Source organism: Pseudomonas sp. FSL R10-0399 (genome assembly GCF_009600165.1).
Lineage (GTDB): Bacteria > Pseudomonadota > Gammaproteobacteria > Pseudomonadales > Pseudomonadaceae > Aquipseudomonas > Aquipseudomonas helleri.
On the sequence record NZ_WIWK01000024.1, the window covers coordinates 1 to 56,799 of the forward strand.

Below are 56,799 nucleotides of genomic sequence, written 5' to 3' on the forward strand. Positions count from 1 at the left end.
TGTGAGAGCCTGGATTCTACCGGTGGCTGGCTCTCTGCCTCTCGTTTCAAGCGTTGCGCTTATTCTATGAATTCAGGAATCAATAACTTATGTTGTGTTTGATAAGAGTTGCCGCCCCGTCTACGACGCCGCGCTGTCGCGTAGCAAACAGGTGACTGTAGTCGCTGACGAGGTACGAAGGCTGCGATCGGCTGCATGCAGCCGTAAAACCATCCACCTCGGTATTTTTGGGTACATATCTATTGCTGCGGCTTAGCCACTGCGCAACACCTGCGTTCGGACAACGTGGTTTAACGGGGCCTCTTAGATCAAAAGCCAGATCAAGATCAAAAGATCGCGAGGCAAGCTCGCTCCTACAGGGCCCTTAGAATCAATAACTTATTTCATTTTTGGTAGGAGCTGCCGCAGGCGGCGATCTTTTGATGTTGAAGATCAAAAGATCGCAGCCTGCGGCAGCTCCTACAGCGTGATAATTCTGTGCCTTTGAGCAACGTGGTCCTGATCAGCGCAACGCTTCACAGGCACGACGAATTCGCGCGCAGCCGTCCTGGATCACCGCTTCGCCACTGGCAAAGGACAACCGCACGTAGGGGCTGATGCCATAGGCCTCGCCCACGACCGTGGCGACGCCCGCCTCCTCCAGCCAGTACTTGACGACATCGCCGTCGGTGTTCAGCACCTGCCCACGCGGGGTGGTCTTGCCCAGGAGCCCTTTGACGTTGACGAATACGTAGAAAGCGCCGTCCGGGACGGTCCAGGTCAGGCCTGGCACGCCTTCAAGTGCAACCAGCATGATGTCCCGGCGGCCCTTGTAGAGCGTCGACATTGCCTGGACCGGACCTTGATCTCCGCTGAACGCCGCAACCGCCGCCGCCTGGCTGATCGAGCTCGGGCAGGTAGTGCTCTGGGACAGCAACTTGCCAATCGCAGCAATCAGCCATTTCGGACCCGCGCCGAAGCCCAGGCGCCAACCTGTCATCGCGTAGCCTTTGGAGGCGCCATTAACAATCAGGGTGCGTTCCTTGAGATCGGGAGCGGCGGCCGGGAATGAGACATAGGGCTCATCGCCATACACAAAGTGCTCATAGATTTCGTCAGCCATGATCAGCACATGGGGGTGATCACGAAGCACTTGGGCCAGTGCTTGCAGCTCGGCAACGCTGTACACAGCGCCGCTGGGATTGTTCGGGCTGTTCAGAATGACCCACTTGGTCCGTGGCGTTATGGCGTCTTCAAGTTCAGCCGGGGTCAGCTTGAAACCGTTGCTTTCATGACCATGGATAACGACCGGCGTGCCGCCATTCAGGCGAGTGATATCGGGGTAAGAAACCCAGTAAGGCGTGTGGACGATGACCTCGTCGTCAGGATTGAGGGTGGCCGCCAGCGCTTCAAAAATAATTTGCTTGCCGCCCGACCCGGCCACCACCTCTTCGAGGCTGTACTCCAGGGCATTGTCACGCGCCAGCTTGGTCACGATGGCATGGCGCAGCAAAGGTGTCCCCAGCGTGCTGGTGTAATGAGTATCGCCGGACGCCATGGCCTCGCGCGCCGCCGCAACGATATGCGCCGGCGTGTTGAGATCAGGCTCACCCACGGTGAAGTTCACAATGTCCTGACCTTGTGCCCGCAACTGCGCCACCAGGGCATTGGCAGCCACACTCGGGGACGGGGCAATACTCAGGACCCGCTCGGACAAAAACGCGTTTTTCATTTTATTTTTTTCTCGCCGCAAACTGATGTCAGCCAAAGCGGAGTTGATCGACAGAGATCAGCAGATCCCTGTCGATCGCAGCCTTGACGTGTCGTTACGGTCATGCCGCCAGCGCTGAGGTTCAGCTTGCTGCGTAGAGGGACAGTGGGGGGACCAACCTGAAGACGAAACTGAACCCTTAGCGATGGACAATCATCACCGTGGGGTCGATCTTAGGCTGCCCGCAAGAATACTTTTAGCGACATTAAATGATGATTTTTCATCGCTTTTAGTGATGTTTATTAAGGCTTAAAACTCGCTTGTACGTTCGGGCCGGCGATGTAAGGATCGTCTCATCTCAGGCGGCCCCGGTGCTGAATAAAGCACTGTTTAAACAACACTGTCGGGCTGCCATTCGCCATAACTTCCACCCGGCAACACCTGAACAAGGCTGCTCTACATGGTGACTTTTAAGCAATTGGAGGCTCTTTACTGGATTGCCCAGCTAGGCAGTTTCGAAGCAGCGGCAACCAAGTTAAATATGTCCCAATCAGCGATATCCAAAAGAATCGTTGAACTCGAAGAGACCTTCAGCGTGGCGATGTTTGATCGCACGCGACGCACGGCCCGACTGACCACAAAAGGCTCTTTATTGCTCGAACATGCCACCGACTTGCTCTACCGGCGCGACCACATGCTGGGTGAGGTCAGCGACAAAACGATCCTGGTGGGCCGGTATCGCATCGGGGTGACAGAACTGACCGCCATGACCTGGCTCCCGTCATTGGTCGAGGCCGTGAGCGAGGTCTACCCTCGCCTGCAATTGGAACCGGTGGTCGAGGTCGGCGCAGAACTCTTTCGCAAGTTTGAACAAGACCATTTAGACCTTGTTGTTGTGCCGGATATATTCTCGGACGCCAGATCCATCACGGTAGCCTTGCAAACAGTAGGGTTTGCCTGGATGTGCTCGCCCAGATTGCTGGACACCGAACGAACATGGAGCGTGCTTGAACTCTCCCAGCAAAAATTATTGGCCCAAGGGACTTCATCAGGTACCGGCTTGTTTTATCAAAAATGGTTTTCGGATCAGAGCGTGTATTTCGCCAATACCGTGACCGCGAGCAACTTGCTCGCGCAAGTCGGTTTGACCATGTGCGGGCTGGGTATTTCCTATTTACCCAAGCGTTGTTTGCAGCATCTTCTGGAAAGAGGCGACCTGAGCGAAATACGCTGCGAGCCACCATTACCGAACATTAACTATGTGGCCCTTTACAGACCTGGCCGCTGGATAGGCGTCAGCCAGGATATTGGGGTAATCGCGCAAAGGCTGTGCGATTTTTCAAGGCTCTTGATCGCCGGGTAAAGCCTCACGCCACAATCGAATCAACCGCAAAAATAGCCGTCAACTCGGCCAGAAAGGCGCTCACCACATCATGCTGACGCGTGGAATGTCGAACGGCGGCATGAAAACCGACCTCATAACGTAACTGCTCAGCGTTAAGCGGATGCAACTGCCCCAGCACTTCATGTTTGGCGGCGTAATGCTGAGGAAGAAAGCCCAAATGCTGACCTGACAAAATCAACAAGGCGGCCCCGTCCATGCTGTCGGTGAGCGCGGTCAAGCGTTCAATGGAGGTGGGAACCGGCATTTCCGGTAACGGATGGCTGGGCCAGACCCAGTCATGCTCGCGAACATCCTCGCTGCTGAGCGCTCCGACTTGATCAAAAAGCACATGAGACGGCCCGCAATAGGCAATTTGCGTCTCTTGAAACAGAGAAAAATAGTCGATATTAGGCAGCCGACGCCAAAAGTAGCCGATCGCCAGATCCAGATGCCCGTTGATCAACTTCTCTTCCAGAAGCGAGGAAGACAGCTCAGTAAAGTGAAAGTACAGCCCTTCATGCTCGGATCGCAGGCGGGCGATGGCCAGGGCGATTTTCTTGTTGGCCACGGGGTCGATCTGGCCCATCAAACCGATATTGACGTTACCGGTAATTTTGCGATTGATGTGCTGAACCTCAATGCGAAAACCTTCTGTGGCGGCCATCAAGCGACGCGCTGCCTCAAGGAACTGCAGGCCTTTGGGCGTGACAGAAAACCCCGCGCGCCCGCGCTCACACAGGCGAAACCCCAGCCTGGCTTCCAAGGTGGCCAATTGCGCGCTGATCGTGGGCTGCGTCGTATTGAGCGCCGTTTGCGCTGCAGAGATGCCCCCGGCTTCAACAACGGCCAGAAATACCCTAATCAAGCGTATATCCAGCTCCGATACCGTTCCTAACATGCGCGCTCCTGGTAAACGGTTTACATAGATAAACACCTATGTGAACAGTTGACCTCTGATATTTAACAGCTTGAACTTGCCCCCTACATTGCCAGGGACCGGCACTGCATCGCGTTGATGGCGAGCGATGATAGGGCGGTTTTTGGTGCACGTGCCACAACGTTTTTTGGCGACCTCATCGCAGAGTTCTGGAGTTTTACTGATTGAGAGACAGGGTGATGGAACCGCCCGCCTGCACTGACAGCTTCACCTTATAAAAACAATGATCACTGTCGATTCCAGCAAAAGGAGAATCGTATGTCAGCCCCCAAGAGCCCCACGTGCACCTTGAAAACAAGCGACGGGATGGCCATCGAAGGCCATTCGATCGATTACATTCCGCAAAACGAGCGGCACGCCAAGCTCAGCAGCCAAGGCCCTTTCTGGTTTTTGGGCAATTTCCACTTTTTCACCATTTCTATTGGCTTTGTAGGCCCAAGCCTGGGGCTTTCGGCCCTGTGGACAGCGCTGGCGGGCACGCTCGGGATCATGCTGGGCACCATTTTTATGGCCTTCCATGGCTCCCAGGGGCCTGAGATGGGCCTGCCGCAAATGATCCAGTCGCGGGCGCAGTTTGGCTACCGCGGGGTGATCCTCGCCCTGGTGGCGACGATGTTCGTGTTTGTCGGCTTCAACGTGGTGAATATTTCACTGATCATCGACGGCCTCAAACATGTCTTTGGTTTTGACCCGACCATGGTGGCCACCGCCGTCGTGCTCATCGGCGCATTGCTCTCTGTCTATGGCCACGACCTTATGCACAAAGCGTTCAAGTGGGCGCTGCTGGCCACGTTGCCTCTCTATACGCTCGTCACCATCGCCTTGATGCTGGGCACAGGCCAAAGCGAGGCCGTGGCGCCAGCCAGCAACCTTGGCTTCAACTGGGTCGCATTTGCCACCCTGTTTGCTATCGGTGCCAGCTACAACATTTCTTACGCGCCGTATGTCTCGGACTATTCCCGTTATCTCCCGAAAAACACCAGCAGGCCCAAACTGATCGCAGCGGTGTTTCTCGGTGCATCCTTGTCCGGCGGGTGGATGATCGGCCTCGGTGCCTGGCTTTCACAGCAGTTGCAAGCCACTGATGCCTTGGTCGCGCTGAATCAGGTGGGCTCTTCGGTCTTCCCGGGGTTGGGCAATGTCTTGGTGCTGATCTCGGTCGTCGGTTTTCTGCCAATCATTGCGCTCAATACCTACAGCGCCATGTTGACGTTGCTGACGGGGGTCGACTCCATCAAAAAAATCACACCGACGCCGCAAGCCCGCGTGGTATCGATCTTCGCCATCAGCGTCATCGTGTTGACCTGCGTGCTGTCGATCAAAGGTGACAGTGTCGCGCTGTTGAACACCTTTCTGGTCGTGTTGCTGTACTTCCTGGTGCCCTGGACTGCCGTCAATCTGGTGGATTACTTCTTCGTGCGCAAAGGCCGTTACGCAATCCCGCACTTCTTCACACCCCACGGCATTTATGGCGCCTGGCAATTTCGCGGGATTGTTGCCTACCTGCTGGGCTTCGCAGCCATGGTGCCGTTTTTCTACATCGTCGATGCCACTGCCAACCAAGAGATTTTTGTCGGCCCTCTGGCGCGTCTGCTGAACGGCGTGGACATTGCCTGGATGGTTGGGCTGCTGGTGTCCGGGCTCGTCTATTACGCGCTCAGCCGCTCGATTGACCTTGCGTACGAACGCCGGGTGATCGACGCCATTAGCGAAAGCGACATCGTCTCAATGAGCCAAACGTCGACACCGTCTGAGCCTTAAAGAACAGGAAACCGGGTAAATGAACAGAGCCAACAATGTCACCGTTGCGTGCTGCCAAGTGGCACCAAAGATCGGTGACCTTGCCTACAACCGAACGCTCACCGAGCGGGTCATCCGCCAGGCAGCCTCGGCCGGCGCCCAGATTGTGGTGCTCCCCGAACTGGTACAAAGCGGCTACCTCTTCCATGACCGCAGTGAAGCGCTGTCACTTTCCGAGCCCACCGATGGGCCAGCCATCAACTTATGGAAAGCACTGGCCAAGGAGCTGAACATCCTCATCGTTGCAGGGTTTTGCGAGCGGCTGGGGGCTGATCAGTTGGCCAATAGCGCCGCGATGATTGACGCTCAAGGCCTGCGTGCGGTGTACCGCAAGGCTCACTTGTGGGACGAGGAAAACGCGATTTTCAGCGCCGGCAACGCGCCGCCTCCGGTGGTAGAAGCCGCATTTGGGCGAATCAGCATGATGATTTGTTATGACCTGGAGTTCCCGGAGTGGGTACGCCTGCCCGCATTGGCCGGGGCGCAACTGCTCTGCGCGCCGGTCAATTGGCCCGACGGCCCACGACCGGAAAGAGAACGCCCGGCAGAAGTGGTGCGTGTCCAGGCCAATGCCTCCGTCAACCGCTTGTTCATCGCCGCCTGCGATCGCCATGGCCACGAGCGAGGGGTTGGCTGGGTGCAGGGCTCAGTGATCGTCGACGCCGACGGCTACCCACTGGCAGGCCCGACGGAACTGGCAGGTGAGCAACTATTGCTGGCGACGATGAACCTCTCTGAAGCGCACAACAAACACATCAGTAAACTTAACGACTTGCATGGGGACCGTCGGCCACAGCTTTATGCGAGCGTGGGGTGATACAGGCTATTCAACTGCTTGCTTAAATTACGATTGGGCCTGACACAACCCGTGTCAGGCCTGGTGCCTACTCTACGATTAACTGCCCCACATGCTTTGAACGGCCGCCCCTCTCATTCAGAATGCTGAATATCCTCATAAGTATTTTTAACGACCTGTTATTTATCACAGTAGACGCCACTCAATCCGAGCGCCTAACCTAATACCTCTTCAACAAGTAACTCACTAGTCACACTTGAAGAGCGCTTTATATCGACGCGAGGAAACAAGGTACTGAACCCTCATGTATCGCTGACTATAGTTCGGCTTACCCGCTAGCGGGCAAGCATTAACTTGACGCCAGATGTTTATAGCATTGGTTTACCAGCAGGTACTGAGTTTAAGTATGTTTACTGCACTGTTGTTCTCCTCACTCCGACTGCCTTCACAGACGTAAAACAACTAAAAATCGTATCCCATAAGACTCGGAGCAACAAACATGACTAAAAGCCTGACAAAAATGTCCGCCGGTATCATTACTATGATGGCATTGATGGGTAACGCTTATGCGGCCACCACTGCATGCCCGGCAGTCAGTGATATTAAACAGACCATCATGTATACAGCAGCAGCTCCCAATGGACAGCAGTGGATGGGTGAGGACCCGAGAGTTGATGATACTGTTCTGAAAAACGTCACCTTTAAAATGGCGGCAATCCGCACAATTACTGAGAAAACTACGGGTAAAACAAAAACATTCGTGGCCTGTGACTATGAAGGTAAAAACGACGAAGGCGTGAGATTGTCCCTGACAACTCAAGCTGCTCCCAAACCTATTGGTACAGCGTGGAAAGACAATGAATGTAAAGAGAACAACCAGAAACTCTGTACTTTCGAGTAATGGGTGTTCTGTCCTGGCTAGATAATTGACCTGTCCTTGGTCAGCCGCTTTACATCAACAGCTTGCTTTTCATTGGGCTTAGTACATCCCCATGAAAAGCAAGACTGAAAGCACGGCGCCATTCTTATAGCTATATCACTACTCCTATCAACCTTTATCTTCAGGGATACGCAGTAGCCGCACGCAAACTCGGCCGATCCCATCTGACACTCCGCATCAGCATTTCTCTATACCCGTAACTCAACAACGAATGTCTCGTCCTGTATCGGGCGCTTGTCAGTACGGGTGAATTTTCCGGAACCTTTACCATGCAGAAAAAAATAAAAACCAGGCTGACTCTCGTGCACGAGCGTCTTAACGAAGCCGCAAAAAAAATTGAAGAGACCGCGACTCAACAGACTGTTGAAGGCCGTGATGATAAAGCTGAAGCGCTTGAGTCTTCCCTCAAAAGCCTGAAAAAATCGTTGTCCCGAATTAGATTATGCGAAGACGGCAGTGTGGTAACACTGCATTAGTGCAATTGCGAGACAAACCGCTAACGGCCGTTTTAGATAAGACCAAACTTAACAGCAAGGACGAGAGACTCTTTACTGTTCGAAACACCTAGCTTTGTGTAGATACTGTTCAGATGAAAATTTACGGTCCTGGACGAAATAGATAACACCATCCCAATTTCCGAAGCGGTTTTCCCTTGCCCGTAATAATTCAATATTTCACGTTCTCTTACAGTGATTTTGAGCAACCTGTTATAACGATCTGAATCAGAGAGGTAAGCATCCATAAAGTACGTATGAAGCTTTGAACACAGCAACATCACGCTGCCGCCTTTTTCAACAATATCTTGATCCGAGATGGTGTTATGAGCCCTGATAACCGTTATCAGACTTGAGACACACGTATGATCATGCAGTGCTTGAGACCATGCATAGCTGCCTGTTTCTTTTTGAATCAGATCCTTAAGTTTTGGACAAGATTCAGCGCCCCAAATAATGGGCAATAAACTGGTGCGGCAATGACGAATAATAGGGCTGTCTTCTACTTGATTCTTATCTTCATACGGCTTCATGATTTCCGGGGGGATATTAGTCAGCACTGCACCGCCAGTACTGCTCAGATAGGTAGGTATGATCATGCGAAAGATAAAATAGTCAAAACCCATATTCAAAACGGCACGCTCGGCATAGCTGTATAAATACGCAGTCTCCTGTGAGTATTCTTCACTTCTAAAATAGTTATTCAACTCACCCATCAACAGAACTCCTTATCTCATCAGGAAGCACCACACATTACGAATTCATTTTTAATGAAAATGAAACATTCAGCAAGGAGTTTTTATAATAAGAATATCGCGTTTAATACGTTTACCCCTCTACTCAACACAACCAAGTACATTAACTCTTTTAATTTTTAAAACGATCCGTAATTATTTCCCAGCCGTCTATTAAATAGACTCCATTTGAATATATAAGACGGCGGAAAATGCGATCTTACATCTCTTTTTGGATGGCCTGAATCAAAAGGCGCTATAGCAATGACCGAAACAACGCAGCCACTGTGTTTAATTTATATATCCAGAGTTTAGAATTGGCCAGCCACAGTAAACATTGAAATACTCAGGCCATGGATAAATCCGCTCATAGGTGATGTGGACACAGACTGCCAAATACGAGCAGGCGTTATGCCTCTTAACTGTTTAACAGTGTCACCATTCGAACGTGGGCGTCATGGACGATGACCCTGCCCTGCAGCCCACTCAGCCTGGTGCTGGAGAAAGCGTCTGTACCATGACAACGGTCTGACCGATGTAATAACAAAATGGCTATGCAGGAACATCATCGTGATTAACTCAACTCACAGAATCTCCAAACGCTAAAAACAAGAAAGCCCGGAAACCGGGCTTTCTTAAACCAAACGCTACTTATTCAGCAGTTTTCAGCTTAATCACATCGCCGGAAACGGTGGTGGTGTAGCCGTTCAGAACCCATGCCCAAAACCACTTTTCCTGGACTTGAGTATTAATCAGCGCATCGCCGCCCTTGGCCTGGATTGCAGATGTCTGCGCGCGGACAAAACGGCTGTTCTGACCAATAGGAATCAGACCGAAAAGCATCACACCCGTAGCGCTCGCTTCACTGTGGCCTACGACGGTGTACTGGTTGCTATCGTACTGATGAGTCTTCATAGCCGTACCGGTACAACCTGCAAGAGCCAAAACACATACAGCAGAAGCGAGGGTTTTACTAACGATCTTCACGGTGTTACTCCATTCAATAGAACCCGAATCCAATTATCGGGCGGCGGCACTCTACCCTAAGGGCTGAAGCTTTTGACAGCTTTGCTACTCATTTTTATCGCTGATAGCTATATAGAATTTCGACACATCACCCACGCAAAACCTGCGATCAAGCCTGAGAACGTGGAAGCATGGGTGGGCTGTGCTGCCCATCACCCTGTACTCCTCTTTGGTTGCACTGCAGTTGCCGAGCAGGTCAATCCAAATCATCAATTTCTTCCCAGCCATTAAGGACCTCGCCTCTTCGCTACAGGCGTTCACGCAGATATCAATCTTTAGGCTCCTCTGCTGTTCCACAGCGGACTCGGGATGGCTATCTGGGCGTTCTCGTCCTCGCTGGCGAGAAAGCGCGTCGCTGACGTTTGATTGCGCATAGCAAATGTCGCGACCGGCTCTTGGCGTTGGTGGATAGCCTCAGCCCAAGGCCTGCAACCATTTAAGTAAATCCATTTCCAAGCTGCCTGGTTTAGGCGCAACTGGGGACAACAGGCAATAGCATGAGCCGTCTTCAACGAACCCTAAAGGCGCCGCGCGCTGGACTGGTACACGCAGTTGATGTTCGCCCAGCACATTGCCAATCTGGCCCCTGTGTGGGGGCGCGCCACCGGCACCGGCCATCCCGGCCTGGCCTTTTTCAATCGGGGCGGCGCTCCGCTGACCTTTGACCCGCTGAACAAGCTAGATCGGCAAATGGACGCCCATCTGTTCGTGTTCGGCCCAACCGGCGCCGGTAAATCAGCGACCTTGTGCAGCCTCATCAGCCAACTGATTGCGATGTACCGCCCGCGCTTGTTTATTGTCGAAGCCGGTAACAGCTTCGGGCTTATCTGCGATCTGGCCAAGCGCCTGGGGCTGACGGTGAATCGGGTAAAGCTGAGTCCGGGTTCCGGGGTCAGCCTGGCGCCCTTTGCTGATGCCATACGTCTGGTGCAAAGCTCAGACCCGATCAAGGTATTGGCACCTGACGATGTCGAGTCGTCTGACGCCCACACCAGCAGCCAGGATGAGCAACGCGACATTCTGGGCGAACTGGAAATCGCTGCTCGCCTGATGATTACCGGCGGCGAGCCCAAGGAAGAAGAACGCCTGACCCGAGCCGACCGCAGCGCCATCCGCCACAGCATTCTGGCGGCGGCTAAAACCTGCGCCCATGCTGGCCGTTCGGTGCTGACCCAAGACATTCGCGACGCACTCAAAGCCGCCGCCCAGGTTGAAGACTCACCTGAAACCCGGCGCAATCGCATGCAGGAAATGGCCGAGTCCATGGACCTGTTTTGCATGGGCGCCGATGGCGACATCTTCAACCGCGAAGGGACGCCTTGGCCCGAGGCCGACATCACTATTGTCGATCTGGCGACCTATGCGCGCGAGGGCTACAACGCGCAACTGTCGATCGCCTACATCTCGCTGCTCAACACCATCAACAACCTGGCCGAGAGCGATCAATACAAAGGCCGCCCCATCGTCAAACTGACGGATGAGGGCCACATCATCACCAAAAACCCGCTGCTCTCACCCTACGTGGTCAAGATCACCAAAATGTGGCGAAAGCTGGGCGCCTGGTTCTGGCTGGCCACCCAGAACGTCGATGACCTGCCGCCTGCGGCCGCACCGATGTTGAACATGATCGAGTGGTGGATCTGCCTGAACATGCCGCCGGATGAAGTGGAAAAAATCTCCAAATTCCGCGAACTGAGCCCCGCGCAAAAAGCCCTGATGCTGTCGGCACGCAAGGAGAGCGGCAAATACACCGAGGGCGTACTCCTGTCCAAAAGCATGGAAGTGCTGTTCCGCGCGGTACCGCCCAGCCTCTATTTAGCGCTGGCCATGACCGAGCCCGAAGAAAAGAAAGAACGCTACGACGTGATGCAAAGCCTCGGGCTCAACGAACTGGACGCCGCCATCCACATTGCTGCCCGCATCGACCGGCTGCGCGGCATCGAACCTCACAGCATCACCTTCCCTGCCCCCACCACGGCCTTGGAGCCTCCGGTATGAGAACACTCAACACCCTGACCCAGAACTTGATCGAAAGCCTCACACAGTTGCTTCAACAACCGGGTGAAGACGCTTTGCACACCCTCGAAGTCTGCGCCCCCGTGCTGATCGAACAATTGCAGGAAGTACTCAACCGGGCCGTTGACCGTCGCGATATTCAAGGCCAATTACGAGCCGTGCTTGAAAGTTGGCTGAGAGACCATCCGCAAGCATCAGGCGCGCAGACCGCGTTGTTTGAGGCACTCAGCAGACATGGATTGGTGGGCGCGCGCGGCGATGCTTCGGTTTGAAATAGTTTTTAACCAAATAGCGTTCAGGAGAAAGCCCCATGAAAGGCCCCAAAAACCCGACTCAGTGCTTGAATTCGATGGTTCAAAAAAACGCTGAAACCCCTGATAAATCAGCCTGCCCCACGTGCGAAGAAGAGATGTTTTTTGCGCTTAAAGACGCTCATCACGAATTTTCACTGCCACTTACCACCTTGTTGCAGTGCCTGCAGCTCGCAGAACACCATGGAGGCGTTCCCACGCTGCCCGTCGAATGGTGGGTGCAATTGCATCAGCGCTACGAACTCAAGCTGAGGATCTGAAGATGGATGTGTATAAAACCAAGGTGGGCCAAACAACCCATACAAAAATTACGGTGACAAACTTTGAGCGCGACACACTGAAAGAAGCACCCTACTACCAGGCAGGCAAGCCCGGGAAAGGGTCGTTACACTTTGCGGTGTGCCCGGCCTGCGAAAATCCTATCCAGATCCTCGGCCTCTACAAAAAGCTGGCCCATACACCAGACCCCTACGCCAAGCACTACTCAAAGTCAGTGACTTACCTGGCCGAATACGATCATGAGTCGTATGAGTTTTGCCCTTACTCCAACCCCGACCGAAACCCTGACCGTGATGGCCGGAGAACGCCGGGTTCTAAGATCGCTATCAGTATTTTAAATCTGCTGATCAATCACTTTGACCAAGTGATTTACATGATCGAAGAATCGACAGGGATAAAAATCGGCAACGCCTTTGCCGAACGTATGTTGAACAGTTACCGCGATCATCAAGGGCATCTCTACAAAGCCGCGACCCTGCTCAACGTCCCGTGGATTTTCGCCTACATGGCCAATGCCAAATCCATCACCCGGCAGCGGGTTCATAACAATCCAGCTCTGCTGAAGGCATTGCGTGAACACCTGCCTGAAGCGCAGATAGATGCCGAGGGTGGCCAGAAAGGCGTCTTAAGACCTAAAAACGATAAAGACTTCCTGAACATCAATGTGAGCTACATCCACCACACCATCACCAGTACCGACAATGTAATCACCGAGACCATGAAAATGGTCGTTTTCACCCAGCGCAAAAAAGTCAACGTGGAGCTGTATGAGCAGGTGATCACCTTTGATCCCGACCACTTCCTGGCGCTTATTAACGTGTCAGAAGACCGCGCTTATCGCCCTCGTAAAAAGGAGCTGGTTGCCATGGCCCAGAAAATTCTGAGTGGTAAGTCGTAGGTGCAAAGAATGAGCTGGAGCAGCACACCCGCACGCGGTTGCACTTTAAGGACCTGAGCGTTAACCTTCCGACGTCGCTGCACATCAGCGAACGGGTTTGACGGCCCGATTAACAATAGGCGCACAGGCGCCCCCGTTACGATTGCAGGCGCTTTTTTTGCGTCCGCATCTTCGTTAATGGCGGCTGTGCGTGGGAGACCTTCGGGTCTGCCGGGTTTCCTATTGTCCCGGTCCGTCAACCTGCGCACAGCTGCCACCCTAAATCGTTTGACGGCGGTTCGTGGCAGCTCCTCAACAATAGGAGTAATGCCAGATGCACGCTCTCAATCCGTTCAAAAAATGCCCGACGCGTACTGTCGCCCTGCACAACGTCCAACTCCTCGATGCGAAACGAGGTGCCTTATGAACGTCTCACCATTGATCAAAACCGTTGGCGGCGCCACCTTTGGCACCTGCAACGCAGAGAACCAGCGCCTGTTCAGCGTCATTGCCGGTGTCTCAGGTGAAGAAGCCCTGCAACATGCCTCTTTGCTGTTGAACTGCGTCAACACGCTCTCTTACCTGGGCGCCATGGACGATGGCCACGAAACCATGCGCTGGGCGTCGCACTACCTCAGCGAGATGGCGAAAGCGATCATTGACGACGTGACCTTGGGGCTGCAAGACGTACCGTAGCGGTATGGGTTTAGCGTCAGCCCATGGGCAGCCCCATCGCTACCGGGTGGGGTTGTGTCCTGCGGCTAATGACACGACAGTCGCCACAATTGATCCAGCCGGGTCGTATAGCTTTGACTCATCATTTCCCTGCGCATGCCCCAATCCGGCTTGCTGGGCACACTGGCAGCCCGTAGCGTGCCCCGGCCCCATCGCGCGTTAATTTGATCCAGAACGGCCATCACCCTGGTCGCCTCTGCGGGCTGATTAACCGCAAACAGATCATCAGAGAACTCGCCCGGTTGCCGTAGATCCATGAGCAACACCTCAGCCTTGCTGTATTTGAACCCGGGCTGAAAAACATGGGTGAGCGCTTCGACAGCAGCCTTGGTCAAGAGGGGCCGATTCCCACCCCGACAGGAATACCCGTGCACTTCAGGATCCTGGCGCGCAACGCCCGCCCCATGGCGGTGGCGTCCGGAAGGCCCGTAAAGTCGGCGAACGACTCATCAATGCTGTAGACCTCCGCCGCTGGCACCATCGATTCAATCAGGCTCATGACCCGCTCGCTCATGCCGCCATATAGCGCATAGTTCGAAGAGAACGCAATAATGCCGTGCTGCTCCAACCGCTGCTTGATCTGAAAATACGGCTCGCCCATTGTCACAAACGGCTTGGCGTCACAACTGCGGGCGATCACACAGCCATCGTTATTGCTGAGCACCACGATGGGGACTTTGGCCAAATCCGGCCTGAACACCCGCTCGCAACTGGCATAGAAGCTTTTGCAGTCGATCAGCGCGAAAACCGGAGCGATCGATCACCGCCAAATCCCCTGAAAAAATCCCGATCCCTTGCATGCTGTCGCCATCGATAGACGCCAGATAAACATGCGGCGCGCGAACATTGAGCACTTCATCCAAAGAAATCGCCTGCTCGATATGATCCGCCGCCGGTGACGGAAGCCCGGCCGGAATCTTGAACAAACACAGCGGTATAGGAACTCCGCCCTCCACGAGAGGACCTAAAAGAGTGAAGCTCATGACGCGCGCCTTTAATTAACTGTATTAATATACAGTTAACCGCGTAGGACAGATCTGAGAAATACGTCCGCATGAGATTTAGACGAGAGGAACATCCTGTTTAATGCGTCTACGCTCCCTGCAGTCGCTACAGCCAACGAGGCCCTCGTCATGTGCGGACGATTTGTGCAGTACCGAGGCATCGCTGATTACCTGGACGTATTGGCCGCCGACAGAAAAATCGTCAGCGGCTACGACAACCACCCCATTGGCGGCTATAACATCGCCCCCAGCACCCGCGTCAACATTCTTCATGGCGTGGAAGACGGGTTAGAACCACTTGACAGAGATGGCATCATTACCACGGCAAGTGATCAGGGAATTGTGGTCACTCAATTCATAATCGAGGCCCGTTGGTGTTTGCGTCGAAGCATGCGCGGCACAGGGTTGGGAGGGATTTGGATCGAGAGCGTGTTGAGGCGTTGGTTTTGAATTGAGAAGGTCTTAAGCAACATAAGATTTAAATGTAGATGCTAATTTTTAGCACAAACTCCTTAGTTGTAATTCTACAGAATACGATTTAACGTGTAATAGGCATCAATAGATACACACAAGTAATTCTAAGGATAAAAATTATGGGTCAATACGATACGCAACAAGTTTGTTTAAACGGGCATCAAATAACGGCCAACTATCATAGCTCGCCAGAGTTCCGCAATAAATTCTGCGCAACCTGCGGTGAATCAACAATTCATACCTGCCCCGAGTGTGGCCATGAAATAGAAGGAAAATATCACGTACCTGGGGTTCTTTCCATAGGGTTTGCTACAAGGGTGCCCACCCATTGTAAAAACTGCGGAGCGACGTTTCCATGGACAGTAGCGAAAGCCTTGTTGGCCACAGCGAAAAATAAGACCACCGACATAGACAATTTCGCACTAGTGGAAAGAATCTGTGCGAGGTTTCATCTCGTCGCCAAGCAGTTGAAATCTCGCCACGCAGATCGCGAGAGCCTACATATTAACGATGAGTACGACACTCAAGATCTACTGCACGCACTATTACATGTATACTTTGATGATATTAGACCTGAAGAGTGGACACCTAGCTATGCTGGCGGTGGATCTAGAGTAGACTTTTTATTGAAAGATGAAAAAATAATTATTGAAGTCAAAAAAACCAGACCCACTCTCAAAGCTAAGGACGTAGGTGCGGAATTAATCGTGGACTCGCAGCGATACAGAGCTCATCCAGACTGTAAAAAACTTCTCTGTTTTGTATATGACCCAGAGGGCTGGATTTCTAACCCTAGAGGCCTTGAAAACGACCTAAATAAGAAGCAGGATGATTTCGAAATAAAAGTTCTAATCGTACCAAAGGGACATTAATCTTCCCGAACAAAAGCGTAAATATGTTGGCGTGGACAAATGCGAATCACTATGAATGACTGCATCTATCCACGCCATTCTATCCCCTCCCAAGCACACATAACCCTAGTTACTACTATAAAACATTTCAGTTTTCGGATCATCTTACCACTATCTATGACCTAAGCGTTTAGTCCATGACCCTTAGAGCAGCGATATACTGCATACCCCATTTTTCATTAGTTGGTTATATGTATAACTCGACCAACTGCTCCATTCGCTTTAACGTCTTCTGATCTCATTACCCTGCAAGATTGAATATGGAGGAGCACCTTAGGAATAACCCCTATCGAGCGGGCCCGTATCCTGCTTTTACTGGCAGATGGAATGACGCCCAAAGCCGTCAGTGCTCAGTTGCAGATAACGCGGCCAACAGTACTCAGGTGGCGAAGCCCTGTATGGAAGTGGTTATTGAAAGGACTGAACGACCCGCCGCACAGCGACCAGCCACTCACCCTGACGACCCAGCGTGTGCTCAAGGAAGCTACTCACTGGAGTGTTCGTTTGATGACCAAATATGCGCGACTGACCACATGGTAGGTTCGCCTAATCTGGGCCGCTTCCAAGCTCAAACCTAATAGGGGCTGAAGACTTTCAAAATCAGTAACGCCCCTCATTTTGCTGACAAGGTCATCGACTTGGTCGGGCTTTGTTTGAACCCACCAGATAACGCTTTGGTTCTGTCGATTGATGAGAGAGCTCAGATCCAGGCGTTAGATCGCACTCAACCAACGTTGCCGCTACGGCCAAGTCAAATCGAACGCCGTGCGCACGATTACAAGCACCACCGCACGGCCAGTCTATGCGTGGTTTTTGACATTATGACCGGGCAAGTCATCGGCCGAATTACACTGTCCAATCGAGCCAAGGATTTTTTGGCTTGTTTGCAACGAATTGAAAGTAGTACGCCCGCCGGGCTGGATCTGCATGTGATTTTGGATAACAACTCGCACCTCAAAAAGGCCGCCATCAAGCAGTGGCTGGTAATGCACCCGCGTTCAAATTGCACTTCACGCCTACCAGCGCATCTTGGCTGAACGCCGAGATAGGCTGGTTTTCACAATTGGGTAGACGAGTGTTATATCGCGGTGCCTTTACCAGTGTTACCGATCTGAAATCGGCTATACGTCAATTTATCGAGGCTCACAATGAGTATTCCGCCAAGCCGTTCAAGTGAAACAAAGCGAATGAAAACATCATCACCTCGGTATATAGAGCGAAGCTGAGCATGATCAAACAAAACAATGTATCAACCGGCCAGATGACTAGAAATTAGAGAGACCTTTATCACCTCCAAACTTATATCTAACGGAAAGTTATCTTAAAATGGTACATCTATGCTAATCAGCTCATAAAATACAGCATCACACTCAGAACTCTTAGCGAATCACTCATTACCACTTATAAAGCTATAGCACGCGAGCACACAATTTTCCAGCGCTAGCACCACACGCATTGAAGATCGCCCCCTTCTTTCTACTACTTATAAGTACAAATAATTTATCTACGAACAACACCAGGTTCAATATCAACTAGCCCACCCTGAACATACATCACACATGATGTATAAAAATATCGCCCCCCCCCTACAATCCACCCCATACCCCATTAACAAATTATTATAATCGCTAAAACGGTATATCATCATCGAAAGATTCAAACTGAACGGTTTTGACTCGAGACACTGCAGCTTCAGGCACCCTAGACTTTTTTATCTTTGCCTCACTGGCCAAAATATACTCCAACCCTTCAGGCGTGACAGAATATGTGAAATATTCATGCATATTATAGGCGCGCACTTCCTTTTCAACAAAACCTAACCGCTCAATCTTTATAATTGCAAGCGAGCAGAAACCACCTGTTCGAGAATCATTAAATATTTCACTTGAAACTACACCTTCTACACTATGGAGTCCTTTCTCAAAAATATCTACCAACAAGCGCAGTTCTGCATCACCAACCTCGTAATCAAACCCAGTTTTTTTAGTACGAGCTTTAATAACACTCATATCCTCACTGACCAACCCCAATCTTAATATTTCTTTTTTAATTTTATTACAAGGTGCATTCACAGCCATAGTAAGATCATTGTCTGATCTATTTCCATTAAAATCGGCGGGAGTCAAGCCTAACAAATCTGTAGGAAAATGAAGATCAACATCACGAGGCTTGATTATAAAACAACGCTCTTTCGTCAAACTTCCGATAAAAAGCCCAAGCTCAAATAAAACATTATCCCTAGCCACTGGATGGCTTTTTTCTCGTATAGTTGAGATATCGTCTGGCGTAAATACAAATATGGCAAAATCAACAGTTTTGGCCTTTTGCTGTAAATCTTCAACTGTCTGGGAAGACAGCTTGAAACTATTCTTCCAATGTACAACTTCTGCGTCGTAGTCAAGACACTCATTAATAGCGTTCGCTACGTCCAACCCTTCCACAGAAGAAGCTAAAAAAATTCTGGGCTTTCTCATCTTATTCCAACCCTATAGTCTTAAATCTGATCCGAGCATAGCGAAATGTCTGCATCATAACCACAGAATTTAGCCATGATCTTACGCAGACCACTTTGGAAAAGTGTTATGACCAAAAAAACTTTCCCCAACCAAAAACTGTTTTCCTACTGCATCCACTCACTATTTCTTGTCCCATGCATCTGAGCCCATCTCAGATACAGCACCATGCCCACCCGCCAAGCCCTCTCCCGCATACCGCTTAATATGGTGCTGTCGCTCGCCTTTCTATCCATAACCACATTCACCCAAGCCCAACCCTGGGTCATCACCGACCAAGCACACTCCATAACCTCTCCCGGCCCAGCCCGAATCATTCTTTTAGACCAGCAACAACACCTTGAAGCCGAGCTGTCTCGCGCACTACCCACAAACCCACACCAAGCCGCCGCGATCATCCAAAGCCGCCTCAACACACCCTCCGGCAAACACTTACAAACCGATCTCGCCAAAGCCCAGCAAGATCTAACCGATGCCTGGAGCCTAGGTATCACCAAGATCCCTGCAGTCGTTGTTGACCGGCGCTACGTCGTCTACGGCGAGCCGGATGTAGCCAAAGCTTTGGTCCTCATCAACAACGCCAAAGGCCAGCCACAATGAACAGCCGCCCGCTCCGCCCGCTATCGCTGGCTCTGATCTGTAGCCTGCCCTTCAGCGCCTCGGCATCGATCACTTCAGCAACGATCATTACCTCGTCGCTGTCGCCTCAGTGCCTTGAGTACAAGGTGGTTGGCATTTGCTACTGGCTGCTATGCACGGCGCTGGGCTGCAAGGTGAAGACGCCGAGCAAGGTGCGGCATTACGTGCCGGATGCGGTGGTGTCGGCGTATTCCAATACCGGGGCTAACCCGTGGGTTGAGATGTCGCCTTTGGGGTCGCCGACTCCGTTGTCTCAGGCGGGCAATGACGCTACGACCAATCATGTTGCTGAGAACGCAGCACTCAAATTCAAAGAGGCGGATGTAATCGGGCACCCGGGCGGTGCTGTATTCAGTGAGTTCGCCAGTGCGTCGGGGTATGCCTGCCAAGGCGCGACGGCGCCGTGGATGCCGTATTTCTTGAGCACGCTTGATCCTATTGCCTGGCGGTACGGTATCCCTGAGGCGGTTTATCCAGAAGCCCGGGCAAGTCCATGTCTATTTGCCCATGCAAGCTTCTGCGCGCGACGGCTATTGGCCTGCAGGTGAGCTTATAGAGGTCGATACCACTACCGGCAAGTGGCAGGAGTTGACGTCGACGCTCAGCCAATCGTGTGCCGTATTCCCGCATTCAACACCACAGGTTCAGGCCGAGGACGGTGGTTACGCCTGGGCGCTCTGGCGTCCATACGCCTGCTGTCAGCGGCGTAGCCAAACCTTCCTGGGGAGTACGGACTTTTAATGAGCATCCAGACCAACAGCCTGGAGCGCTGATCCTATCAATGCTTCGTCCTTTGGCAGCGTGATCAGGGTTGAGGTGCTTTACAGCATCGGAGGCGGCAGCGCGGTCGCTATGGGCAGTGCTGGCAACATGCGGAGCATTCAGGTGGGTGGCGGCTGGAGCAACAATCTGGTCTGCGGAAACATGAGCATGACCAACACCCTCGAAAACCAGTTGAACGGGGCCTCAACCCTCTTCACCCTCATGATCACGCCTGGCTGTATAAAAAAATATGATTGGGGTTGAGGCAATGTCATGGCCAGTAGGGGCTCGGCTCAAAATATGCTCAACGAACCGCAGCAACTATTGATATACGAACATTCCTACCTAGCAAGGAACGTCGTCCGACAGACACTTCGTATTTTGATCAAATGGCACCGTCAGTGGGCTGCTGCAGATTGACATCACCCCGGCGCGAAACTACTTTTCGCCATAGACGGCTGCATGTCCACGCCGATATCTCAGCAAAATGCACACTCGAAGAGGACACGTCTCACTGAATTTCAGGCACAAAAAAGCCGGTAGACCCTGAGGTGCGTACCGGCTGTTTTGATGTTGCATATGGTGGGTCGTGTGGGATTCGAACCTACGACCAATTGGTTAAAAGCCAACTGCTCTACCAACTGAGCTAACGACCCGCTTCGTTGTGGTGCGTATAATACTGATTTTTAACGAGAATTCAACACCTTGTTAAAAATAAATGTGAAATAAATCAAAAGTAACGTGTTGGGTCCGAAACGCCGGCCGCTTGAAAGCCTTCTGCACGCAGGCGGCAGCTGTCGCATTTGCCGCAGGCTTGGCCTTGGGCGTCGGCCTGGTAGCAGGATACGGTGAGTGAGTAATCCACGCCGAGTTTGATTCCCGCCTGGACGATCTGCGCCTTGCTCATGTTTTGCAGGGGCGCTTTGATGCGAAAGCCCTGCCCCTCAACACCGGCTTTGGTCGCCAAGTTGGCCATGGCTTCGAAGGCTTCTACGAACTCCGGACGGCAGTCCGGGTAGCCGGAATAGTCCACGGCATTAACACCAATGAAGATATCCCGCGCTTGCAGCACTTCTGCCCAACCCAAGGCCAATGACAGGAATACGGTGTTACGAGCCGGCACGTAGGTTACCGGGATGCCTTCGCTGGGTGCTTCGGGTACATCAATAGAGCTGTCGGTCAGGGCTGAGCCGCCAATACCGTCCAGGTTCAAGCCAATGACTTTGTGCTCAACCGCGCCCAGGTCGCGAGCAACACGAGCTGCGGCGTCGAGCTCGGCGCGATGGCGCTGGCCGTAATCAAAGCTCATGGTGTAGCAGCGATAACCTTCAGCGCGAGCCATGGCCACGACGGTGGCCGAGTCGAGGCCGCCGGACAGCAAAATTACCGCTCTTTTTTCAGTGACAGCAGTGTGTTCAGTCATTTCAGCGCCCCGGCTCGTCATTCCAAAGATATTTGTGCAGTTGCATTTGCAAACGTACAGGCAAGTTGTCCGCGACAATCCAGTCGGCCAGGTCACGGGCCGCCAGATCGTGATGGCTCGGCGAAAACAGCACTTCACCGGCGCGTCGCTCCAAACCGTATTCAATCAGCTTGGACACTGCCCAGTCGTAGTCCTCGCGCGAGCAGATCACGAACTTGACCTGATCGTGCGGCGTCAACAACGCAATGTTTTCGTAGAGGTTGCGATGGGACTCTTTGGAGCCAGGGGTTTTCAGGTCGAGCACACGACTGACGCGTGGGTCGACAGCCGAAATATCCAGCGCACCACTGGTCTCGATCGAGACGTCGTAACCCGCGTCGCAAAGCTGCTTAAGCAATGGAATGGCATTAGGCTGCGCCAAGGGCTCGCCACCCGTCACACACACGTAGCGCGGACGAAAATCGGCCACTTGCTCAAGAATGCTGTCGAGGGAGCGCACGGTGCCGCCACTGAAGGCGTAGGCACTGTCGCAATACTGGCAGCGCAATGGGCAGCCCGTTAGACGTACAAAAACGGTGGGCAGGCCAGCCGTTCGCGTTTCACCCTGCAAAGAGTAAAAAACTTCGGTAATTCTCAATGTGTCTTGCATATCCGCCACGGGCGTAACAGCTAAACAGGCTGTCCGCCTCCGTCAGGCACTCTAAAGAATCTGCACTCGCAGGACTCAGAAGAGCGTATTTCATAAAAGGGCGTGGATTCTAACGAAAAAACCCGCGACAAGCGCGGGTTTCTCGATGAAAGCTTCGTATGGCTTACATGCGCTGCAAATCGCGCTGGGCCAACTGTGCCGCCGACGTGCCAGGATACTGTGCAACAACCTGTTGCAAGATGCCTTTTACTTTGTCGGTATGGCCCAGACGGCGCTCTACGTCAGCCAGCTTGTAGAGCGAATCCGGCACTTTGGCGTGCTTGGGATATAGCTGGCTCACTTTGGCGAAGGCCTGACCAGCACCTTGCAGGTCGCCTTTGGCCAAGCTCACTTCACCCAACCAGTACTGAGCATTGCCCGCGTATTGGCTGTTTGGGTATTTGCGCAGAAAGGCCGCAAAGGCCTGACTGGCTTTGTCGAAATCCTTGGCTTTGATCAAGTCGAAAGCAGCATCGTAGTAGAGCTTTTCTTTCGCTGGATCACCCGGTTCCGAGCTGGCAGCAGCCTGAGGTGCAGGCGCTGCAGTATTACCGGCGGCAGCAGCACCACCGGCAGCAGAATTATCAGGTGCGGCAGCTGCAGGAGCGCCCGTACCAATACGCCGATCAAGTTCCTGGTATCGCTCCAGGCTTTCTTGCTTCATGCGTGAAATATCATTTTGCAAAACTTCGATCACACCCTGTTGGCGTGAGATCTGATCCTGCATTTGTTGCAGTTGGTTGAACAGCTCGCCCTGTGCCGAGACAGGGGTCGAAACCCCTCCCCCGGCATAGGCGCCGCTCGCACCATAACCCGGTGATGGATAACTCCCCCCGCTATTGCCAGAGTTGTCATCGACCACAGGAACCGCAGCCCATGCCGCTAGCGGCATGAGGCTGAGAGTCAGAATAGTTACAGCACGGCGGCACGTTCGCATGACGAATTACTTACGCAGTTCGACGCGACGGTTCTGAGCCCACGACTGTTCGTCGTTGCCAGTAGCAACTGGACGCTCTTTACCGTAGGACACCAGCTCCAGTTGTGCTGGAGAAACACCTTGCAGTACCAGGTAGCGTTGAACGGCTTTCGCACGACGCTCGCCCAGTGCCATGTTGTACTCACGAGTACCACGGGCGTCAGTGTTACCTTCCAGAACGACGCGAGCGCCGCTAGCTTTCAGGTCTTTAGCGTGAACGTCCAGAGCGCGCATTGCTTCTGGTTTCAGGTCCGAAGAATCATATTCGAAGTAGAAAACAGTAATGGCACGCAGAGCAGCTTCTTCGCTCAGGGAGCCATCAACAGCGCCTGTGTTTGCGCCGTAACCAGCGTTTGGATCAACAGCAGCGCCTTCACCGGCATTGTCGCCGCCTTTGGACGAGCAACCTACAGCTACAGCCATGGCCAGTGCCAGCGCAGCGAATTTACCAAACTTCAGCATTTCCATCGTAAAACTCCTAATGAACCCCAAGTGTTATGTGCAACTTGAATCTATCACCACGTCAGTTCAGGTAAGGGGACCAGGAAGGTTCTCTGACTTCGCCTTGAGCGGTAGGAAGAGGGAGCCTTACGCGTCCATTGATGGACACGAGCATCAAGACTCCCCGGCCCTGCTGGCGGGTGGCGTAGATTACCATGGTGCCGTTGGGCGCAACAGTAGCTGACTCATCAAGGTTAGTATCTGTGAGGATTTTTACACTTCCTCTTTCCAAATCTTGAGCCGCAACACGGAAATTAGTAAATCCGTCCTGACGATGAATCATGACCAAGGTCTTTTCATCCGCCGACAGCTTAGGGTTGGCGTTGTAGTTACCGATAAAGGTCACGCGCTGCGCTGCACCACTACCGATCGTGGTTTTGTAGACTTGTGGCTTACCACCACGGTCAGACGTGAAGTAGATGGTCGAACCATCCTTGCCCCAGAACGGCTCGGTGTTGATACCAGGACCGTTGGTCACGCGGGTGATCTGGCGCGAGGCCATGTTCATCACGTAGATGTCCGGGTTGCCGTCTTTAGACAGTACAAACGCCAGCTTCGAACCATCCGGCGACCAGGCTGGCGCACCGTTCAGGCCTTCAAAGTTGGTGACTTGCTCACGATGGCCGGTATCGATGTTCTGAACGAAGATGCGCGGACGCTTCTGCTCGAACGATACATAAGCGATGCGCTTGCCATCCGGTGCAAAGCGTGGCGACAGGATCGGCTCGCGCGATTGCAGCAGGGTCACCGCACGCGCGCCATCGTAGTCGGAGCGCTGCAGGGTGTAGCGGGTGTTGTTGACACTGGCGCGCTCGGCCGTCACGTAGAGCAGACGGGTCGAAAATGCACCTCTGATGCCGGTCAGTTTTTCAAACGACTGGTCAGAAATGTAGTGCGCCATGTCGCGCAGTTGCTCAGTGGTGCCCGACACGCTGCCGGTCAACACCGGTTGCTCGGTCGACACGTTGAACAAGGCATATTGCACCTGCAGGCGACCGCCCGCTGGCACGATATTACCTACCATCACGTACTGTGCGCCCAGCGCCTTCCAGTCACGGAAGATGACTTCGCTGGCCTGGGTCGGCTGGCTGATCATGTTCTGCTTTGGAATCGGTGAGTAGTAACCCGAGTTACGCAGGTCGTTACCCACAATTTCAGCGATGTCGTCAGGCAGGACGGTACCGCCCTGCCAGCCGAACGGCACGACTGCAATAGGTGTTGCCCGGTCGCTACCGCTGGTAACCAGGATGTTCTTTTCTTCAGCTACAGCCATCCCTGCCATGCAGCAGACGATGACGAGCAGTCCTCGAAAAAATTTAATCACAAGGCTAGATCCTCAGGTGTGAATGTCATCTTGAATGATCGGTAAGGATTAAAATCGCTAGGCTTCAAGCCTTGCATTTCCGTTAAACGGCCAATGTTTTTGACCGCTGCCACAGCCGAACTGTCAAACGGACCATCACCACTGGACTTGGCAACCGTCACCGACGTTACCGTGCCATCTGGCAACATGCCAATTTGCAGCACAACCTTCATGTTCTTACGGGCCGAAGGTGGACGCGCCCAACCTTCTGCAGCACGAGAGCGAATCAGGTCATCAAAGTTACCGGCGACCTCATCACCCTGCTCGTCTGCCAACGCCTGCTGGCGTTGCGGCGTATCAGAAAGCAAATCCGCCAAGGCCTGGGCCTTTTTCTCTTCGGCAGATTTACGCGCTGCTTCTACAGCCTTTTTCTTGGCCGCTTCAGCAGTGGCTTTCTTCTTGGCATCTTCAGCAGCTTTCTTCTTCGCGTCGTCTGCGGCAGCCTTTTTCTTGGCGTCCTCAGCCGCTTTTTTCTTGGCATCCTCAGCGGCTTTCTTCTTCGCGTCTTCAGCGGCCTGTTTCTTGGCCTCTTCTTCAGCGGCTTTTTTAGCCTCGTCGTCTGCTTTCTTTTTAGCGATATCAGCCAGCTTTTTCTCTTCAGCCTTTTTAGCGTCCGCTGCCTTTTTGGCATCGTCGGCTTTCTTCGCGTCATCGGCCTTCTTGGCTTCGTCGGCTTTTTTAGCCTCGTCCGCCTTCTTCGCTTCGTCCGCTTTTTTGGCTTCGTCTGCTTTCTTCGCTTCAGCTGCCTTCTCGGCAACCTCTTGTTTCTTTTGTTCCGCGGCTTTTACAGCTTCCTGTTCAACCTTCTTCTGCTCCATCTGTTCGACTTCAGTCTGACGCGCAGCCGATTTTTTTGCCTCACCCGCAATCTTCTGATTGGTTTGAGTCGTCGCCTGACTTTTTGACTTCAGTTGATACAAAGTAGCTTGAACAATGGGTTTTGCGGGCGGCAATTCTGGCGTCATGGCAAAGCTGGCGAACAGCATGCCGAAAATCAGGACGTGCAGCCCTACAGCCCAGACGGTAGGCCAAAAATAATTTTCAGAGGCGGACGGCTCCCGCTGGTCGCGCATCAGGGAGCCTCGGTAATCAAGCCAACGTTACCGACCCCAGCTTTTTGCAGGCCACCCATGGCACCCATTACAGCGCCGTAATCCACGGTTTTGTCACCGCGAATAAAGACTTGGGTCTGCTTGCCGCCCTCGTTGCCCGCGCGAATGATCTTGGTCACCGCGTCAGTCATCTGAGGCAAGGTCATCGCCTTGTCCATTTGTTTATCGGTGTCAACTTCACTGCCAAGGTTCCAGTAATAGGTCTTGTCAGCCTTGATCGAAATTGTCAGAACCTGAGTGTTGTTGTCTTGCGGCAAGGCCTCGCTGGAGACCTTAGGCAAATCAACTTTCACACCCTGGTTGAGCATCGGTGCGGTCACCATGAAAATCACCAGCAGCACCAGCATCACGTCGATGTATGGCACTACGTTCATTTCGGCAACCGGCTTGCGCTTCTTGCGAGCTCGAGCGATTAAAGCCATTGGGAATTACCTGCTTATTCTTCGCTGGTGTGCACTTTACGGTGCAGGATCGCCTGGAATTCATCGGCGAAGGTGTAGTAGCGGCTGATCAGCGTTTCGCTACGTGCAGCAAAGCGGTTGTAAGCAATAACAGCCGGGATGGCAGCAAACAGACCAATCGCGGTTGCAACCAATGCTTCAGCAATACCCGGTGCAACGGTCGCCAGGGTCGCTTGCTGGGCAGTCGCCAGACCACGGAAGGAGTTCATGATGCCCCACACGGTACCGAACAGACCGATGTACGGGCTGACCGAACCAACGGTTGCCAGAAATGGCAGGCTTTGCTCCAGTTTTTCTTCTTCGCGCGAAATCGCTACACGCATGGCACGCGCAACGCCTTCCATGACGGCTTCCGGGTCAACGCCCGGCTGTTGACGCAAACGCGAGAACTCTTTGAAACCGGCGCGGAAGATTTGTTCAACGCCAGAATCAGGGTCCGGGTTGCTGCCCGCCTGACGATACAGTTTTGACAAATCGATGCCCGACCAGAAACGCTCCTCAAAGCTGTCCAGGGCACGTCGACCGGCACGCAGCATGGTGCTGCGCTGAAAAATCATAATCCACGAGGTAACCGATGCAGCCAGCAAGGTCAACATTACCAACTGCACCACAATGCTGGCATTGCTGACCAAACTCCACATGGAGGAATGGTCGACGACGTTAGCTTCCACGCTTTATCTCCTGCTCTAAATGTTTACCCGCGCCGCTTACGTCGGCAAAGGCCGTACGTAAAGCTTCGGGAATGGCCCGGGGTTTAAAACTATCGGCGCGCACACAGGCCACCAAAAACTGCCCTTCACAGAGCAAGGTTGTATCCGCAGCCCGCCAGACCTGCTGCTTGAAACGCAGGCTCGCACGGTTGAGTTCTGTTACTTGTGCGCTGATCAACAGTTCGTCGTCCAGTCGCGCCGGTGCGTGGTAACGCGCCTCGCTGGAATGCACGACAAATAACAGGTTCTCGCCTGCCAGCGCGGATTGGGCAAAGCCCAGCTCCCGCAGCCTTTCGGTTCGAGCCCGCTCCATAAACTTAAGATAATTTACGTAATACACGACGCCACCCGCATCGGTGTCTTCGTAATAAACGCGACAGCGATGTGCGAACGGCTCAAGCCTGTTTTGCGCGCGCATACTCTAGTGCTTACTCCTCAGGTTGCCAATCCGCCAAACCACTGTTTTTTACGCTTCTTAGACTTTAATACCCAAGTTTTTTAGCGCCAGCCCTTGAGACAGCAAAAAGCGCAAAAAAATCAGCTGCGGATCGCTTAATTAATCATCCACAGCGTTCAAAAAACCATCCACAGCGGGGGTTTCGCCCAGTCGTGACGGAATGTTCAGACCAAAGTGTAAATAAGCATGTCGCGTCACCACTCGACCCCGAGGCGTACGCATGATGTAGCCCTGCTGAATCAGGTACGGCTCCAGCACATCCTCAATGGTGTGACGCTCTTCGCTGATGGCGGCGGCAAGGTTATCGATACCCACCGGCCCACCATCGAACTTCTCGATCATGGTCAGCAGCAAACGCCGGTCCTGATGATCGAAACCATGCTCATCTACGTCCAGCAGATTGAGCGCCAGGTCTGCTACCGCCTTGGTGATGTGCCCCTTGGCGCGCACTTCGGCGAAATCACGCACCCGGCGCAGCAGACGATTGGCAATACGCGGCGTCCCCCGCGCCCGACGAGCGATTTCATAGGCGCCTTCCGGATCAAGCGGCAAACCAAAAATGCTGGCCGAACGGCTGACGATCGTTGCCAGGTCATCCGTACTATAGAACTCTAGCCGCTGAACAATCCCGAAACGATCGCGCAATGGGTTGGTCAGCATCCCGGCACGGGTCGTCGCGCCCACCAGGGTAAAGGGTGGCAAATCCAGTTTGATCGAGCGCGCAGCCGGACCTTCACCGATCATGATGTCGAGCTGAAAGTCTTCCATGGCCGGGTACAAGACCTCTTCCACAATCGGCGACAGTCGATGAATTTCATCGATAAACAGCACGTCGTGGGGCTCAAGATTGGTCAGCAACGCCGCAAGATCACCGGGCCGTTCAAGCACAGGGCCCGAGGTGCTCTTGATCGACACGCCCATTTCCTGGGCAATGATGTTGGCCAACGTGGTTTTGCCCAAACCGGGCGGGCCAAAGATCAGCGTGTGGTCCAGCGATTCTGCGCGCCCGCGAGCCGCTTGAATAAACAGCTCCATCTGCTCACGCACAGCTGGCTGACCAATGTAATCCCCCAGGCTCAAAGGGCGAATCGCACGATCCTGCACGTCTTCCCGGTCGCGCCCACTCGAGGCGGTTATCAAACGATCAGCTTCAATCACTTAAATCATTCCCTTAAGGGCACGGCGAATCATGTCTTCACTGCTCAACGTTTTGTCTTTGATGGCGGACACCGCCTTGCTCGCCTCCTGAGGTTTATACCCCAGCGAGATCAAGGCGCTGACCGCATCGCTCTCGGCACTGGCCACCGGCACCGGTGCATCCGGCTGGTTAGGCACCAACGCAAACATGCTCGGCACTTGCTCCCAGGCCTTAAAGCGATCCTTGAGTTCAACCAGTAACCGTTCGGCTGTTTTTTTGCCGACTCCCGGCACCTTGGTCAAGGCCGAGGTGTCCTGAGCCTGCACGCAACGCACCAGCTCATCAACCTCCAAACTGGACATCAAGGCCAGCGCGAGCTTGGGACCGACGCCATTCAGGCGGATCAGCTCACGAAAGAAGTCACGCTCACGCTTACCACTAAAACCATAGAGCAACTGCGCATCTTCGCGAACCACCAAGTGCGTGTGCAGGGTCAGCGGCTCACCAATTGAAGGCAAACGATACAGCGTGGTCATGGGCACTTCGACCTCATAGCCCAAGCCGTTTACATCGAGAATCAAGTGCGGCGGCTGTTTTTCAGCCAGAGTGCCACGCAAGCGTCCAATCACGTTCAGATCCTTTTCTCTGGCCAGATCAATGGCTGACAAGTAGAACAACAGAGCCGCATCATTGCAGGTGCAGCCCTGTTAGCAAGTTTAATCAGGCTAAAAGGCCCTTTTCAGAGACGCAAACGCCCGCCACGGCGGCGCGCCGCCCCCAAACCATGAGGCAACAGGCTGGAACGGGTGTGCGCATGGCACAAAGCAATCGCCAGCGCATCAGAAGCATCGACCTGTGGTTTGGTGGTGAGCTTGAGCAAGTGCATGACCATCATCATCACCTGCTCTTTATTCGCTCCGCCCGTCCCCGCTACAGCCTGCTTGATTTGTGTTGCAGAATATTCGGCAATCTCCAGGCTTTCTTCGGCACCCGCGACAATTGCAGCCCCTCTGGCCTGACCCAGCTTCAAGGCCGAGTCGGCATTGCGGGCCATAAAGACTTTTTCAATGCCCATGGTGACCGGGCCGTAGGTCTGAATAACCTCACGCACCCCACGATAGACAATCTGCAAACGCTCATGCAGTTCGCCGCCGCCTGTACGAATACACCCCGAGGCCACGTACACACAGCCACGCCCAGTGTCTTGCACTACGCCATAGCCGGTGATTCGCGAACCCGGGTCAATACCAAGAATAAGAGTCATAACGCCTGCAGCTTATGAAGTGACGCCCACCGGCACATACCCGGACAGCTTAAAGGCAGAAGCCGGAGGTGCACAGCGCCGCGATCATCGCGGCGTTGCACCTCCGGCCTCTGTTAGACGGGTTCAGGTCAGGCGAGCTGTTCCAGCACCGCATCCGGGATTTCAGCGTTGGAGTAGACGTTTTGCACGTCATCCAAGTCTTCGAGCATGTCGATCAGCTTAAGCACTTTTTCAGCGCCCTCCAGATCCAGCTCGGCACTGGTGGTGGGCAACATCACGATTTCTGCATCAGCCGGGGCAAAACCCGCCGCCTCAAGGGCGTTGCGAACCGCGTAAAAGCCCGAAAACGAGGTGAAGACATCGATGGAGCCATCGCTGTTGGTCACCACGTCATCGGCATCGGCTTCCATCGCAGCTTCCATCAAGGCATCTTCATCAACGCCCGCTGCAAAGGAAATCTGCCCCTTGCGCTCGAACAGATAGGCCACCGAGCCATCCGTGCCCAGGTTGCCACCGCACTTGCTGAACGCATGACGCACCGCAGCCGCCGTACGATTACGGTTGTCGGTCATGCATTCGACCATCACCGCCACGCCGCCCGGGCCGTAACCTTCGTAGCTCAGCTCGACCATATCGTCGGTTTCAGCCGCGCCAGCACCCCGCGCGATCGCCCGATCAATGATGTCGCGGCTCATGTTCGCGCCCAGCGCCTTGTCCAGCGCCAGTCGCAGACGCGGGTTCGTAGCAGGATCGCCACCGCCCTGACGGGCAGCAACGGTCAGTTCACGAATCCACTTGGTGAAAATCTTGCCTTTTTTGGCATCCTGACGCTCTTTGCGGTGCTTGATGTTCGCCCACTTAGAATGACCTGCCATAACCCACTCCGAATCCTTGATGAAACCTTGCCGGCCTCAGCACATGCCATGGCCCCGCAATAAAAATGCTCGACCCAATGACAAAGGCGCATCCGAAGATGCGCCTTTGAAGGTCAGACTTACTCCGCCTTAGGCTGTTCGCGCAAACGAATGTGCAGCTCGCGCAACGCTTTGGCATCTACCAGACCTGGCGCCTGAGTCATAACACAGGCAGCGCTCTGGGTTTTCGGGAAGGCAATCACTTCACGAATCGACTGAGCACCAGTCATCAGCATCACCAGACGGTCGAGGCCGAATGCCAAACCACCGTGCGGCGGCGCGCCGTACTTCAGGGCGTCGAGCAGGAAGCCGAACTTCTCTTCTTGCTCTGCCTCATCAATGCCCAACAGGCGGAACACCGCTTGCTGCATTTCTTTGCGATGGATACGGATCGAACCGCCACCCAGCTCAGTGCCGTTCAACACCATGTCGTATGCGCGGGACAGAGCGGTAGCCGGGTTGGCTTCCAGTTCTTCTGGCGAGCATTTTGGTGCGGTGAACGGGTGGTGCAAGGCGCTGAAGCTGCCGTCGTCGTTCTCTTCGAACATCGGGAAGTCGACAACCCACATTGGCGCCCACTCGCAGGTCAGCAGGTTCAGGTCGTTACCCACCTTGATCCGCAGTGCGCCCAGCGCTTCGCTGACGATCTTGGCCTTGTCGGCACCGAAGAACACAATGTCGCCATCGACTGCGCCAACGCGATCCAGGATCACATTGAGGTTAGCTTCAGGGATGTTTTTAACGATCGGCGATTGCAGACCTTCAACACCTTTAGCCCGCTCGTTGACCTTGATGTACGCCAGGCCTTTGGCACCGTAGATGCCAACGAACTTGGTGTAGTCGTCGATCTGCTTGCGCGGCATGCTCGCAGCACCCGGCACACGCAGGGCGGCAATACGGCATTTAGGGTCGTTGGCCGGGCCGCTGAACACCTTGAAATCCACTTCTTTAAGCTGGTCGGCAACGTCAACCAGTTCCAGCGGGTTACGCAGGTCTGGCTTATCGGAACCGTAACGACGCATGGCTTCTTCGAAGGTCATGTGCGGGAATTCACCGAACTCCAGATCCAGCACTTCCTTGAACAGGTTGCGGATCATGCCTTCGGTCAGGCCCATGATGTCTTTTTCGTCGAGGAAGCTGGTCTCGATGTCGATCTGAGTGAACTCAGGCTGACGGTCGGCACGCAGGTCTTCGTCACGGAAGCACTTGGCGATCTGATAGTAACGGTCGAAACCGGCCACCATCAGCAGCTGTTTGAACAGTTGCGGCGACTGCGGCAAGGCGAAGAAAGAACCGGCGTGGGTACGGCTTGGCACCAGGTAGTCACGCGCACCTTCAGGGGTGGCACGGGTCAGGATCGGTGTTTCAACGTCCAGGAAGCCGTTTTCGTCCAGGTAGCGACGAATGCTGGTGGTCATGCGCGAACGCAGACGCAGCTTGTCGAGCATCTCTGGGCGACGCAGGTCGATAAAGCGATAACGCAGGCGGGTTTCTTCGCCAACGTCAGAGAATTCGTTCAATGGGAACGGCGGAGTCTCAGCTTCGTTCAGGACTTCCAGCTCGTAACCCAGCACTTCGATCATGCCCGAGGCCATGTTGGCGTTCACAGCACCGGCCGGACGCAGGCGAACCTTACCGGTCACCTTGACAACGTACTCGCTGCGCACGCGGTCGGCAGCAGCGAAGGTCTCAGCACGATCCGGATCGAACACAACCTGCGCCAGACCATCACGATCACGGATATCGAGGAAAATCACCCCACCGTGGTCACGGCGACGATGAACCCATCCGCAAAGGGTAATTTCCTGGCCTTCCAGGCTTTCGTTCAGTTGGCCGCAATAATGGCTGCGCATCATGGTAGTGGTTTCACTTCTCGTAATTCGTAATTCGGTGGAGGTCTTGCGCACCGTCGGTGCTGGTGTGACTGCAAGATCCCGCTTGTGTTCAGAGGGCTTTCGCTCAACCTCAGTCGGACTTGTCGCCGCCTGCCAGATTCTTTTTCGCGCCCGTCTTGAAGTCTGTTTCATACCAGCCTGTTCCGCTTAGGCGAAAGCCTGGCATGGACAGCAGTTTCTTCAGCTCAGGCGCCTGGCAGGCAGGACAATCAACCAGTGGCGAGTCACTGATCTTTTGGATGGCTTCCAGCTGATGACCACAGGAAGCACATTGGTAATCGTACATGGGCATTGGCGTGTCTCGACAATCCGTTAGCGGCAACCCGTCAGGGGCCACACAGCAAAGCGCGAGATTATATCTGGTAAATCGAGCCAATGCAGCCGCATGAGCAGCCTTAACACCTCAAAGAAAGCCTGAATATTGAAAGATTGCAAGCCACTGAACACTTAATGACGCCCAACACCGCACATCACCCTACCCACATCTGTTCTGGCAGCACGCCCCGGGCAGAGCGACCGCCCTTCATCAGGTGCATCACACAGACCACTCGAATCAGACCGCTGAAATTCTTCACACCACCGTGACGCAAATGAATCTCTCTATCGATATACGACAGTAATGCATTAATTGAGCAATGGTTACACTGGGAAATATCTGACAGCACCTCCCAATAAATCTCTTCTAGCCGCAAGCAGGTCGCAAAACCATTTAACCTGACAGACTTCGACAGTGGCTGAGCCGACCCCATACCAAAGTCCAGAATCACCGGATCAATTCTAGCCCTCTGCAATAAGCGCCCACCACCACCTGCTTGCCGTATTAAACGCCCCATATATAAAAGTCTCCATCACAACGCCTAAGATATAATTAATAGCGATTCAACATGAACACACCCTCATAAAACATTATGCAAAACTTCTTATCCAGCAGACTTAACCCGCATCTCTGTAGGAGCACTCTCGGCAACCATCCTGAATCCGCCCCTCCCTTCCTGCACGGCACTGAAATCAAGCCCCTGCACTGCCGGACCCAGCCGCACGCACACAGCCAGAACCATTGAAATCCTGCATCCCACACATTAAGAGACACCTTGCCTTCACGACAAAAAAAAGACTGAACAACAACGACTCATACCAACTACCACTTCTACTCAGCGATATTTAAACACTACAACCAGATACCTATACGTAATCCTTTATAGGAACTTAACCCACCCCTTAATAACAACCCATTAACTGCGCACACCCTTATTACAGATAACCTACACGTTATAAGCCACACTCAATACTTATCGCTCAACAAAAAAAATCGACCAACGGTCGTTGGCTCTCGGATATTTGCCTCCCATTTTAATTTGGACACGTTCCAATACGACACAAAGAAGTGGACTACAGGGCTCTAGAGCAAGGCCTTCGCCATAAGTACGCATTTTCCGGGCCTTCTCGCGCAAACACTGCGCTCGACATCTCAATACGCTTAATTTGAGAAGGCCCAAGCTTTGCTGTTAAATAGGCAGCGTGTCGCCTTCGCCAAGTCTCTGGCGACGGTGCATAGGCTGATACCACGTGCGTGTCCAGCGCCTCCATTTTTTTCAGAAGCGAACCGCGCGCTATCAGCTCTTCCTTGCGATCCGTCTAAACGTGAGTTAATTGAAATGTTGAAAATCGTTCACCTACTAACGGGCGCAGCTGCTTTGCTGCTGTCCTTCATTCCCAGCCTGCAATCCGACGCTGTCCCTTACCTCCAACACGCTGATGCTCTTTACCTGGCTTTTCTTGGCCTGCTTAACCTGGCACTGGCGCCAGTCATTCCTTACTGGAATAAAGGCCCACGCCATCAACTGCAAAACCTGGTCAGCGCCTTGCTGGTGCTCTCTGTTGTCCTGCAAACCCTCACCCTGTTCGGCCTGCTGCTGCCGATCGGCGACCAACCAGCGATCCTGATCAGCCTGGTACCTGCCGTGATTGCTGTAGCCCTGCACTTGATCGTGAGTTTCTACAAGTCGTCACCTTCGTCCACCGCACAAACCTACGACATGACCAACCGCGATACAGGCACTGTAAAGTGGTTCAACACCTCCAAAGGTTTCGGCTTTATTTCCCGAGATTCCGGCGATGATATTTTTGTCCACTTCCGCGCCATCCGTGGCGAAGGCCACCGTGTATTGGTGGAGGGACAACGTGTTGAGTTCTCGGTGATGAACCGTGACAAAGGCCTGCAAGCTGAAGATGTGATCGCAGCGTTACCGCGCCGCTGATTTCAGCCTGAAAAAAACCGCGAGCAGCCTGGCTGTTTCGCGGTTTTTTTTATGCCTGCTGAAAACTCAGTAGTGCGGTGGCGGCGCCTCGTCCTCAAACGACTCGAATTGCCCGCCCATTTCTTCCTGGCGCTTGAGCAAGGCCGCTATCTGCAGTTGCAGTCGATCAACTGCGTTTTGCTGCGACACCAGCACATCGTTCAATGCCTGAATGGTGTCGTCCTGAAACGCCAGGCGGCTCTCCAGATCCATCACTCGCTCTTCAAGGCTCACTGCTTACCCTCCACAAACGTGAAACCAGCGCCCAGGCCCGCTTTAAGCTTGTCCCGGATCACTTGCACATCAGCCTCACTGTAAGGTTTGGCAGGATGCTTACCCCATACCGGACCTGGCCAGGCCGCATCCGACGCGTACCGGGCAATCACATGCATGTGTAACTGGCTGACCACGTTACCCAATGTGGCCACGTTCATTTTGTCAGCCGTGAAAAGCTCTTTAAGCACGCCAGCCAGCGCTGTGGTTTCAGCCCACATCAATTGCTGATCAGCGTCATCCAATTGAAACAGCTCACTGATACCCTCGCGGCGCGGCACCAAAATGAACCAGGGGTAATTGGAGTCGTTGGAAAGCAACAAGCGGCACAAAGGGAAATCCCCAATCAGCCAGGTATCCTCTTGAAGGCGTGTATCCAAAATGAACACGGGGTGCTCTCCTGTTTAACAAATAATTTAAGCTCGACTCAAGGCCGGGCCAGACCCGCCTGCCCTGCGAGCGTCAGATGTGCAGGATACCCTTGATTGCCTTCAGCATCACACCGCGCTCGCCCCTGGACGCAAGCCGATGGCCAACGGGCGCCGTACCTGCTCCAAGTATTCGCCAGACACTCCTGCACCAAAACGGCACAGACCGAGTGGTTTTAGTGCACCTAAACGTCACCTGCTACCCACACCGGGGTGAAGCGGTAACATTTTGCACATCTTTGGGGCTGCAACGCCGCCTCCGGGTGCATGCAACGCGCCCTTCAAAGCAGGCCAGCGATCACCTCAACCTCGCTAAACCGGGCCTGTCAGCCCGCCAAAAGCCAGATAATTTTTTTTCATGCTCAAAACCTGACTTGAGCATGCTTGTTGCATATACACGGTACAGGTCGACTGGGGCGCGGCAGGGGAGCTGCGACCCGACGATAAATAACAAAAAAGTTGAGCCGTCAAAAAGGGGAGCTTTAATAAGGGGTCAGCAGGCTATTTGGCTGTCTCGTTCAGAAAAACAGCTTGAGCAACATGCGAGGCACGACACATAGCTGCCAAAGAGCGACATGTAGAGTGTATTTCGTGACTTAGCTGTAAAGAAGCTGAAAGCTTTTGAAGGCAACTATAGCCAATAGGGTCGGCGTGATATAAGTTTGCGCCGACACAAAAAGAAAGAGCCGCCCAGATAATAATTCAGGTGGGACGGCAGTACTCTTCCTAAAACCAAAGGAGCAAATCACGATGCGCGTGATGAAGTGGAGCATGATCGCCCTGGCTGTTTCAGCCGGAACTACACAGTTCGCAATGGCTTCGTCCCAGGACGATTCCAAAGGTTTTATTGAAGACAGCACGCTGACTTCCAAAACTCGCATGTTGTACATGAACCGTGACTTCAAAAACGGCGCTGGCAACATTGCCAAGCCAGGTGGCGGCTACAAAAGCGGTTACCGTGAAGATTGGGGTCTGAGCGAACTGCTCAACTACTCTTCGGGCTTCACCCAAGGCACCATCGGTGTCGGTGTTGATGCATTCGCCATGGGCACCCTGCGCCTGGACGGCGGTGCCGGTCGTCAAGGCAACGGCCTGTTCGCTTCCAAGAGCGATGGTTCGCCAGAAGACACTCAATCCAAGGCCGGCGGCGCTATCAAATTCCGCCTGTCCGACACCGTCCTGAAGTACGGCAACCAGTTCGTTGCAAGCCCGGTTTTCTCTACCGATGACAGCCGTTTGCTGCCTGAAGTGGCGACCGGTACTTTGATTACTTCCCACGAAATCAAAGGCTTGGAACTGAGCGCAGGTCGCTTCACCGCCATCAGCTCGCAGACCGGCATGTACCATGACAGCCTGCACCTGCCAGCAGCCAACATCGCCGGCGCGACCTATCAGTTCACCGACAACTTCGTCGGCGGCCTGGCAGCGTCGGACGTTGATGACTACTTCAAGAAGCAGTACATCAACCTGAACTACACCTTCCCGATCGACGATTCTCAAGCCCTGAACTTCGACTTCAACGGCTACAGAACCTCGAGCCAAGGCCAGGAACTGGCAGGCAACGTTGACAACAAAATCTGGAGCTTGGCAGCGGCCTACAGCATCGGCGCTCACAAGTTCACCCTGGCTCACCAGCGCTCTACCGGTGACAGCGGTTACTACTACGGCGTAGACGGCGGCGGCACCATTTTCCTCGCCAACTCCGTGCAATACTCCGACTTTAACGGCAGAGACGAGCGTTCATGGCAGGCTCGCTACGACCTGAACATGGCCACCTATGGCGTGCCAGGCCTGAGCTTCATGGCTCGCTACGTTAAAGGCGACAACATCAACACCGACACGGGCGAAGGTAAAGAACACGAGTTCAACTTCGAGAGCAAATACGTGATGCAAGAAGGCCCGGCCAAAGACCTGTCCTTCCGCCTGCGTAGCGCTGTTTACCGCAACAACGGTAACTACCACGCAGACAGCGGCAACACTGACAACAACGATGTTCGTATCATCGTTGAATACCCACTGAACATCTTGTAATAACCGCCTTCGGGCAGTCATTACCCGCATTGTTCAGTAAAACCCCGCATCTATTCAGGTGCGGGGTTTTTTATTGCCTGCGGATTACGCTTATATATAGGAAGCTAACTAACAAGCATAAATGCAAGCAATTATCACTCACTCAAAGCTGACTTCCGAGTCCATCTTCAGATATGTCTTACACACCCCAGAAACAATTAAAGGGACCGAAGTCCCTTTAATTGTTTTTGTGCCTATTAAATAGCTGACTATCGAATTAACAATTAGCCCGCAGACACTTCCTGCACAACGCGAACGACCCGTTGCGGAAACGGAATATCAACACCCTGCGCTTTTAAGCGGTCGCGGGCATGTTCGTTAAACATGAACAAGACATCCCAGTAGTTGGGCGTATCAACCCACACACGCAGCGACATGGTGATTGCACTGTCGCCCAAGGCGGTCACAACCACGGCTGGCGCTGGCTCTTTCAGCACCCGAGGGTCGTCAGCCAGGGCCAGCAAGACCTCACGCACCTTCTGCAAATCTGCCTCGTAATCGACACCCACATCAAACACCACCTTGCGCGTCGGCTGCCGGCTGTAATTGGTGATGACGCCGTTGGACAGGTTGCCGTTGGGCACGATAACGGTTTTGTTGTCACTGGTGCGCAGCACCGTGTGGAAAATTTGAATGCTGTCGACGGTCCCGCTCACGCTTTGCGCTTCGATCCAGTCACCGATTTTGAACGGGCGGAACAGCAAAATCAGCACCCCACCCGCAAAGTTGGCAAGACTGCCCTTCAACGCCAGGCCAACGGCCAAGCTAGCAGCACCGATTGCAGCCACAAATGAGGTTGTCTGGATGCCAATCATCGAGGCGACGCTGACCACCAGCAACACCTTGAGAATGATATTAACCAGGGTACTGATAAAGCCTTGCAGCGCCAGATCAGCCTTGCGCACTGCCAGCAACTGCCTCAACTTGCCAGTTAGCCGATTAACCAACCACCAGCCAACACCCAGCGTGATAAGCGCCAGCAACACACGACTACCGTATTCCATAATCATTGGAAGCCAGGCCTGCGAGGTCTTGACCAGGTGATCAATTTCCGCGTTCAGATCCATTTATCTCTCCTAATACCGATATCCGGTGACGTTGTTCAGGCTCTGTACCCGATATGTCCATGCTCAGTGATGCTTCAGGCCGTCGCCGCACCTAAGCTTCACTCGAAGACATGTCGTACAGACCCAAACGATTGAACGCTCACGCTCAATCGTTTAAGCCGCGCCCAGGAAAATCGGACGTCGATGATCGCCACAGGTTCCCTGGCCGTGATCAGTCGCGGAAGTTATTGAACTGCAGCGGCATGTCAAACGTCTTGGCACGCAGGGCTGCAATGGCTTCTTGCAGGTCATCACGCTTCTTGCCGGTGATACGAACCTGCTCACCCTGAATGGCTGCCTGCACCTTCAACTTGGCGTCTTTGACGTGAGCAACGATCTTTTTCGCCAGCTCTTTATCAATGCCTTCCTTAAGCACCGCCTCTTGCTTCATCAGCTTGCCCGATGCGTAAGCATCCTTGACTTCAAGGCACTGCACGTCGATTTTGCGCTTGACCAATGCCAGCTTGAGGATCTCAATCATGGCTTCGAGCTGAAAATCCGCCTCGGCGGTCAGATTCACCGTAAGGTCTTTTTCTTTGAACTCAAAGCTGCCTTTGCCTTTGAGGTCATAACGACGGTCCAGCTCCTTGACGGCGTTCTCGACTGCGTTGGTGACTTCGTGTTTGTCCAGTTCGGATACCACGTCGAACGACGGCATGTAATTTCTCCACTCTTTAAAGGGCGCGCACAACACAGATGGAGCGCGCCTGACCTGACAGTTAAAATGCGCGGGCATTATAGCGGTTCTTCCACGTCATTCACTTGCGAGCACACATGCCACCTTTTAACTGCAGATCTGCCCCTACTCGCTGGCACATTCTGGGCGCCGGCAGCATGGGCACACTGTGGGCCGCCCGGCTGGCGAGAGCGGGGTTGCCGGTTACATTGATCGTGCGCAACGCAGCGCGCCTGCACGCCTACGAAGCCGCCCACGGCTTAACTCTAGTTGAAGGCGAGCAAACCCACCTGCTGCCCGTCACCGCTCAGTTGCCTGAGGCTGACGAGCCGATCGAGCGTTTGCTGGTCACCTGCAAGGCGTATGACGCCGAACTCGCCATCGCGCAGATTGACCACCGGCTTCAACCCGGTGCCGATGTGGTGCTGTTGCAAAATGGCCTTGGCAGCCAACAGGCGGTGGCGGCCAGCGTGCCCCAGGTACGCTGCATTTTTGCCTCCAGCACAGAAGGCGCATTTCGTGAGAGCGACTGGCGCGTGGTCTTTGCCGGAGCGGGCCACACCTGGCTGGGCGATACCCGTCAGGGCGAAGCACCGCACTGGCTCGAAGACCTCCAACGCAGCCACATCGCCCACGAATGGAGCCCGACGATTCTCAGCCGCTTGTGGCGAAAGCTGGCGCTGAACTGTGCGATCAATCCGCTGACGGTACTGTACAACTGCCGAAATGGCGGTTTGCAGGCGCACCGCGCCGAGGTCGACACCCTGTGTGACGAGTTGGCTGCCTTGCTTAAGCGCTGCGACCAGGCCGAAGCGGCAGACAATTTGAATGCCGAAGTACATCGAGTGATTCAGGCCACGGCTAACAACTACTCTTCAATGCACCAGGATGTCGCCCAAGGCCGGCGCACCGAAATCAGCTACTTGCTGGGTTACGCCTGCGAAGCCGCACACCAGCGACAGTTCGCCGCACCGCAATTACACGACCTGCATCAGCGACTTATCGACCACCTGAAGCAGCGCGGATTGCCCTGCAACTGAGGCCCGCGCTACCCTGCGACTTCGTTCTTCTTTATGCGGTCATTGTGATGCCCTTGCGCCAGCGCCTCGAAAACCTTCCGGTCGGCCAGAAGTTGCTGGCCGCCCTCCTCGTCCTGCTGGCGACCGTACTGGTGGTGGCCAACTTGACCTTCATCACCGCCGCGTACTGGATTTCACACGAAAGCACCGCCCCGCAGGCCTTGCAAACCCTGGGGCGGCTGGCGTCCAACCCCAATCTGATCCTTGAATCTCTGGACTCTGCGCAACAGGCTGATGCGCTGCTCGATGAAATAGGCAGCTACGCGCCCCTGCGCGCGGCGGCCATTTACGACAGCTCAGGGCATTTGCTGGCACAACTGCAACATGGCGAGCACCTGCCACTGCCCGAGCACTACCGCCAGCTTGAAGCCTGGAGCCTGACCGAGCTGCGCAGCCATTTGATTACGCGCTTGCACCACGGCGACAAACCCGCAGGGCACTTGTTGCTGATCGCCAGCAGCGAATTACCCGCCGCGTTTTACACCGGCACACTCACCGCGAGCCTGGGGATTTTGATCTTCAGCATTTTGCTGTGGCTGGTAGTTTCACGGCAAATCAAGCGGCTGATCACCCACCCCATCCATCGCCTTGAAGAGCTCTCGCGCCAGGTCACCCGCGAAGAAAACTACGCCTTGCGCGCAGCACCGGGCAATCACGATGAAATCGGCAGCCTGGCGGAAGCATTCAACACCATGCTGTCGCGTATCGAAGCACGCGAACACGAGCTAAAACGCGCCCGCGACGAGGCACAAGCGGCTTACGACCAGGCCCAGACCCTGGCCGAAGAAACACGCCACACCAACCGCAAGCTGGAGCTTGAGGTACAGGTTCGGAGCAAAATCGAGAAAAAATTGACGGGGTTCCAAAACTACCTCAACAACATCATCGACTCGATGCCCTCCGCCCTGATTGCGCTGGACGACCAGCTCTACGTCACCCAGTGGAACCAGGAAGCCAGCGCCCTGTCCGGTACGAAACTGGATGAGGCCATGAACCAGCCGATCTACCTTGTCTTCGAACCGCTCAAACCCTTTTTGCCGCAGCTTAAAGACACCATCGAAACCCATCGCGTGGCCAAGATCGAACGGGTGACCTGGACCCAGAACGACGAAGTCCGCCACTATGCCCTGACTTTTTACCCGCTGACCGGCAGCAGCGGGCGCGGCGTGGTAATCCGGATCGACGACATTACCCAGCGCTTGTCACTGGAAGACATGATGGTGCAGTCGGAGAAAATGCTCTCGGTGGGCGGACTTGCGGCCGGCATGGCCCACGAAATCAACAACCCCCTGGGGGCGATTCTGCACAACGTGCAAAACATTCGCCGACGCTTGTCCAGTGACCTGCCGAAAAACCTGGAAGTTGCCGAACAGACCGGCATTACCCTGGATGCAATCAGCCACTACTTGCAGGCCCGCGAAGTGCCGCAGTTGCTCGACGGCATACAGCAGGCTGGCGCCCGTGCTGCAAAAATCGTCACCCACATGCTCAGCTTCAGCCGCCGCAGCAACCGGCAAATGAGTCCGTGCGATTTATCGGCGTTGATTGATCAGGCGGTAGACATTGCCAGCAATGACTTTGACCTGGCCCTGGGTTTCGACTTCAGGGGCCACGACATTGTTCGCCAGTTCGACCCCGAGCTGGGGCCCGTGCCCGGCATCCCCAACGAACTGGAGCAAGTGCTGCTCAACCTGCTGAAAAACGCAGCCCAGGCCATTCATCAGCGCCCCGTCAACACCGAGCCCGGGCGCATCATTTTGCGTACAAAACTCAACCCGCCCTGGGCGGAAATCCAGGTGGAAGACAACGGCGTCGGCATGCCCGAACAGGTGCGCAAACGCATCTTCGAACCGTTTTTCACCACCAAAGAGGTCGGCCAAGGCACCGGGCTTGGCCTGTCCGTTTCGTACTTTATTGTCACCAACAACCATAAAGGGCAGATGGAAGTGCACTCCACATTAGGCCAGGGCACCTGCTTTACCCTACGCCTGCCGCTGGCGGGCAACCTGCTGCCTTCTCACGAATCAACCACCGTGGAGCTGTAAACATGGGTTTTCGCTTGTCAAAAATCTACACCCGCACTGGCGACAAAGGCGAAACAGGCCTGGGCGACGGCCGACGTGTGCCCAAGGATCACCCGCGGGTAGAAGCCATCGGCGAAGTCGACACGCTCAACAGCCAACTGGGCCTGCTGCTGGCCGGGCTCAGCGCCCACAGCGTCGAGTGTTCGGGGCTAAATGAGGTGATTGAAGTGCTTGAACCTTGCCAGCATCGACTGTTCGACCTGGGTGGCGAACTGGCCATGCCGGTGTATCAGGTGCTCAACAGCGCTGAAGTCGAGCGTTTAGAGGCGGCGATTGACCGCTGGAACGAAGAGTTGGGCCCACTGGAAAACTTCATCCTGCCTGGCGGCTCCACCCTGATCGCCCAAGCCCACATCTGCCGCAGCCTGGCCCGCAGCGCCGAACGCCGCTGCCAGCAACTCAATGCTCTGGAACCATTGGCGGGGGTGGGTCTGGCCTACATCAACAGGCTGTCAGACCTGCTGTTCGTGGCCGCGCGTTTGATTGCCAAACGCCAGGGGATAGCCGAGATCTTGTGGCAGGCGGCAGCCAAGCCCGCCTGAGGCACGTGCGCCTACAAAAATCACACTCACCTGTAGGAGCGAGCTTGCCTCGCGATCTTTTGACCTTCAACACTCATCGGGTAGGAGCTGACGAGGTACGAAGGCTGCGATCATTTCACGACCGCTTCGCACCCGATCGCAGCCTTCGTACCTCGGCAGCGACTACAGAGATCACGCCCCCCGTCGCTTCAACGCCGCACTGAGGTCTATTCCTGCGGCCAGAACGCGCGTATACCGGCAACGCCCTGTGCGCCGATGTTCCATGCTTGCTGGCAATCGTCCGGCCCCAACCCGCCCAGCAAAAACACCGGCTTGTTGAAGTTGGCGATCAACGCCTGCGCCTGCTCCCAGCCCAAAGGCTGTGTATCCGGGTGGGTCTGGGTTGGCAATACCGGCGACAGGGTCACAAAATCCACGTCCATCTGCTCAGCCAACGCCAGTTCTTCTGCGTTATGGCACGAAGCTGCCAACCAGCGCTCTTTTGCCAACGGCCGGCCCTTGGCGGCGTATTTGCGCAATTGCGCCGCGGTTAAATGCCAACCCGCCGAAGGAAAATCCCCCAACCATTCCAGCGGACCTTTAAGCATCAGTTGCGCCTTGCCGGCACACAACCCGGCCGCATCCACCGCCAAATCGCGGTACTTGGGGTCGTAACCATTGGGCGCACGCAATGAAACCAGCTTGATACCGCCTGCAATGGCCTTCTGCAAACCGCGCAACAACTCCGGCGTTTCCAGCCCGTCCGGGGTGATCAGGTATTGATCCGGCAAACGCGCAGCCGCCACTATCGGCTGATTCGCCGCCGGGAACTCATAACTGGCCAAGTCTCGCGCCGAAGCCCACGCCAATGGCTGACCTTCTGCACCATGAGGCTCGCCCGTGAATTGCGAAACTTCCCAAACATCAAGCAGAACCTGCTTGTCCGGGTAATCATGCTGAACCTTGATCAACGGTCGCGCAGCGCTCACCGTAATCCCCAGTTCTTCTTGCAGCTCACGATTCAACGCAGCCTCGACCGACTCCCCTGCCTCGACCTTGCCACCAGGGAACTCCCAGAGCCCGCCTTGATGCTGAGTATCAGCGCGACGGGCAATCAGTACCTTGCCGCCCTCGCCACGGATAACGGCCGCAGCCACATGAATTCGTTTCACCCTTGTGCTTCCTCTAATCCGGCCTGTTGCCAGGCTTTAAACGCCAAACCTTGGTATCTACCCGCACCAACGTTCTACGCGAGCATGGCCTGCATGCTCGCGTAGAGCAGTGATCAGGTACGGTATTCAGCGTTGATTTTCACGTACTCGTGGGACAAGTCTGTGGTCCAGATGGTTTCGCTGGCGGTGCCGCGACCCAATTCGATGCGAATGGTGATTTCTTCGCGAGCCATCACCGCCGAGCCCTGCTCTTCGGTGTAAGTGGCCGCACGTGCGCCGCCGCTGGCAATGCACACTTCGCCGAGGAACACGTCGATTTTGCTCACGTCCAGGTCCGGCACACCGGCACGCCCAACGGCCGCCAAAATACGGCCCCAGTTCGGGTCAGAGGCAAACAGCGCAGTCTTGATCAACGGCGAGTGAGCCACGGTGTAACCGACGTCCAGGCATTCCTGGTGGTTGCCGCCGCCATTCACTTCAACGGTGACGAACTTGGTCGCGCCTTCGCCGTCACGCACGATGGCCTGGGCCACGTCCATGCACACTTCAAACACCGCCTGCTTCAAGGCTGCGAACAGCGGGCCGCTGGCTTCGGTGATTTCTGGCAGGTTGGCTTTGCCGGTGGCAATCAGCATGCAGCAATCGTTGGTCGAGGTGTCGCCATCGATGGTGATGCGGTTGAACGACTTGTTGGCACCGTCAAGCAACAGGTTTTGCAGGACGTCGCGGGACACTTTGGCGTCGGTCGCAATGTAACCCAGCATGGTGGCCATGTTCGGACGAATCATGCCCGCACCTTTGCTGATGCCGGTGACGGTGATGGTCACGCCTTCATGCTCAAACTGACGGCTCGCCCCTTTAGGCAAGGTGTCTGTGGTCATGATGCCGGTGGCCGCTTCGGCCCAATGGTTCTCCGACAGGTCGTCCAGCGCGGCTTGCAAAGCACCTTCGATTTTCTCAACCGGTAGCGGCTCGCCGATCACACCGGTGGAATACGGCAGCACAGCGCTGGCATCCACACCCGTCAGTTCAGCCAGCTTGGCGCAGGTGCGTGTGGCCGCGATCAGGCCCGGCTCACCGGTACCGGCGTTGGCATTGCCAGTGTTGGTCAGCAGGTAGCGCACTGGCCCCTGAACACGTTGCTTGGCCAAAATCACCGGCGCGGCACAAAAAGCATTCAAGGTGAACACGCCAGCGACGTTCGAGCCTTCAGCGCAGCGCATGACCACGACATCCTTACGCCCGGGACGCTTGATACCGGCGCTAGAAATACCCAGCTCAAAACCGGCCACCGGGTGCAAAACAGGCAAAGGACCAAGACCAACAGCCATGACGCGCTCCTACATAGAGATGACAGTTCCGCCAATGGGCGGGAATTCAATGGTAAAACGCCGCGACGGCTAAAGCCGGTCGCGGCGCAGGTGTTTCAGCAAATGAAGCGGGCTTTAGTTGATTTGCCCGTGACAGTGCTTGTATTTCTTGCCCGAGCCGCAGTAGCACAGCTCGTTGCGGCCAAGCTTCTGGTCATTACGGACCGGCTCGGACGACGTGTCGATGTCGGCGATGTCTGCACCTTCAAGCACTTGGGCCATGGCATCAGGCTGATCAAGGCCTGGCGCTTCGGCGTGCTGGAACTGCATGCGCGAAGCCAGCTCTTCAGCTTCTTGACGCAGACGGGCTTCTTCTTCAACCGGGTCTTCGCGACGAACCTGTACATGGGACAGTACACGGATCGAATCACGCTTGATCGAATCAAGCAGCTCGGAGAACAGGTTGTACGACTCGCGCTTGTACTCTTGCTTCGGGTTCTTCTGCGCATAGCCGCGCAAGTGGATACCGTGGCGCAAGTGGTCCATGGTCGACAGGTGGTCTTTCCACAGGTCGTCCAGAACACGCAGCACAATTTGCTTCTCGAACGTGCGCAGGGCTTGCGCGCTGGCCTGTTCTTCTTTCTCGTTGTACGACGCCAGCAGCTCGTTCAGCAGCTTCTCGCGCAGGGTTTCTTCGTACAGGTGATCGTCTTCGTCGAGCCATTGCTGGATCGGCAGTTTCACCCCGAAGCCGCTTTCGATGGCGGCTTCAAGACCGGCAATGTCCCACTGTTCAGGCAACGATTGCGGCGGGATGTGCGCGCTGACCGTGCTGTCGAGAACGTCCTTGCGGAAGTCGGCAATGGTTTCGCCGATGTTTTCAGCCGCCAGCAACGTGTTACGCATGTGATAAATCACTTTACGCTGTTCGTTGTTAACGTCATCGAACTCCAGCAATTGCTTACGGATATCGAAGTTGCGACCTTCAACCTTGCGCTGAGCCTTTTCGATTGCGTTGGTCACCATGCGGTGCTCAATCGCTTCGCCAGACTGCATGCCCAGGGCCTTCATGAAGTTCTTCACTCGATCAGAAGCGAAGATACGCATCAGGCTGTCTTCCAGCGACAGGTAGAAGCGGCTGGAACCGGTATCACCCTGACGACCGGCACGACCACGCAACTGGTTGTCGATACGGCGCGATTCATGGCGCTCGGAAGCGATGACATGCAGACCACCCGACTCCAGCACTTGCTGGTGACGTTTTTGCCAATCGGCTTTGATCTGGGCAATTTGCTCTGGCGTCGGGTTCTCGAGCGAAGCCACTTCGACTTCCCAGTTACCGCCCAACAGGATGTCGGTACCACGACCGGCCATGTTGGTGGCGATGGTCAGTGCGCCCGGACGACCGGCCTGTGCAATGATTTCAGCTTCTTTTTCGTGGAACTTGGCGTTCAGTACCTTGTGCTCGATGCCTTCCTGCTTCAGCAGGTTGGACATGTGCTCAGAGGTTTCGATGGTGGCAGTACCGACCAGTACCGGGCGGCCTTTCTCCATGCAGTCCTTGATGTCGGCCACGATGGCGGCGTACTTCTCGTCTGCGGTCAGGAACACCAGGTCGTTGTAGTCTTTACGCGCCAGCGGCTTGTTCGGCGGGATAACCATCACCGACAGACCGTAGATCTGGTGGAATTCGAACGCTTCGGTGTCTGCCGTACCGGTCATGCCGGACAGCTTGTTGTACAGACGGAAGTAGTTCTGGAAGGTTGTCGATGCCAGGGTCTGGCTCTCTGCCTGAATGTTCAGGCCTTCCTTCGCTTCAATCGCCTGGTGCAGGCCTTCGGACAGACGACGACCCGGCATGGTACGGCCGGTGTGTTCGTCGACCAGCAATACCTGACCGTCTTCAACGATGTATTCGATGTTGCGATGGAACAGCTTGTGAGCGCGCAGAGCAGCGTACACGTGGGTCAACAGGCCCAGGTTGTGCGCCGAGTACAGGCTTTCGCCTTCGGCCAGCAGACCGATCTGGGTCAGCATGTCTTCTACAAACTGGTGGCCGGATTCGTTCAGCTCGACCTGGCGGGTCTTCTCATCGATGGTGTAGTGACCAGGCTTGGTGACCTCGCCTTCCACTTCTTCGATGTGCTGTTCAAGACGCGGGATCAGCTTGTTGATTTCGGTGTACAGCTTGGAGCTGTCTTCGGCCTGACCCGAGATGATCAGCGGCGTACGCGCTTCGTCGATCAGGATGGAGTCGACTTCGTCGATGACAGCGAAATTTAGCTCGCGCTGGAATTTTTCTTCCATGCTGAAAGCCATGTTGTCGCGCAGGTAATCGAAGCCAAACTCGTTGTTGGTCCCGTAGGTGATGTCGGCGGCGTAGGCTTCACGCTTTTCCTGTGGTGGCTGGAAAGGTGTAACCACACCGACCGAAAGCCCCAGGAACTCATAGAGCGGGCGCATCCAGTTGGCATCTCGACGTGCCAGGTAGTCGTTCACGGTGACCACGTGCACGCCCTTGCCGGACAATGCATTGAGGTAAACACCCAAGGTTGCTACCAGGGTTTTACCTTCACCGGTACGCATTTCTGCGATCTTGCCTTCGTGCAAGGTCATGCCACCGATCAGCTGTACGTCAAAGTGACGCATGCCCATGATGCGCTTACCGGCTTCACGGCAGACCGCGAACGCTTCAGGCAACAATTGATCGAGGGTCTCACCTTTAGCTATGCGGGCCTTGAACTCTTCGGTCTTGGCGCGCAATTGCTCATCACTCAGAGCAACCATTTGCTCTTCGAAGGCATTAACGACCTGTACCGTCTTGAGCATGCGTTTAACTTCGCGCTCGTTCTTGCTTCCAAAAAGTTTCTTTAACAAAGGCGCAAACATATCGGCAGGATCTTCCACACATAGGGATGGAGGGCGGCCCCGAGAGTCGCCCGAGCAGCCCTGATGGCCGCATGCGAGCGAGCATTCTACCCGGAAACGGCGGTGAGGAAAGTGGCGTTATTCCACGATACTGGTACAGCGTTGTGACGGGGCCTGACTAAAATAAGGCCTTTTTGCGGAACTTCAACCCATGCAGTGAAGAAGTTACCTATTGATTTTGCATATAAACTTAACCGTTTCAGGTCTGTGTCGAGGGAAATGGCGGTTTCTGCTAGGATTGCCATTCAGTTTTCTCAGGTGTTTGATCATGGCATTTCGCCCACACCCAGCACGTGCACCCGCCGTTCTGCTCCGCGAGGCCAAGCCCCTAAAAGCCATCTTCGGCCATGCCAAGCGCCTTGCGCACCTGCAACGCCTGCTTGAAAGCCAACTCCAGCCTGCCGCCCGCGAACATTGCCACGTGGCGTCCTGGCGTGAAGGTAGCTTGTTGTTAATCGTCACCGATGGCCATTGGGCCACGCGTTTGCGCTACCAGCAAAAACGCCTGCAGCGTCAATTGCAGGCCTTTGACGAGTTCGCCAGCCTGACCCGGATTTTGTTTAAAGTGCAGCCGCCGACCGTGCAAGCCAAAGTCGGCGGGCACACCCATGACCTGTCAGTGGATGCCGGGCAAACCATCCAGGCCACCGCCGAAGGCATCAGCGACCCGGCCCTGCGCGCAGCCCTTGAGCGCCTGGCCAGCCACGCCCGACCAAAATAAACCCACAATATGTAGTCGCTGACGAGGAACGAGGCTGCGATACGGGCCGCAGGACCGCCGCTTCATTTACGCTTGCCATTACCCAGCAACGACCCCAATAACCCGCGCACCAATTGACGGCCCATCTGGCTCGCGGCCTGGCGTGCCATCGATTGCAGGGCTTTGCCCGTACTCGTCCCCAAAAACTCACCCGCCTGATCCAGCAAGCTCGGCTCATGGGGCGCCGCCGGTGCTTGCCCTTCTGGCGCCTGGCCCTTGCGCGCCTGCAGCACTTCGTAAGCCGATTCGCGGTCTATGGGTTTGTCATAACGCCCCTGCAAGGGCGAACTGGCAATCAAGGCCGCCCGCTCAGCCTCACTAAGCGGCCCGATGCGCGACTGCGGCGGCGCAATCAATACGCGCTGAACCATCGCTGGCGTGCCCTTTTCTTCGAGCATGCCCACCAACGCCTCGCCGGTCCCCAGTTCGGTCAACACCGCCAAGGCACTAAATGCCGGGTTCGGGCGAAACCCGTCGGCCACCGCCCTCAGCGACTTTTGCTCTTTAGCGGTGAACGCACGCAATCCATGCTGAATGCGCAAACCCAATTGCGCCAGCACCGTGTCAGGCAAGTCCGCCGGTGATTGCGTGACAAAGTACACGCCTACACCTTTGGAACGAATCAACCGAACCACTTGTTCCAAACGGTCTTGCAGTGCCTTGGGCGTATCGGCAAACAACAAATGCGCCTCGTCGAAAAACAGCGCCAGCAAGGGCTTGTCGGCGTCGCCACGCTCCGGCAATTGCTCAAACAGCTCAGCCAACAGCCACAACAGAAAGGTCGCATACACTTTGGGCGCTTCGTGCACCAGGCGGCTGGCATCCAGCAAATGGATGCGCCCACGGCCATCGCTAGCAGGCTGCAAGAGGTCTTCGAGTTGCAGCGCAGGCTCACCAAACAACGACTCGGCGCCCTGCTGCTCCAACGTGGCCAAACGGCGCAATAACGCCTGACTGGACCCTGTCGTCATCAACGCTGCGTCTTCGCCCAGCACGTCCGGGTTCTCACGCAAATGCCCGAGCAGCGCCTTGAGGTCTTTGAGGTCCAGCAGCAACAAGCCTTCGCGATCGGCCACTTTAAACGCCGCGTACAACGCAGACTGCTGGCTGTCGGTCAGCTCAAGCAAACTGCCCAGCAGCAACGGCCCCATTTCGCTCAGGGTTGTGCGCAACGGATGGCCCGTTTTGCCCTGGATGTCCCACAGAGTGACCGGGTACGCCTTGGGCTGATAATTCAGCCACGGCATGCTGGCAATGCGCTCCGCAATTTTGCCTTGGGGATTGCCCGCCGCGCCCAGCCCACACAGGTCGCCCTTGATGTCGGCGGCAAACACGGCAACCCCCGCATCGCTGAATTGCTCAGCCAAACGTTGCAGGGTGACGGTTTTACCGGTCCCCGTGGCACCCGCCACTAAACCATGGCGATTGGCCAAACGTAATGACTGAGCAATGGGCTGACCCGCAAGGTCAGCGCCGAGTACAAGAGCAGAAGAGTCAGGCATTTTGCCACCTTTGATTAATCTTTCACGGGTCCGCGTCGATACCCTCTTAATGCTAGACCAGAAAATTCCTGATTTAGCGTAGGAAAGCCCACTTATAAATACTCAAATCGCTTCTGTTCTAGCCGTGATTTGTAGAGTGCGCGTTTTACAGCGTGTAGGCCTCACATTTATAGAACTTAGCGGACCCTTCTAGCCATGAATAAAAACCTGCGTTTCAGTCATAAAATCCTGCTGGCTGCGTCCCTGATTGTCATAGCCGCGTTCTCACTCTTTGCCTTGTACAACGATTACTTGCAGCGCAATGCCATCCGCAACAACCTCGACAACTACCTGCATGAGATGGGCAGTGTCACCGCCAATACCATTCAAACATGGCTCGGCGGGCGCATTTTGCTGGTCGAAAACCTCGCACAATCGTTGTCCATCAACCCCGAGCCCGCCCAAGCCGCCAGCTTGCTGGAGCAGAAGGCGCTGACCAGCACCTTCATGGCCGATTACTTTGGTGACAACCAGGGCGCATTCACCATTCGCCCTGACAGCAAAATGCCCGACGGTTTCGATCCGCGCACCCGCCCCTGGTACAAGGACGCCGTCAACAGCGCCAGCGCCAGCCTGACCGAACCGTACATTGATGCGGTCACCGGGCAGATGATCATCTCGATTGGCAGCGCCGTGAAAAAATCCGGGCAGACACTGGGCGTGGCCGGTGCTGACCTGAGCCTGCAAACCATCACGGACACCATCAATGCTTTGAACTTTAATGGCCTGGGCTATGCCTTTCTGATCAGTGGCGACGGCAAAGTCCTGGTTCACCCGGACAAAACCCTGGTCACACAGTACCTGAAGGATATTTACCCGCAGGACACGCCGCCCATCAGCAGCGCGTTCAGCGAAATCCAGGCCAACGGCAAAACCCGGATCGTGACCTTTACCCCGGTCAAAGGGCTGGGGAACGTCAACTGGTCGATCGGTCTGTCCGTGGACAAAGAAAAGGCCTTTGCCGCACTGAACACATTCCGGACATCGGCGGTGATTGCCACGGTGATTGCCGTAATTTCGATCATCGCCCTTCTCGGCCTGTTGATCCGCTTGCTGTTGCAGCCCCTGCACGTCATGACCCGCGCCATGCAGAACATTGCCGAAGGTGAAGGTGATTTGACCCGCCGCCTCGACGTAACCTCAAACGACGAGTTCGGCACCCTGGGCAGTGCGTTCAACGACTTTGTAGAGCGCATTCACACCTCCATGCGCGAAGTGTCATCTGCCACCGCGCAGGTTAACGAAGTGGCCCTGCGCGTGGTCAGCGCCTCCAACTCGTCAATGCTCAACTCCGACGAGCAGGCCAGCCGCACCAACAGTGTTGCCGCCGCCATCAACGAACTGGGCGCCGCCGCCCAAGAGATCGCCCGCAACGCCGCCCAGGCCTCACAACAGGCCAGCGACGCCCGCGGTCTGGCGACCGAAGGCCAGCAAGTGGTTGAGCGCAGCATCAGTTCCATGCAGCAACTGTCGCAAATGCTCGGCACGTCCAGTGGTCATATCGAGTCGCTCAACGGCAAGACCGTGAACATTGGGCAGATCCTCGAAGTGATCACCAGCATCTCGCAGCAAACCAACCTGCTGGCCCTCAACGCCGCCATTGAAGCGGCCCGTGCCGGAGAAGCCGGGCGCGGCTTTGCCGTGGTAGCCGATGAGGTGCGCAACCTGGCACACCGCACTCAAGAGTCAGCGCAGCAAGTGCAGGCAATGATCGAAGAGTTGCAAGTCAGTGCCCGCGCTTCGGTCAGCACCATGGACGAAAGCCAGCGCCACAGCGAAGACAGCGTCGAAATCGCCAATCTGGCCGGTGAGCGGCTGGTCAGCGTGACCGAACGTATTGGTGAGATTGACGGCATGAACCAGTCCGTGGCGACCGCAACCGAAGAGCAAACCTCGGTGGTTGAGTCGATCAACATGGACATTACCGAGATCAATACGCTGAATCAGGAAGGGATTGAAAACCTGCAGTCCACCTTGCGCGCCTGCACCGACCTCGAACAACAGGCCGCTCGTCTCAAGCAATTGGTGGGCAGTTTCCGTCTCTAAGCACTCTGTAGGAGCGAGCTTGTCTCGCGATTTTTTGATCGTTTAAAAGATCGCGAGGCAAGCTCGCTCCTACAGATAGCCTTACGGCTTGGGGTCTGCTTCAGCGTCTTGCTGTAGTTGCTCCCAAAGCCTGGCGGCGTCAGGAAAATCAGTGCCATCCTCGGGGCTGAGGGCGTCCGGGTCGTAACGACTCAAACAGCCCTCACCCACCGTGGCGGGCGCGCTGGAGGTAGCCTTGTCGAGTGGATCAGTCATGGCGAATCCTCCAGCGTCCAATCTGTAGAAAATCCGTGGGAGCGGGCTTGCTCGCGATGCAAACGACTCGGTTTGTCAGACGCACCGGGCAGACACTATCGCGAGCAAGCCCGCTCCCACAAAAACCTTCTCGCATCAAAACACGACAGTTTTGTTGCCGTGCACCAGGACGCGGTCTTCGAGGTGATAACGCAGGCCACGGGCCAGCACCATCTTCTCGACGTCACGGCCGAAACGCACCATGTCTTCAATGCTGTCACTGTGGCTGACGCGAACCACGTCTTGCTCGATGATCGGACCGGCGTCCAGCTCTTCGGTAACGTAATGGCATGTTGCGCCGATCAGCTTCACACCGCGCATGGACGCTTGGTGATAAGGCTTGGCACCCACAAAAGACGGCAAGAAGCTGTGGTGGATGTTGATGACTTGACCGGCGTATTCGCTGCACAGGTCAGGCGGCAGAATTTGCATGTAACGCGCCAATACCACAACTTCAGCCTCGTGGTGTTTGACCAGACTCGAGACTTCGGCAAACGCCGGCTGCTTGTCTTTCGGGTCAACCGGTACGTGGTAAAACGGAATACCGTGCCACTCCACCATGCTGCGCAAGTCATTGTGGTTAGAGATAACGCACGAAATATCGCAGTCCAGCTCATCGCTGTGCCAGCGGTGCAGCAAGTCTGCCAGGCAGTGAGATTCACGGCTGGCCATCAATACCACGCGTTTTTTCTGCGCTGTATCGGTAATACGCCACTGCATCGAAAACTCTTCAGCGATCGGGGCAAATGCCTCGCGAAACGCCTCAATGCCAAACGGCAAAGAGTCGGCACGAATTTCGTGACGCATAAAGAACCAACCGCTTTGGTCGTCCGAGTGGTGGCTCGCTTCAGTGATCCAGCCATTGTGGGAGGCCAGGAAATTACTGACCTTGGCGACAATGCCGACGCCGTCGGGGCAGGCGATCACCAACCGAAAAGTGCGCATGAGGGGAAAACTCCAAAACTTTACTAAGGCCGCCATTCTAGCGAGTGCGCAGCAAAACTACAGTATTCGTTGAGCCTTATTGCCTGTGCCACGGGGTCGCGGTGCAAAAGCGTCGACGCCAACAGCGCCGTGGCCTGCATTGAATTTATCGATCCGTTGATACTATTTATTAATGACTTTGATTAAGCCCGGGTATCGACCTATTTAACCGGCTACATAGTGCAGACTGACAAAAGTTAATGAATAAAAATTTAAATTAATCTGACATTGGATATTTACTTGCTGAAACTGTCTGACTATTATTGCGCCACTGTCTCCCTGTCACCACTTCAGCATAAGGTAAGCCTCATGTCCTTGATCAACGAATACCGCGCAACAGAAGAAGCCATCAAAGAACTGCAAGCTCGCCTGAAGAACCTGTCGGAAGACGACAAACTTCAAACCGAGCTGGAATTTGAAGGCAAACTGCGTACGCTGATGGGCGAATACCAAAAGTCGCTGCGTGACATCATCGCGCTGCTGGACCCAGAAGCCAAAGCAAGCAAAGCACCACGTGGTGTTGTTAAAACCACCGGCACCAAACGTGCCCGTAAGGTTAAACAATACAAAAACCCGCACAACGGCGAAGTGATTGAAACCAAAGGTGGCAACCACAAAACTCTGAAAGAGTGGAAAGCCAAGTGGGGCAGCGACGTGGTTGAAGGCTGGGCAACTTTGCTCGGCTAAGTGATTGCGAACACCTCGCGTGTTCAGCAACACCCATAAAAAACGCCAGCTTGCTGGCGTTTTTTTATTGCCCGTCATTTAGTCCGTTTCAGTGCCCGCAGTTACCAGCCCTACTCGCCGGCTCAGGTTCTGGGCGTAACGCTGCCATTGCTCCAAGAGCTTCAACTGCGCAGGCGTTGCGCTACGCGCCAGGCCTTCTACGGCCTCGCTGAACTGGCTCAGGGTCAACGGCGCACCAAAGGCCGGGTCGGTCAAACGCTGTTGGCAAAACTGCTGCCAACGCTCCTGTTCTTGCTCACTCAAGGTCGCTGGAAAGTTTCGCGCGCGGTAACGGAATAATAATTCAGGCAACCGTTCGTCATCAAAAGGCCACGTATCTTTACCCAACTGTTCCGGATCACTTAAGCGTACTTGCTCACACAACCGGCGGTCGCGGTCACCGAGAAAACCGTCATACAGTAGCTGCTCCGGGTCCTCACTGGGAGTGAAGTCTTCGCGGGCATAAATAACATTTAACTTTTGCTGCCAAACTTCCTGGGCCTCTATCAGCACCTGGGCACGTGCTTGATAATCCGCCATGTCCAACTGCAAACGCTGCTGATCCTGCGCACGCACAACAGTTAACGGGGCGACGACCGGACAACGATTAACGTGAATCAGCTTAAGTCCAATGGGTAATTGACCTTCGGCTAATTCTTCGCGCCGCGTATAAAGCAGCGCACGAAGCGATTCAGCCTCCATGTCCATTAAAGGCTGCGGATCAAAATGCAGGTCATAGACAATCAATGCATTACGGTTTTTGGGATGCCAGGCCAAGGGTAAAACCACACCGATATAATGCCGCGCCGCCGAAAAACGCCCCGAGATATGCACCATGGGTTGCAACAATCGAACTTGATCCAGCACCCGCTGTTTAGTTCGCAATTGAAATAACCAGTCATACAGTTTTGGTTGTTTTTCACGGATCAGACGCGCCAATGCAATGGTTGCACGCACATCAGACAGCGCATCGTGTGCCTGACCATGGTCAATGCCGTTGGCGGCCGTCAAACGCTCAAGCTTGAGCGTCACCCGCCCGTCTTCTTCGGGCCACACAATGCCTTCAGGGCGTAGCGCATACGCCGCACGCACAACATCAATCAAATCCCAACGACTGTTACCGCCTTGCCATTCGCGCGCGTAAGGATCGAAGAAGTTGCGGTACAGACTATAGCGCGTGACTTCGTCATCGAAACGCAAGGTGTTATAGCCCGCCCCGCAGGTGCCCGGCTGCGCCAATTGCGCATGGGTGCGGGTCATGAACTCGGCTTCGCCCAGGC

General features: G+C 54.7%; 52 protein-coding genes, 1 tRNA gene and 8 pseudogenes (1 of these 61 only partly in view). 25 read left to right on the forward strand and 36 right to left on the reverse strand.

Annotated elements, in window-relative coordinates:
• Positions 1 to 502 precede the first annotated feature (502 nt).
• Positions 503 to 1,711 carry a pyridoxal phosphate-dependent aminotransferase gene (locus GHO41_RS09495; RefSeq protein ID WP_153433425.1) on the reverse strand — a complete coding sequence of 403 codons (1,209 nt, stop codon included), beginning with the start codon at positions 1,709 to 1,711 and terminating at the stop codon, positions 503 to 505.
• A gap of 439 nt (positions 1,712 to 2,150) precedes the next feature.
• Here GHO41_RS09495 and GHO41_RS09500 point away from each other — a divergent pair, with 439 nt between their 5' ends.
• On the forward strand, positions 2,151 to 3,053 hold the full coding sequence (locus GHO41_RS09500) for a LysR family transcriptional regulator (protein ID WP_153330155.1): 903 nt from the start codon (positions 2,151 to 2,153) through the stop codon (positions 3,051 to 3,053).
• Positions 3,054 to 3,057: 4 nt separating this feature from the next.
• Here GHO41_RS09500 and GHO41_RS09505 read toward each other — a convergent pair whose 3' ends face one another.
• Positions 3,058 to 3,972, reverse strand: coding sequence for a LysR family transcriptional regulator (locus GHO41_RS09505; protein ID WP_153433426.1), 915 nt, complete (start codon positions 3,970 to 3,972; stop codon positions 3,058 to 3,060).
• 297 nt (positions 3,973 to 4,269) lie between these two features.
• Between GHO41_RS09505 and GHO41_RS09510 the strand changes: the two genes are divergently transcribed.
• The 4 genes from GHO41_RS09510 (at position 4,270) to GHO41_RS09525 (ending at position 8,023) form a co-directional block, all read left to right on the forward strand.
• Positions 4,270 to 5,772, forward strand: a complete 1,503-nt coding sequence (locus GHO41_RS09510; RefSeq protein ID WP_256678706.1) for a cytosine permease — start codon at positions 4,270 to 4,272, stop codon at positions 5,770 to 5,772.
• 19 nt (positions 5,773 to 5,791) lie between these two features.
• Positions 5,792 to 6,628 (forward strand): nitrilase family protein, encoded by an 837-nt coding sequence (locus tag GHO41_RS09515; RefSeq protein ID WP_153433427.1) that lies wholly within the window; start codon positions 5,792 to 5,794, stop codon positions 6,626 to 6,628.
• A gap of 478 nt (positions 6,629 to 7,106) precedes the next feature.
• Positions 7,107 to 7,508 carry a DUF3757 domain-containing protein gene (locus GHO41_RS09520; protein WP_153433428.1) on the forward strand — a complete coding sequence of 134 codons (402 nt, stop codon included), beginning with the start codon at positions 7,107 to 7,109 and terminating at the stop codon, positions 7,506 to 7,508.
• Positions 7,509 to 7,816: 308 nt separating this feature from the next.
• Positions 7,817 to 8,023: a hypothetical protein gene (locus tag GHO41_RS09525; RefSeq protein WP_153433429.1), complete on the forward strand. Its 207-nt coding sequence runs from the start codon at positions 7,817 to 7,819 to the stop codon at positions 8,021 to 8,023.
• A gap of 32 nt (positions 8,024 to 8,055) precedes the next feature.
• Here the strand turns inward: GHO41_RS09525 and GHO41_RS09530 are convergent, their stop codons facing one another.
• The 3 genes and pseudogenes from GHO41_RS09530 to GHO41_RS30295 form a co-directional block, all read right to left on the reverse strand.
• On the reverse strand, positions 8,056 to 8,757 hold the full coding sequence (locus tag GHO41_RS09530) for a LuxR family transcriptional regulator (RefSeq protein ID WP_153433430.1): 702 nt from the start codon (positions 8,755 to 8,757) through the stop codon (positions 8,056 to 8,058).
• A 669-nt stretch (positions 8,758 to 9,426) separates the two neighbouring features.
• Positions 9,427 to 9,762 carry a hypothetical protein gene (locus GHO41_RS09535; RefSeq protein ID WP_048370528.1) on the reverse strand — a complete coding sequence of 112 codons (336 nt, stop codon included), beginning with the start codon at positions 9,760 to 9,762 and terminating at the stop codon, positions 9,427 to 9,429.
• A gap of 453 nt (positions 9,763 to 10,215) precedes the next feature.
• A pseudogene (locus tag GHO41_RS30295) lies at positions 10,216 to 10,332 on the reverse strand (LysR family transcriptional regulator); the annotation flags it as partial.
• Between GHO41_RS30295 and GHO41_RS09540 the strand changes: the two are divergent.
• The 5 genes and pseudogenes from GHO41_RS09540 to GHO41_RS09560 all read left to right on the forward strand — a co-directional run.
• A pseudogene (locus GHO41_RS09540) lies at positions 10,324 to 11,799 on the forward strand (conjugative transfer ATPase); the annotation flags it as partial. The pseudogenes GHO41_RS30295 and GHO41_RS09540 sit on opposite strands and share 9 nt — an antisense overlap.
• Positions 11,796 to 12,089, forward strand: coding sequence for a hypothetical protein (locus GHO41_RS09545; RefSeq protein ID WP_048370532.1), 294 nt, complete (start codon positions 11,796 to 11,798; stop codon positions 12,087 to 12,089). The pseudogene GHO41_RS09540 and the gene GHO41_RS09545, both read left to right, overlap by 4 nt.
• A gap of 38 nt (positions 12,090 to 12,127) precedes the next feature.
• On the forward strand, positions 12,128 to 12,388 hold the full coding sequence (locus GHO41_RS09550; RefSeq protein ID WP_053225252.1) for a hypothetical protein: 261 nt from the start codon (positions 12,128 to 12,130) through the stop codon (positions 12,386 to 12,388).
• A gap of 2 nt (positions 12,389 to 12,390) precedes the next feature.
• Complete coding sequence (locus GHO41_RS09555; protein WP_153433432.1) at positions 12,391 to 13,305, forward strand: hypothetical protein; 915 nt, start codon at positions 12,391 to 12,393, stop codon at positions 13,303 to 13,305.
• A 402-nt stretch (positions 13,306 to 13,707) separates the two neighbouring features.
• Entirely contained in the window at positions 13,708 to 13,980 is a 273-nt protein-coding gene (locus GHO41_RS09560) for a DUF3077 domain-containing protein (RefSeq protein WP_048370536.1), read from the forward strand.
• A gap of 65 nt (positions 13,981 to 14,045) precedes the next feature.
• Here the strand turns inward: GHO41_RS09560 and GHO41_RS09565 are convergent.
• Positions 14,046 to 14,776: pseudogene (locus GHO41_RS09565) on the reverse strand (DUF4113 domain-containing protein).
• Positions 14,769 to 15,002, reverse strand: a pseudogene (locus GHO41_RS09570) (LexA family protein); the annotation flags it as partial. The pseudogenes GHO41_RS09565 and GHO41_RS09570, both read right to left, overlap by 8 nt.
• A gap of 150 nt (positions 15,003 to 15,152) precedes the next feature.
• Here GHO41_RS09570 and GHO41_RS09575 point away from each other — a divergent pair.
• From GHO41_RS09575 to GHO41_RS09585, 3 genes and pseudogenes are all read left to right on the forward strand, one after another.
• Positions 15,153 to 15,473: a hypothetical protein gene (locus GHO41_RS09575; protein ID WP_153433433.1), complete on the forward strand. Its 321-nt coding sequence runs from the start codon at positions 15,153 to 15,155 to the stop codon at positions 15,471 to 15,473.
• A gap of 143 nt (positions 15,474 to 15,616) precedes the next feature.
• Entirely contained in the window at positions 15,617 to 16,369 is a 753-nt protein-coding gene (locus GHO41_RS09580; RefSeq protein ID WP_153433434.1) for a DUF2321 domain-containing protein, read from the forward strand.
• Positions 16,370 to 16,603: 234 nt separating this feature from the next.
• Positions 16,604 to 17,684: pseudogene (locus tag GHO41_RS09585) on the forward strand (IS630 family transposase).
• Positions 17,685 to 18,036: 352 nt separating this feature from the next.
• Here the strand turns inward: GHO41_RS09585 and GHO41_RS09590 are convergent.
• On the reverse strand, positions 18,037 to 18,882 hold the full coding sequence (locus tag GHO41_RS09590) for a TIR domain-containing protein (protein WP_153433435.1): 846 nt from the start codon (positions 18,880 to 18,882) through the stop codon (positions 18,037 to 18,039).
• 207 nt (positions 18,883 to 19,089) lie between these two features.
• Between GHO41_RS09590 and GHO41_RS09595 the strand changes: the two genes are divergently transcribed.
• From GHO41_RS09595 to GHO41_RS30300, 3 genes and pseudogenes are all read left to right on the forward strand, one after another.
• On the forward strand, positions 19,090 to 19,521 hold the full coding sequence (locus GHO41_RS09595) for a TIGR03757 family integrating conjugative element protein (protein WP_178126488.1): 432 nt from the start codon (positions 19,090 to 19,092) through the stop codon (positions 19,519 to 19,521).
• Positions 19,518 to 20,301: pseudogene (locus GHO41_RS09600) on the forward strand (TIGR03756 family integrating conjugative element protein). Before GHO41_RS09595 ends, GHO41_RS09600 begins: the two are co-directional and overlap by 4 nt.
• A gap of 36 nt (positions 20,302 to 20,337) precedes the next feature.
• Positions 20,338 to 20,538, forward strand: a pseudogene (locus tag GHO41_RS30300) (integrating conjugative element protein); the annotation flags it as partial.
• A 364-nt stretch (positions 20,539 to 20,902) separates the two neighbouring features.
• Here GHO41_RS30300 and GHO41_RS09605 read toward each other — a convergent pair.
• From GHO41_RS09605 to GHO41_RS09685, 17 genes are all read right to left on the reverse strand, one after another.
• A tRNA-Lys gene (locus GHO41_RS09605) sits at positions 20,903 to 20,978 on the reverse strand.
• A 74-nt stretch (positions 20,979 to 21,052) separates the two neighbouring features.
• Positions 21,053 to 21,745, reverse strand: coding sequence for a 7-cyano-7-deazaguanine synthase QueC (queC, locus tag GHO41_RS09610; RefSeq protein ID WP_178109977.1), 693 nt, complete (start codon positions 21,743 to 21,745; stop codon positions 21,053 to 21,055).
• 1 nt (position 21,746) lies between these two features.
• Positions 21,747 to 22,394: a 7-carboxy-7-deazaguanine synthase QueE gene (gene queE / locus GHO41_RS09615; protein ID WP_048370543.1), complete on the reverse strand. Its 648-nt coding sequence runs from the start codon at positions 22,392 to 22,394 to the stop codon at positions 21,747 to 21,749.
• 163 nt (positions 22,395 to 22,557) lie between these two features.
• Positions 22,558 to 23,370, reverse strand: coding sequence for a tol-pal system protein YbgF (ybgF, locus tag GHO41_RS09620; protein WP_048370545.1), 813 nt, complete (start codon positions 23,368 to 23,370; stop codon positions 22,558 to 22,560).
• A gap of 6 nt (positions 23,371 to 23,376) precedes the next feature.
• Positions 23,377 to 23,877 (reverse strand): peptidoglycan-associated lipoprotein Pal, encoded by a 501-nt coding sequence (gene pal, locus GHO41_RS09625; protein ID WP_048370547.1) that lies wholly within the window; start codon positions 23,875 to 23,877, stop codon positions 23,377 to 23,379.
• A gap of 55 nt (positions 23,878 to 23,932) precedes the next feature.
• Positions 23,933 to 25,192 carry a Tol-Pal system beta propeller repeat protein TolB gene (gene tolB / locus GHO41_RS09630; protein WP_194286902.1) on the reverse strand — a complete coding sequence of 420 codons (1,260 nt, stop codon included), beginning with the start codon at positions 25,190 to 25,192 and terminating at the stop codon, positions 23,933 to 23,935.
• Positions 25,193 to 25,230: 38 nt separating this feature from the next.
• A complete protein-coding gene (tolA, locus tag GHO41_RS09635) occupies positions 25,231 to 26,346 on the reverse strand; it encodes a cell envelope integrity protein TolA (RefSeq protein WP_048390755.1) in 1,116 nt (371 codons plus the stop codon).
• The gene (gene tolR / locus GHO41_RS09640) at positions 26,346 to 26,798 is read right to left on the reverse strand and encodes a protein TolR (protein WP_162207691.1); all 453 of its coding nucleotides are present in this window, start codon (positions 26,796 to 26,798) and stop codon (positions 26,346 to 26,348) included. Before tolR ends, tolA begins: the two co-directional genes overlap by 1 nt.
• Positions 26,799 to 26,821: 23 nt before the next feature.
• Positions 26,822 to 27,517 (reverse strand): protein TolQ, encoded by a 696-nt coding sequence (gene tolQ / locus GHO41_RS09645; RefSeq protein ID WP_048370552.1) that lies wholly within the window; start codon positions 27,515 to 27,517, stop codon positions 26,822 to 26,824.
• A complete protein-coding gene (gene ybgC, locus GHO41_RS09650) occupies positions 27,507 to 27,974 on the reverse strand; it encodes a tol-pal system-associated acyl-CoA thioesterase (protein WP_048370554.1) in 468 nt (155 codons plus the stop codon). The genes tolQ and ybgC overlap by 11 nt, the downstream gene beginning before the upstream one ends.
• A gap of 138 nt (positions 27,975 to 28,112) precedes the next feature.
• Positions 28,113 to 29,171, reverse strand: a complete 1,059-nt coding sequence (ruvB, locus tag GHO41_RS09655; RefSeq protein ID WP_048370557.1) for a Holliday junction branch migration DNA helicase RuvB — start codon at positions 29,169 to 29,171, stop codon at positions 28,113 to 28,115.
• Positions 29,172 to 29,780 (reverse strand): Holliday junction branch migration protein RuvA, encoded by a 609-nt coding sequence (gene ruvA / locus GHO41_RS09660; protein WP_048370816.1) that lies wholly within the window; start codon positions 29,778 to 29,780, stop codon positions 29,172 to 29,174.
• A gap of 110 nt (positions 29,781 to 29,890) precedes the next feature.
• The gene (ruvC, locus tag GHO41_RS09665) at positions 29,891 to 30,415 is read right to left on the reverse strand and encodes a crossover junction endodeoxyribonuclease RuvC (RefSeq protein WP_048370560.1); all 525 of its coding nucleotides are present in this window, start codon (positions 30,413 to 30,415) and stop codon (positions 29,891 to 29,893) included.
• A gap of 128 nt (positions 30,416 to 30,543) precedes the next feature.
• Positions 30,544 to 31,290: a YebC/PmpR family DNA-binding transcriptional regulator gene (locus tag GHO41_RS09670; protein WP_153330745.1), complete on the reverse strand. Its 747-nt coding sequence runs from the start codon at positions 31,288 to 31,290 to the stop codon at positions 30,544 to 30,546.
• A 119-nt stretch (positions 31,291 to 31,409) separates the two neighbouring features.
• Positions 31,410 to 33,185, reverse strand: coding sequence for an aspartate--tRNA ligase (gene aspS / locus GHO41_RS09675; RefSeq protein ID WP_048370563.1), 1,776 nt, complete (start codon positions 33,183 to 33,185; stop codon positions 31,410 to 31,412).
• Between the two features lie 109 nt (positions 33,186 to 33,294).
• On the reverse strand, positions 33,295 to 33,516 hold the full coding sequence (locus tag GHO41_RS09680; RefSeq protein ID WP_048370564.1) for an FmdB family zinc ribbon protein: 222 nt from the start codon (positions 33,514 to 33,516) through the stop codon (positions 33,295 to 33,297).
• A 178-nt stretch (positions 33,517 to 33,694) separates the two neighbouring features.
• Positions 33,695 to 34,057: a ribbon-helix-helix domain-containing protein gene (locus GHO41_RS09685; RefSeq protein ID WP_048370565.1), complete on the reverse strand. Its 363-nt coding sequence runs from the start codon at positions 34,055 to 34,057 to the stop codon at positions 33,695 to 33,697.
• An 822-nt stretch (positions 34,058 to 34,879) separates the two neighbouring features.
• Here GHO41_RS09685 and GHO41_RS30545 point away from each other — a divergent pair.
• Entirely contained in the window at positions 34,880 to 35,482 is a 603-nt protein-coding gene (locus GHO41_RS30545; protein ID WP_048370568.1) for a cold-shock protein, read from the forward strand.
• A gap of 66 nt (positions 35,483 to 35,548) precedes the next feature.
• Here the strand turns inward: GHO41_RS30545 and GHO41_RS09695 are convergent, their stop codons facing one another.
• Both GHO41_RS09695 and GHO41_RS09700 read right to left on the reverse strand, forming a co-directional pair.
• A complete protein-coding gene (locus GHO41_RS09695; protein ID WP_048370570.1) occupies positions 35,549 to 35,755 on the reverse strand; it encodes a SlyX family protein in 207 nt (68 codons plus the stop codon).
• Positions 35,752 to 36,183 carry an HIT domain-containing protein gene (locus GHO41_RS09700; RefSeq protein ID WP_048370571.1) on the reverse strand — a complete coding sequence of 144 codons (432 nt, stop codon included), beginning with the start codon at positions 36,181 to 36,183 and terminating at the stop codon, positions 35,752 to 35,754. The genes GHO41_RS09695 and GHO41_RS09700 overlap by 4 nt, the downstream gene beginning before the upstream one ends.
• 789 nt (positions 36,184 to 36,972) lie before the next feature.
• Here GHO41_RS09700 and GHO41_RS09705 point away from each other — a divergent pair.
• Positions 36,973 to 38,253: an OprD family porin gene (locus tag GHO41_RS09705; protein WP_048370573.1), complete on the forward strand. Its 1,281-nt coding sequence runs from the start codon at positions 36,973 to 36,975 to the stop codon at positions 38,251 to 38,253.
• 263 nt (positions 38,254 to 38,516) lie between these two features.
• Here GHO41_RS09705 and GHO41_RS09710 read toward each other — a convergent pair whose 3' ends face one another.
• Entirely contained in the window at positions 38,517 to 39,359 is an 843-nt protein-coding gene (locus GHO41_RS09710; protein WP_153329542.1) for a mechanosensitive ion channel family protein, read from the reverse strand.
• A 211-nt stretch (positions 39,360 to 39,570) separates the two neighbouring features.
• Positions 39,571 to 40,056, reverse strand: a complete 486-nt coding sequence (locus tag GHO41_RS09715; RefSeq protein ID WP_018926510.1) for a YajQ family cyclic di-GMP-binding protein — start codon at positions 40,054 to 40,056, stop codon at positions 39,571 to 39,573.
• Between the two features lie 176 nt (positions 40,057 to 40,232).
• Here GHO41_RS09715 and GHO41_RS09720 point away from each other — a divergent pair, with 176 nt between their 5' ends.
• The 3 genes from GHO41_RS09720 to GHO41_RS09730 are packed head-to-tail and all read left to right on the forward strand — an operon-like array spanning position 40,233 to position 43,779.
• On the forward strand, positions 40,233 to 41,114 hold the full coding sequence (locus GHO41_RS09720; protein ID WP_256678707.1) for a putative 2-dehydropantoate 2-reductase: 882 nt from the start codon (positions 40,233 to 40,235) through the stop codon (positions 41,112 to 41,114).
• 47 nt (positions 41,115 to 41,161) lie between these two features.
• On the forward strand, positions 41,162 to 43,198 hold the full coding sequence (locus GHO41_RS09725) for an ATP-binding protein (protein ID WP_153433437.1): 2,037 nt from the start codon (positions 41,162 to 41,164) through the stop codon (positions 43,196 to 43,198).
• Positions 43,199 to 43,200: 2 nt separating this feature from the next.
• Positions 43,201 to 43,779 carry a cob(I)yrinic acid a,c-diamide adenosyltransferase gene (locus tag GHO41_RS09730; protein ID WP_153433438.1) on the forward strand — a complete coding sequence of 193 codons (579 nt, stop codon included), beginning with the start codon at positions 43,201 to 43,203 and terminating at the stop codon, positions 43,777 to 43,779.
• Positions 43,780 to 43,985: 206 nt separating this feature from the next.
• Here the strand turns inward: GHO41_RS09730 and GHO41_RS09735 are convergent, their stop codons facing one another.
• From GHO41_RS09735 to secA, 3 genes are all read right to left on the reverse strand, one after another.
• On the reverse strand, positions 43,986 to 44,930 hold the full coding sequence (locus tag GHO41_RS09735; RefSeq protein WP_178109980.1) for a Nudix family hydrolase: 945 nt from the start codon (positions 44,928 to 44,930) through the stop codon (positions 43,986 to 43,988).
• A gap of 113 nt (positions 44,931 to 45,043) precedes the next feature.
• Complete coding sequence (argJ, locus tag GHO41_RS09740; protein WP_048370587.1) at positions 45,044 to 46,261, reverse strand: bifunctional glutamate N-acetyltransferase/amino-acid acetyltransferase ArgJ; 1,218 nt, start codon at positions 46,259 to 46,261, stop codon at positions 45,044 to 45,046.
• Positions 46,262 to 46,375: 114 nt separating this feature from the next.
• Positions 46,376 to 49,129, reverse strand: coding sequence for a preprotein translocase subunit SecA (gene secA / locus GHO41_RS09745; RefSeq protein WP_048390720.1), 2,754 nt, complete (start codon positions 49,127 to 49,129; stop codon positions 46,376 to 46,378).
• A gap of 307 nt (positions 49,130 to 49,436) precedes the next feature.
• On the opposite strand from secA, the gene GHO41_RS09750 reads away from it, so the two are divergent.
• Positions 49,437 to 49,889 (forward strand): DUF721 domain-containing protein, encoded by a 453-nt coding sequence (locus GHO41_RS09750; RefSeq protein WP_048370590.1) that lies wholly within the window; start codon positions 49,437 to 49,439, stop codon positions 49,887 to 49,889.
• Positions 49,890 to 49,951: 62 nt separating this feature from the next.
• On the opposite strand, the gene GHO41_RS09755 is transcribed toward GHO41_RS09750, so the two are convergent.
• Positions 49,952 to 51,430 (reverse strand): helicase HerA-like domain-containing protein, encoded by a 1,479-nt coding sequence (locus GHO41_RS09755; RefSeq protein WP_153390009.1) that lies wholly within the window; start codon positions 51,428 to 51,430, stop codon positions 49,952 to 49,954.
• A gap of 195 nt (positions 51,431 to 51,625) precedes the next feature.
• Between GHO41_RS09755 and GHO41_RS30695 the strand changes: the two are divergent.
• Together GHO41_RS30695 and GHO41_RS30700 are read left to right on the forward strand one after the other, a co-directional pair.
• Positions 51,626 to 52,657: pseudogene (locus tag GHO41_RS30695) on the forward strand (cache domain-containing protein); the annotation flags it as partial.
• Positions 52,658 to 52,750: 93 nt separating this feature from the next.
• On the forward strand, positions 52,751 to 53,515 hold the full coding sequence (locus GHO41_RS30700) for a methyl-accepting chemotaxis protein (protein ID WP_371928888.1): 765 nt from the start codon (positions 52,751 to 52,753) through the stop codon (positions 53,513 to 53,515).
• An 81-nt stretch (positions 53,516 to 53,596) separates the two neighbouring features.
• Here GHO41_RS30700 and GHO41_RS29770 read toward each other — a convergent pair whose 3' ends face one another.
• Together GHO41_RS29770 and purU are read right to left on the reverse strand one after the other, a co-directional pair.
• A complete protein-coding gene (locus tag GHO41_RS29770) occupies positions 53,597 to 53,770 on the reverse strand; it encodes a hypothetical protein (protein WP_173430627.1) in 174 nt (57 codons plus the stop codon).
• Positions 53,771 to 53,905: 135 nt separating this feature from the next.
• Positions 53,906 to 54,754 carry a formyltetrahydrofolate deformylase gene (gene purU / locus GHO41_RS09765; RefSeq protein ID WP_153433440.1) on the reverse strand — a complete coding sequence of 283 codons (849 nt, stop codon included), beginning with the start codon at positions 54,752 to 54,754 and terminating at the stop codon, positions 53,906 to 53,908.
• Positions 54,755 to 55,102: 348 nt separating this feature from the next.
• On the opposite strand from purU, the gene mvaT reads away from it, so the two are divergent.
• Positions 55,103 to 55,480 carry a histone-like nucleoid-structuring protein MvaT gene (gene mvaT / locus GHO41_RS09770; protein WP_048370601.1) on the forward strand — a complete coding sequence of 126 codons (378 nt, stop codon included), beginning with the start codon at positions 55,103 to 55,105 and terminating at the stop codon, positions 55,478 to 55,480.
• A gap of 78 nt (positions 55,481 to 55,558) precedes the next feature.
• On the opposite strand, the gene sbcB is transcribed toward mvaT, so the two are convergent.
• Positions 55,559 to 56,799, reverse strand: partial view of an exodeoxyribonuclease I gene (gene sbcB / locus GHO41_RS09775; protein WP_371928887.1) — the 3' portion only. It continues 211 nt past the right edge of the window; only the last 1,241 of its 1,452 coding nucleotides appear in the window; the start codon falls outside the window, past its right edge — the gene reads right to left on this strand; it ends in the stop codon at positions 55,559 to 55,561.

Excerpts from the sequence above, each read along its gene's own strand:
- GHO41_RS09495 (WP_153433425.1), bottom strand. The coding sequence starts at position 1,711 with ATGAAAAACGCGTTTTTGTCCGAGCGGGTCCTGAGTATTGCCCCGTCC.
- GHO41_RS09500 (WP_153330155.1), top strand. The coding sequence starts at position 2,151 with ATGGTGACTTTTAAGCAATTGGAGGCTCTTTACTGGATTGCCCAGCTA.
- GHO41_RS09505 (WP_153433426.1), bottom strand. The coding sequence starts at position 3,972 with ATGTTAGGAACGGTATCGGAGCTGGATATACGCTTGATTAGGGTATTT.
- GHO41_RS09510 (WP_256678706.1), top strand. The coding sequence starts at position 4,270 with ATGTCAGCCCCCAAGAGCCCCACGTGCACCTTGAAAACAAGCGACGGG.
- GHO41_RS09515 (WP_153433427.1), top strand. The coding sequence starts at position 5,792 with ATGAACAGAGCCAACAATGTCACCGTTGCGTGCTGCCAAGTGGCACCA.
- GHO41_RS09520 (WP_153433428.1), top strand. The coding sequence starts at position 7,107 with ATGACTAAAAGCCTGACAAAAATGTCCGCCGGTATCATTACTATGATG.
- GHO41_RS09525 (WP_153433429.1), top strand. The coding sequence starts at position 7,817 with ATGCAGAAAAAAATAAAAACCAGGCTGACTCTCGTGCACGAGCGTCTT.
- GHO41_RS09530 (WP_153433430.1), bottom strand. The coding sequence starts at position 8,757 with ATGGGTGAGTTGAATAACTATTTTAGAAGTGAAGAATACTCACAGGAG.
- GHO41_RS09545 (WP_048370532.1), top strand. The coding sequence starts at position 11,796 with ATGAGAACACTCAACACCCTGACCCAGAACTTGATCGAAAGCCTCACA.
- GHO41_RS09550 (WP_053225252.1), top strand. The coding sequence starts at position 12,128 with ATGAAAGGCCCCAAAAACCCGACTCAGTGCTTGAATTCGATGGTTCAA.
- GHO41_RS09555 (WP_153433432.1), top strand. The coding sequence starts at position 12,391 with ATGGATGTGTATAAAACCAAGGTGGGCCAAACAACCCATACAAAAATT.
- GHO41_RS09560 (WP_048370536.1), top strand. The coding sequence starts at position 13,708 with ATGAACGTCTCACCATTGATCAAAACCGTTGGCGGCGCCACCTTTGGC.
- GHO41_RS09575 (WP_153433433.1), top strand. The coding sequence starts at position 15,153 with ATGTGCGGACGATTTGTGCAGTACCGAGGCATCGCTGATTACCTGGAC.
- GHO41_RS09580 (WP_153433434.1), top strand. The coding sequence starts at position 15,617 with ATGGGTCAATACGATACGCAACAAGTTTGTTTAAACGGGCATCAAATA.
- GHO41_RS09590 (WP_153433435.1), bottom strand. The coding sequence starts at position 18,882 with ATGAGAAAGCCCAGAATTTTTTTAGCTTCTTCTGTGGAAGGGTTGGAC.
- GHO41_RS09595 (WP_178126488.1), top strand. The coding sequence starts at position 19,090 with ATGCCCACCCGCCAAGCCCTCTCCCGCATACCGCTTAATATGGTGCTG.
- queC (WP_178109977.1), bottom strand. The coding sequence starts at position 21,745 with ATGACTGAACACACTGCTGTCACTGAAAAAAGAGCGGTAATTTTGCTG.
- queE (WP_048370543.1), bottom strand. The coding sequence starts at position 22,394 with ATGCAAGACACATTGAGAATTACCGAAGTTTTTTACTCTTTGCAGGGT.
- ybgF (WP_048370545.1), bottom strand. The coding sequence starts at position 23,370 with ATGCGAACGTGCCGCCGTGCTGTAACTATTCTGACTCTCAGCCTCATG.
- pal (WP_048370547.1), bottom strand. The coding sequence starts at position 23,877 with ATGGAAATGCTGAAGTTTGGTAAATTCGCTGCGCTGGCACTGGCCATG.
- tolB (WP_194286902.1), bottom strand. The coding sequence starts at position 25,192 with ATGGCAGGGATGGCTGTAGCTGAAGAAAAGAACATCCTGGTTACCAGC.
- tolA (WP_048390755.1), bottom strand. The coding sequence starts at position 26,346 with ATGCGCGACCAGCGGGAGCCGTCCGCCTCTGAAAATTATTTTTGGCCT.
- ybgC (WP_048370554.1), bottom strand. The coding sequence starts at position 27,974 with ATGCGCGCGCAAAACAGGCTTGAGCCGTTCGCACATCGCTGTCGCGTT.
- ruvC (WP_048370560.1), bottom strand. The coding sequence starts at position 30,415 with ATGACTCTTATTCTTGGTATTGACCCGGGTTCGCGAATCACCGGCTAT.
- GHO41_RS09670 (WP_153330745.1), bottom strand. The coding sequence starts at position 31,290 with ATGGCAGGTCATTCTAAGTGGGCGAACATCAAGCACCGCAAAGAGCGT.
- aspS (WP_048370563.1), bottom strand. The coding sequence starts at position 33,185 with ATGATGCGCAGCCATTATTGCGGCCAACTGAACGAAAGCCTGGAAGGC.
- GHO41_RS09680 (WP_048370564.1), bottom strand. The coding sequence starts at position 33,516 with ATGCCCATGTACGATTACCAATGTGCTTCCTGTGGTCATCAGCTGGAA.
- GHO41_RS09685 (WP_048370565.1), bottom strand. The coding sequence starts at position 34,057 with ATGGGGCGTTTAATACGGCAAGCAGGTGGTGGTGGGCGCTTATTGCAG.
- GHO41_RS30545 (WP_048370568.1), top strand. The coding sequence starts at position 34,880 with ATGTTGAAAATCGTTCACCTACTAACGGGCGCAGCTGCTTTGCTGCTG.
- GHO41_RS09705 (WP_048370573.1), top strand. The coding sequence starts at position 36,973 with ATGCGCGTGATGAAGTGGAGCATGATCGCCCTGGCTGTTTCAGCCGGA.
- GHO41_RS09710 (WP_153329542.1), bottom strand. The coding sequence starts at position 39,359 with ATGGATCTGAACGCGGAAATTGATCACCTGGTCAAGACCTCGCAGGCC.
- GHO41_RS09715 (WP_018926510.1), bottom strand. The coding sequence starts at position 40,056 with ATGCCGTCGTTCGACGTGGTATCCGAACTGGACAAACACGAAGTCACC.
- GHO41_RS09720 (WP_256678707.1), top strand. The coding sequence starts at position 40,233 with ATGGGCACACTGTGGGCCGCCCGGCTGGCGAGAGCGGGGTTGCCGGTT.
- GHO41_RS09725 (WP_153433437.1), top strand. The coding sequence starts at position 41,162 with ATGCCCTTGCGCCAGCGCCTCGAAAACCTTCCGGTCGGCCAGAAGTTG.
- GHO41_RS09730 (WP_153433438.1), top strand. The coding sequence starts at position 43,201 with ATGGGTTTTCGCTTGTCAAAAATCTACACCCGCACTGGCGACAAAGGC.
- argJ (WP_048370587.1), bottom strand. The coding sequence starts at position 46,261 with ATGGCTGTTGGTCTTGGTCCTTTGCCTGTTTTGCACCCGGTGGCCGGT.
- secA (WP_048390720.1), bottom strand. The coding sequence starts at position 49,129 with ATGTTTGCGCCTTTGTTAAAGAAACTTTTTGGAAGCAAGAACGAGCGC.
- GHO41_RS09750 (WP_048370590.1), top strand. The coding sequence starts at position 49,437 with ATGGCATTTCGCCCACACCCAGCACGTGCACCCGCCGTTCTGCTCCGC.
- GHO41_RS09755 (WP_153390009.1), bottom strand. The coding sequence starts at position 51,430 with ATGCCTGACTCTTCTGCTCTTGTACTCGGCGCTGACCTTGCGGGTCAG.
- GHO41_RS30700 (WP_371928888.1), top strand. The coding sequence starts at position 52,751 with ATGCTCAACTCCGACGAGCAGGCCAGCCGCACCAACAGTGTTGCCGCC.
- GHO41_RS29770 (WP_173430627.1), bottom strand. The coding sequence starts at position 53,770 with ATGACTGATCCACTCGACAAGGCTACCTCCAGCGCGCCCGCCACGGTG.
- purU (WP_153433440.1), bottom strand. The coding sequence starts at position 54,754 with ATGCGCACTTTTCGGTTGGTGATCGCCTGCCCCGACGGCGTCGGCATT.
- mvaT (WP_048370601.1), top strand. The coding sequence starts at position 55,103 with ATGTCCTTGATCAACGAATACCGCGCAACAGAAGAAGCCATCAAAGAA.